51 protein-coding genes and 2 pseudogenes (1 of these 53 cut by a window edge) are annotated in these 56971 nt (G+C 69.7%); 23 read left to right on the top strand and 30 right to left on the bottom strand.

What is annotated here, in order from left to right; translation table 11 throughout:
- From O1G22_RS43340 to O1G22_RS43330, 3 genes are all read right to left on the bottom strand, one after another.
- Positions 1–500 carry the beginning of a bifunctional DNA primase/polymerase gene (locus O1G22_RS43340; RefSeq protein WP_428986540.1) on the bottom strand. It extends 589 nt beyond the left edge of the window, so only the first 500 of its 1089 coding nucleotides appear in the window; its start codon is at positions 498–500; the stop codon falls past the left edge of the window.
- Positions 501–734: 234 nt separating this feature from the next.
- Positions 735–2012 (bottom strand): ParB/RepB/Spo0J family partition protein, encoded by a 1278-nt coding sequence (locus O1G22_RS43335; protein ID WP_270086765.1) that lies wholly within the window; start codon positions 2010–2012, stop codon positions 735–737.
- On the bottom strand, positions 2009–3274 hold the full coding sequence (locus O1G22_RS43330; RefSeq protein ID WP_270086764.1) for a ParA family protein: 1266 nt from the start codon (positions 3272–3274) through the stop codon (positions 2009–2011). The genes O1G22_RS43335 and O1G22_RS43330 overlap by 4 nt, the downstream gene beginning before the upstream one ends.
- A gap of 981 nt (positions 3275–4255) precedes the next feature.
- Here O1G22_RS43330 and O1G22_RS43325 point away from each other — a divergent pair.
- The 3 genes from O1G22_RS43325 to O1G22_RS43315 all read left to right on the top strand — a co-directional run bounded on the left by O1G22_RS43325 (position 4256) and on the right by O1G22_RS43315 (position 6180).
- Entirely contained in the window at positions 4256–4708 is a 453-nt protein-coding gene (locus O1G22_RS43325) for a MarR family transcriptional regulator (protein WP_225102386.1), read from the top strand.
- Entirely contained in the window at positions 4708–5022 is a 315-nt protein-coding gene (locus O1G22_RS43320) for a replication initiation protein, RepL2 (RefSeq protein ID WP_071377413.1), read from the top strand. The genes O1G22_RS43325 and O1G22_RS43320 overlap by 1 nt, the downstream gene beginning before the upstream one ends.
- Before the next feature lie 333 nt (positions 5023–5355).
- The gene (locus O1G22_RS43315; RefSeq protein ID WP_270086763.1) at positions 5356–6180 is read left to right on the top strand and encodes a hypothetical protein; all 825 of its coding nucleotides are present in this window, start codon (positions 5356–5358) and stop codon (positions 6178–6180) included.
- Between the two features lie 23 nt (positions 6181–6203).
- On the opposite strand, the gene O1G22_RS43310 is transcribed toward O1G22_RS43315, so the two are convergent.
- Complete coding sequence (locus tag O1G22_RS43310; protein ID WP_270086762.1) at positions 6204–6536, bottom strand: helix-turn-helix domain-containing protein; 333 nt, start codon at positions 6534–6536, stop codon at positions 6204–6206.
- Positions 6537–6932: 396 nt separating this feature from the next.
- Here O1G22_RS43310 and O1G22_RS43305 point away from each other — a divergent pair, with 396 nt between their 5' ends.
- Positions 6933–7331 (top strand): hypothetical protein, encoded by a 399-nt coding sequence (locus O1G22_RS43305; protein WP_270086761.1) that lies wholly within the window; start codon positions 6933–6935, stop codon positions 7329–7331.
- On the opposite strand, the gene O1G22_RS43300 is transcribed toward O1G22_RS43305, so the two are convergent.
- The 13 genes from O1G22_RS43300 to O1G22_RS43235 form a co-directional block, all read right to left on the bottom strand.
- Positions 7312–7911 carry a Rossmann-fold NAD(P)-binding domain-containing protein gene (locus O1G22_RS43300; protein WP_270086760.1) on the bottom strand — a complete coding sequence of 200 codons (600 nt, stop codon included), beginning with the start codon at positions 7909–7911 and terminating at the stop codon, positions 7312–7314. The two genes, O1G22_RS43305 and O1G22_RS43300, sit on opposite strands and share 20 nt — an antisense overlap.
- Before the next feature lie 2 nt (positions 7912–7913).
- The gene (locus tag O1G22_RS43295) at positions 7914–8783 is read right to left on the bottom strand and encodes a 4'-phosphopantetheinyl transferase family protein (protein WP_270086759.1); all 870 of its coding nucleotides are present in this window, start codon (positions 8781–8783) and stop codon (positions 7914–7916) included.
- Positions 8780–8971 carry a hypothetical protein gene (locus tag O1G22_RS43290; protein ID WP_270086758.1) on the bottom strand — a complete coding sequence of 64 codons (192 nt, stop codon included), beginning with the start codon at positions 8969–8971 and terminating at the stop codon, positions 8780–8782. The genes O1G22_RS43295 and O1G22_RS43290 overlap by 4 nt, the downstream gene beginning before the upstream one ends.
- Positions 8968–9369: a lipocalin-like domain-containing protein gene (locus O1G22_RS43285; protein WP_270086757.1), complete on the bottom strand. Its 402-nt coding sequence runs from the start codon at positions 9367–9369 to the stop codon at positions 8968–8970. The genes O1G22_RS43290 and O1G22_RS43285 overlap by 4 nt, the downstream gene beginning before the upstream one ends.
- A gap of 103 nt (positions 9370–9472) precedes the next feature.
- Positions 9473–10354 carry an alpha/beta hydrolase gene (locus O1G22_RS43280; protein ID WP_270086756.1) on the bottom strand — a complete coding sequence of 294 codons (882 nt, stop codon included), beginning with the start codon at positions 10352–10354 and terminating at the stop codon, positions 9473–9475.
- A complete protein-coding gene (locus tag O1G22_RS43275) occupies positions 10351–11301 on the bottom strand; it encodes an aromatase/cyclase (RefSeq protein ID WP_270086755.1) in 951 nt (316 codons plus the stop codon). Before O1G22_RS43275 ends, O1G22_RS43280 begins: the two co-directional genes overlap by 4 nt.
- A gap of 27 nt (positions 11302–11328) precedes the next feature.
- The gene (gene fabG / locus O1G22_RS43270; RefSeq protein WP_270086754.1) at positions 11329–12114 is read right to left on the bottom strand and encodes a 3-oxoacyl-ACP reductase FabG; all 786 of its coding nucleotides are present in this window, start codon (positions 12112–12114) and stop codon (positions 11329–11331) included.
- A 43-nt stretch (positions 12115–12157) separates the two neighbouring features.
- Positions 12158–12421, bottom strand: a complete 264-nt coding sequence (locus O1G22_RS43265) for an acyl carrier protein (protein WP_270086753.1) — start codon at positions 12419–12421, stop codon at positions 12158–12160.
- Between the two features lie 79 nt (positions 12422–12500).
- The gene (locus O1G22_RS43260; protein ID WP_270086752.1) at positions 12501–13694 is read right to left on the bottom strand and encodes a ketosynthase chain-length factor; all 1194 of its coding nucleotides are present in this window, start codon (positions 13692–13694) and stop codon (positions 12501–12503) included.
- Complete coding sequence (locus O1G22_RS43255) at positions 13691–14962, bottom strand: beta-ketoacyl-[acyl-carrier-protein] synthase family protein (RefSeq protein ID WP_270086751.1); 1272 nt, start codon at positions 14960–14962, stop codon at positions 13691–13693. Before O1G22_RS43255 ends, O1G22_RS43260 begins: the two co-directional genes overlap by 4 nt.
- On the bottom strand, positions 14959–15630 hold the full coding sequence (locus tag O1G22_RS44635) for a TcmI family type II polyketide cyclase (RefSeq protein ID WP_333492497.1): 672 nt from the start codon (positions 15628–15630) through the stop codon (positions 14959–14961). The genes O1G22_RS43255 and O1G22_RS44635 overlap by 4 nt, the downstream gene beginning before the upstream one ends.
- Positions 15631–15880: 250 nt before the next feature.
- The gene (locus O1G22_RS43240; RefSeq protein ID WP_270086750.1) at positions 15881–16678 is read right to left on the bottom strand and encodes a response regulator transcription factor; all 798 of its coding nucleotides are present in this window, start codon (positions 16676–16678) and stop codon (positions 15881–15883) included.
- Between the two features lie 516 nt (positions 16679–17194).
- Positions 17195–18658, bottom strand: a complete 1464-nt coding sequence (locus tag O1G22_RS43235; protein ID WP_270086749.1) for an MFS transporter — start codon at positions 18656–18658, stop codon at positions 17195–17197.
- Between the two features lie 226 nt (positions 18659–18884).
- Between O1G22_RS43235 and O1G22_RS43230 the strand changes: the two genes are divergently transcribed.
- From O1G22_RS43230 to O1G22_RS43180, 11 genes are all read left to right on the top strand, one after another.
- Positions 18885–19589, top strand: coding sequence for a TetR/AcrR family transcriptional regulator (locus O1G22_RS43230; RefSeq protein WP_270086748.1), 705 nt, complete (start codon positions 18885–18887; stop codon positions 19587–19589).
- 182 nt (positions 19590–19771) lie between these two features.
- Positions 19772–20998: a cytochrome P450 gene (locus O1G22_RS43225; protein ID WP_270086747.1), complete on the top strand. Its 1227-nt coding sequence runs from the start codon at positions 19772–19774 to the stop codon at positions 20996–20998.
- A 12-nt stretch (positions 20999–21010) separates the two neighbouring features.
- Positions 21011–22018 (top strand): LLM class F420-dependent oxidoreductase, encoded by a 1008-nt coding sequence (locus O1G22_RS43220; RefSeq protein ID WP_270086746.1) that lies wholly within the window; start codon positions 21011–21013, stop codon positions 22016–22018.
- Positions 22015–23223 carry a hypothetical protein gene (locus tag O1G22_RS43215; protein ID WP_270086745.1) on the top strand — a complete coding sequence of 403 codons (1209 nt, stop codon included), beginning with the start codon at positions 22015–22017 and terminating at the stop codon, positions 23221–23223. Before O1G22_RS43220 ends, O1G22_RS43215 begins: the two co-directional genes overlap by 4 nt.
- Positions 23224–23410: 187 nt before the next feature.
- A complete protein-coding gene (locus O1G22_RS43210; RefSeq protein ID WP_270086744.1) occupies positions 23411–24871 on the top strand; it encodes an FAD-dependent oxidoreductase in 1461 nt (486 codons plus the stop codon).
- A gap of 63 nt (positions 24872–24934) precedes the next feature.
- Positions 24935–25789: an NmrA family NAD(P)-binding protein gene (locus O1G22_RS43205; RefSeq protein WP_270086743.1), complete on the top strand. Its 855-nt coding sequence runs from the start codon at positions 24935–24937 to the stop codon at positions 25787–25789.
- Between the two features lie 97 nt (positions 25790–25886).
- The gene (locus O1G22_RS43200; RefSeq protein WP_270086742.1) at positions 25887–27398 is read left to right on the top strand and encodes a multicopper oxidase family protein; all 1512 of its coding nucleotides are present in this window, start codon (positions 25887–25889) and stop codon (positions 27396–27398) included.
- Positions 27399–28091: 693 nt separating this feature from the next.
- Positions 28092–29036, top strand: a complete 945-nt coding sequence (locus O1G22_RS43195; RefSeq protein WP_270086741.1) for an ABC transporter ATP-binding protein — start codon at positions 28092–28094, stop codon at positions 29034–29036.
- A gap of 14 nt (positions 29037–29050) precedes the next feature.
- Positions 29051–29854, top strand: coding sequence for an ABC transporter permease (locus tag O1G22_RS43190; RefSeq protein WP_270086740.1), 804 nt, complete (start codon positions 29051–29053; stop codon positions 29852–29854).
- A 28-nt stretch (positions 29855–29882) separates the two neighbouring features.
- Positions 29883–31100, top strand: coding sequence for a sensor histidine kinase (locus O1G22_RS43185; protein WP_428986539.1), 1218 nt, complete (start codon positions 29883–29885; stop codon positions 31098–31100).
- Positions 31101–31103: 3 nt separating this feature from the next.
- Positions 31104–31772: a response regulator gene (locus O1G22_RS43180; RefSeq protein WP_270086739.1), complete on the top strand. Its 669-nt coding sequence runs from the start codon at positions 31104–31106 to the stop codon at positions 31770–31772.
- A 303-nt stretch (positions 31773–32075) separates the two neighbouring features.
- Here O1G22_RS43180 and O1G22_RS43175 read toward each other — a convergent pair whose 3' ends face one another.
- From O1G22_RS43175 to O1G22_RS43160, 4 genes are all read right to left on the bottom strand, one after another.
- Positions 32076–32471, bottom strand: coding sequence for a DUF6009 family protein (locus O1G22_RS43175; protein WP_225102412.1), 396 nt, complete (start codon positions 32469–32471; stop codon positions 32076–32078).
- A 130-nt stretch (positions 32472–32601) separates the two neighbouring features.
- On the bottom strand, positions 32602–34155 hold the full coding sequence (locus O1G22_RS43170; protein ID WP_270086738.1) for a DNA primase family protein: 1554 nt from the start codon (positions 34153–34155) through the stop codon (positions 32602–32604).
- A gap of 1830 nt (positions 34156–35985) precedes the next feature.
- Positions 35986–37413, bottom strand: a complete 1428-nt coding sequence (gene rox, locus O1G22_RS43165; protein WP_270086940.1) for a rifampin monooxygenase — start codon at positions 37411–37413, stop codon at positions 35986–35988.
- Positions 37414–37480: 67 nt separating this feature from the next.
- Complete coding sequence (locus O1G22_RS43160; protein ID WP_270086737.1) at positions 37481–38419, bottom strand: RNA polymerase sigma-70 factor; 939 nt, start codon at positions 38417–38419, stop codon at positions 37481–37483.
- A gap of 174 nt (positions 38420–38593) precedes the next feature.
- On the opposite strand from O1G22_RS43160, the gene O1G22_RS43155 reads away from it, so the two are divergent.
- Positions 38594–39076, top strand: a complete 483-nt coding sequence (locus O1G22_RS43155; RefSeq protein WP_270086736.1) for a carboxymuconolactone decarboxylase family protein — start codon at positions 38594–38596, stop codon at positions 39074–39076.
- Here O1G22_RS43155 and O1G22_RS43150 read toward each other — a convergent pair.
- Both O1G22_RS43150 and O1G22_RS43145 read right to left on the bottom strand, forming a co-directional pair.
- Positions 39073–39483, bottom strand: coding sequence for a recombinase family protein (locus O1G22_RS43150; RefSeq protein ID WP_270086735.1), 411 nt, complete (start codon positions 39481–39483; stop codon positions 39073–39075). The two genes, O1G22_RS43155 and O1G22_RS43150, sit on opposite strands and share 4 nt — an antisense overlap.
- Before the next feature lie 381 nt (positions 39484–39864).
- Positions 39865–40644: a hypothetical protein gene (locus O1G22_RS43145; protein ID WP_428986538.1), complete on the bottom strand. Its 780-nt coding sequence runs from the start codon at positions 40642–40644 to the stop codon at positions 39865–39867.
- Between the two features lie 415 nt (positions 40645–41059).
- On the opposite strand from O1G22_RS43145, the pseudogene O1G22_RS43135 reads away from it, so the two are divergent.
- Positions 41060–41635: pseudogene (locus tag O1G22_RS43135) on the top strand (methyltransferase domain-containing protein); the annotation flags it as partial.
- A 225-nt stretch (positions 41636–41860) separates the two neighbouring features.
- Here O1G22_RS43135 and O1G22_RS43130 read toward each other — a convergent pair.
- The 3 genes from O1G22_RS43130 to O1G22_RS43120 all read right to left on the bottom strand — a co-directional run bounded on the left by O1G22_RS43130 (position 41861) and on the right by O1G22_RS43120 (position 46539).
- Entirely contained in the window at positions 41861–42064 is a 204-nt protein-coding gene (locus tag O1G22_RS43130) for a hypothetical protein (protein WP_270086733.1), read from the bottom strand.
- A gap of 609 nt (positions 42065–42673) precedes the next feature.
- Positions 42674–45322: an RICIN domain-containing protein gene (locus O1G22_RS43125; RefSeq protein WP_270086732.1), complete on the bottom strand. Its 2649-nt coding sequence runs from the start codon at positions 45320–45322 to the stop codon at positions 42674–42676.
- Between the two features lie 320 nt (positions 45323–45642).
- Positions 45643–46539, bottom strand: coding sequence for a replication-relaxation family protein (locus O1G22_RS43120; protein ID WP_270086731.1), 897 nt, complete (start codon positions 46537–46539; stop codon positions 45643–45645).
- Between the two features lie 588 nt (positions 46540–47127).
- Between O1G22_RS43120 and O1G22_RS43115 the strand changes: the two genes are divergently transcribed.
- Positions 47128–47301, top strand: coding sequence for a hypothetical protein (locus tag O1G22_RS43115; protein WP_270086730.1), 174 nt, complete (start codon positions 47128–47130; stop codon positions 47299–47301).
- Between the two features lie 167 nt (positions 47302–47468).
- Here O1G22_RS43115 and O1G22_RS43110 read toward each other — a convergent pair whose 3' ends face one another.
- The gene (locus O1G22_RS43110; protein ID WP_270086729.1) at positions 47469–50069 is read right to left on the bottom strand and encodes a ligand-binding sensor domain-containing protein; all 2601 of its coding nucleotides are present in this window, start codon (positions 50067–50069) and stop codon (positions 47469–47471) included.
- A gap of 551 nt (positions 50070–50620) precedes the next feature.
- Positions 50621–50815: a hypothetical protein gene (locus tag O1G22_RS43105; RefSeq protein ID WP_270086728.1), complete on the bottom strand. Its 195-nt coding sequence runs from the start codon at positions 50813–50815 to the stop codon at positions 50621–50623.
- Between the two features lie 279 nt (positions 50816–51094).
- On the opposite strand from O1G22_RS43105, the gene O1G22_RS43100 reads away from it, so the two are divergent.
- On the top strand, positions 51095–51436 hold the full coding sequence (locus tag O1G22_RS43100) for a hypothetical protein (protein ID WP_270086727.1): 342 nt from the start codon (positions 51095–51097) through the stop codon (positions 51434–51436).
- Here the strand turns inward: O1G22_RS43100 and O1G22_RS43095 are convergent.
- Both O1G22_RS43095 and O1G22_RS43090 read right to left on the bottom strand, forming a co-directional pair.
- Complete coding sequence (locus tag O1G22_RS43095; RefSeq protein WP_270086939.1) at positions 51411–51884, bottom strand: cupin domain-containing protein; 474 nt, start codon at positions 51882–51884, stop codon at positions 51411–51413. The genes O1G22_RS43100 and O1G22_RS43095 overlap by 26 nt on opposite strands.
- Before the next feature lie 24 nt (positions 51885–51908).
- Positions 51909–52112, bottom strand: a pseudogene (locus tag O1G22_RS43090) (NADP-dependent oxidoreductase); the annotation flags it as partial.
- 224 nt (positions 52113–52336) lie between these two features.
- Here O1G22_RS43090 and O1G22_RS43085 point away from each other — a divergent pair.
- The 4 genes from O1G22_RS43085 to O1G22_RS43065 all read left to right on the top strand — a co-directional run bounded on the left by O1G22_RS43085 (position 52337) and on the right by O1G22_RS43065 (position 56881).
- Entirely contained in the window at positions 52337–53704 is a 1368-nt protein-coding gene (locus O1G22_RS43085; protein WP_270086726.1) for an AAA family ATPase, read from the top strand.
- Between the two features lie 29 nt (positions 53705–53733).
- A complete protein-coding gene (locus O1G22_RS45100) occupies positions 53734–55476 on the top strand; it encodes a Mu transposase C-terminal domain-containing protein (RefSeq protein WP_428986537.1) in 1743 nt (580 codons plus the stop codon).
- Between the two features lie 9 nt (positions 55477–55485).
- The gene (locus tag O1G22_RS43070) at positions 55486–56253 is read left to right on the top strand and encodes an AAA family ATPase (protein ID WP_270086725.1); all 768 of its coding nucleotides are present in this window, start codon (positions 55486–55488) and stop codon (positions 56251–56253) included.
- Positions 56254–56524: 271 nt separating this feature from the next.
- Complete coding sequence (locus tag O1G22_RS43065) at positions 56525–56881, top strand: darcynin family protein (protein WP_270086724.1); 357 nt, start codon at positions 56525–56527, stop codon at positions 56879–56881.
- The last annotated feature ends 90 nt before the right edge of the window (positions 56882–56971 follow it).

Raw genomic sequence — 56971 nt, 5'->3', positions numbered from 1 at the left:
GGGCGCGGATTGCGGTACCAGATGTGGAGGCCCCCGGACGGGGTGCGTACGCGCAGGGTGCCGGTGTCCTCGGCCGGGCTGGGCTGCCCGCGCAGCGCGGCGAGGAGGGCGAGGGTGTCGAAGCCGGACGCGAGCCCTCGCAGGTTCACGGAGGCGTGGATCGGGATACCGGGCAGCAGCAGGTTCCGGTCCGGGACCGGTGCGCTGTGCGCGTCGACGTCGATGACGACCAGGTCCGCTCCCCCGCAGGCGATCCCGACTCCCCGGGCCGAGGTGTGCGACCACCAGCTGTCGATGCGCTCCGGGTCGGTGGTGGCGGCGTGGAACCCGTGGCACGGTCGGCCGGCGGGCAGACAGACGCAGTCGGCGGGCAGATGGCCTCGGTCCCTGCACGAGGGGCAGTTCGCGACCGGGGTTTTCCGGCGCGGCGCGAGGGGGTGCACCGGCCAGCCCTGCTCCGCGCACCAGCGGGCCACGGCATGCGGGGATGCGGGCCGCACGGGGGCTGCGGACTCTCTCGTCACAGCGGGGCCGGGCAAAACGTTCGTCCTTCTGCCAGGGACTGTAAGGACTGTATTTCTGAACACTCTAGGACCGGACCCGGGATCTCCACAGAAGAGACAACTTTCCTGTGTGGCGGGCCGTCAGTCCCTCGCTGGGCCTGCCAGGGACTGACGGGCAGGGACCGAACCGCTCCGGGCACTGTGGCTCGGTCCCTCCCGGTGGCTACGGGTTCACTCGACCCGGGTACCGGCCTGATCGACGAGGGACTGAGCCAGTTCGACGAGCCGACCCGCATCCCGTTCCAGACCCTTCGCCCCGAGGAAGCGAAGCAGATCGAAGAAGACCTCGTCCGAGGCGATCTTCGCGTCCAGCAGCATGGCGAGGGACCCGGGCTCGTCGTACGGCACCTTCCGCGGCCGCTGCTCCGGTTGCCCGTCGGCGTCTGCCGAGGAGGCATGCCCCCGAGGCTCCGGAATCACCTCCGTCCCGCCCCCGGGCTCCGACTCCCCCGCCTCGGCAAGCTCCTCAGGGGGAGGGGTGATTACGCCGTAATCACCCGAGCCACTCTCCAGTGCAGCCCCGCCCCGGTCGGACAGGTCAGACAGGTCGGACGGCCCGGTGATTACGCCGTAATCACTCCCGGACTCCTCCCCCGCCTCCGGACGCCCGATGATTACGCCGTAATCACCGCCGGTCCCCCCGTCCCTCTCCCCCCGAGGCGTGCTGACGGCCGGAGGAGTGATTACGCCGTAATCACCCGGTCCCCGCAGGGACTCCCCCGCCCGACCCCGGTCCTCCGCTTCCTTACGGGCCCGCTCGGCCTTCAGCTCCTCCAGCGCGGCTTCCTGCTGCTCGGCAGGCTTGTTGCCGACGGCCCGCAGCAGGTCGATGGGTTCCTCGCCGATCCGTGCCTGCAGTTCGGGCGTCAGGTTGAGCAGGGCCAGCCGCTGCGACACCCAGCCCTGGGAGCGATGCAGCCGCTTGGCCAGGGCCCGCTGGCTGCCGTGGATGGCCAGCAGCCGCTGCAGCGCCCGGGCTTCGTCGATCTCCTCCAGGGCCTGTCGGTGGATGTTGGCGACGAGCGCGGACTCAAGCAGCTCCTCGGAGGTGGCGCCCTGGTCGTCACTGACCATGACCTTCACGGTGGCCAGCCCGGCCTCCCGGGCGGCCGCGAGACGGCTGCTCCCGTCCACCACGACGTAGAGGGTGTCCGGTTCGAGGGCGCCCTCCTGGCCCGGGTTGGCCTTGAGGTAGGCGTCCCGGTTCATCACCGTGATCGCCTGCTTCTGCCCGTGGGTCTTCAGGCTCCCGGCCAGGTCGGTCAGGTCACCCAGAGTGGACCGCGGGTTGTCGGGATTCGGGCTGATGCGGTGGACGGGAAGCTCCGAGGGAGCCGCGACCCCTTCGGTGGGCACCCCGGTCGCGGCGGCCACGGCTTGGCGGCGTGCGCTGACCGGGCGTACCGCTCCGCCGAAGCGGCCGGCTCCCAGCTGATCGGCCTTGCTCACAACACCTCCCTGGCCAGCGCCCGCATCCCCACGGCCTGCTGCGACTTCGGCGCGTACGACAGCAGTGCCCGTTTCACCCGCACTGCCTCCTTCTGCTCCTTGAGGTCCCCGATGAGCCCGACGACCCGCGGATCCTTTATGTCGACCCATCCCTGAAGCGACGAGGTGGCGATGTATCCCCGCCGGGAGTCGTACAGATTCACGACGATGCCGAGGTAGTCGATGTCGATCTGCAGGTCCCCGCGCAGGTCGTCGATCTGCGTCGTCAGCAGCTCGTAGGCGTCCGCCGAACTGTCCTCGGCCTGTACGACGATGAGTGCCCCGGACTGCCCCGCCCGCTCAGCGTCACGCCGGCGCCCGTAGTACGCCGCGGCGTCCATGCTCAGGCCCAGGCTCGGCGGGCAGTCCACGATGATTACGTCGTAATCACTCTCCAGTGGAGCCAGCGCCCGCTCCAGCGCGGCTTCCCGGGCCCGCACCGCGGACAGCCGTACGTCCAGCAGGAAGGCGTCGTTGCAGGCTGGCAGCAGATGCAGCCGGCCACCGAACACGTCCTCGTCCACGGACACGATGAGGTCCCGCAGATCCCCCTTGGGCTCGCCCGCCATGTGGTTGGTCAGGCTGTCGCCGTTCATCGGCAGAGGAGTGGCGCCCAGCTGGTTGGTCAGATGGCACTGCGGGTCGAAGTCGACCAGCAGCACCTTCAGCCCCGGTCCGGGCAGGTTCTCGATGTCCAGCGGATCATCCACCGGCTCGGTGTCGTCGCCCTGGGCCTCACTCGCGCGCAGGGCCTGGGCGAGCGCCTTGGCCACGCGCACCGGATACAGCGCGTTGGAATCCTCGGACAGCGCCTCCCCGAGGCCTGCGGTGATGGCGGTCTTGCCGACACCACCCTTCTGGTTGCACACGATGATGCGGCGGGTGATCTCGGGCCGCGCCACGTCCGGGGCGGGATTGGCGTCCAGCCACAGCTGGACGGACTGGGCGAGTCCCTGGATGAGCGACACCCGCCGGTCGGCGGCGATCTGCCGGAACTCCTCCCACTGCCCCGGAGGCAGCAGCGTGGCGAAGGAGTCGGCGCCGGAGGTGTCGATGGTCTGCACGGTGGAGGCCAGGTCGCACCAGTCCCTGATGCCCTGTTCCACCGCGGCCTGGATGTCGATGCCGCACTGGGCGGCCCTGACTCTGAGGTTCTGCCGGAGCCATCCCGGCAGTTTGGAGACGACCTTCTCGCGGTCGCTGAAGGAGGCTGGAGAACTCATGACGTCACCATACTAACGTTTCTGACCTTTCTTGAGCCCCGACACGTTAGTTTGCTAACGCTGTTGAGCAGTCATCAAGGCCCGGGAGTGATTACGCCGTAATCACCCCCGGGGACGGGCGAAGCCAATGTGGGTGATTACGCCGTAATCACCCACCCACACACCCATTCCTCCTGCCCGCCCCAGCCCCGCGCGCAGAGCTCTCCTGCCGGTGCAGCCCGGCCCTCGGGTGCGGGTTCCAACCCCCCTCCCACACAGGCCCACAGGCCGGTGCCGGGTGTGCACCCGCATGGTCGCTCCCGGACCTGGCTGGGCAGCGTGGTACCAGGGGCCTTCGCCGGCCCCTGGACCCCGCTGCCCCTCCACTTCCCGGCGCGCACCCGTTTCGTCGTGGTCCGGACCGTGCGCGCCGGAAAGCGGAGGGTACGTGTGCCGGGCCGGGGCGGGTCCCCGGCGAACTCCTCGTGGCACGGCACTCATGTTCAGCCGCGGGCAGTGTGGGGGACACCCGTCATAGGGCAGAGGCAGTGATGGTCGAGGCCGAGTCGAAGCCGAGTCGAAGCCGCAACGCATCACGGGTCCTTGGGAGCGGAAGCGACGGCGGGGCTGTTTACAAGGGAAGAGAGCGCAGCCGCCAAAAGCCCTCTGACCTGCACAAACGCCCTGACCGACCAAGACCGTAGGAACTGCCAGGCAGTTCCTGAGAACTGCCACCACGTTCCTAGGAACTGAGTACCCAGTCCCTACGACAGCACCAGATTGACGTGACGTACATGTCTCCGGCACCGCGGACCCCGGAATGAAGGCGGAAACAGGGCGGAATCGAGGGCCCCGGACCCTGAGCACGACGACAGCCGACACGGCCGACAGGCGGACCTAATTGACTTCCTGCTCATGTACGTTAGGTTCATCTGGTCGGCCTGAGAGCCGTCCTTCATGAACCCCTGAACCACCAAGCACCCCCCTTGCACGGAGGGCCCGTTGGGAGCAGTACGCAGACTGGTCGACGCCGACACGGGCGAGCCGATCCCTTATGCGCCGTACGCCTTTTCCGGCAGGCACACACAGGTCGACAAGGCGCGCGTGGAGGCGATCACCGAGTCCAGGGCGTTCACGCCCAGTCAGAAGTTCCTCGTCCTGTGGTGGATCGGGGTCTCGCCCGAGGGCATGGAGCCGCTGCGAGCCACCGGCGCCGACATCGCCAAACGAGTGGGGATGTCCTCCGACGCCGTCGGAAAGATCAATAGGAAGCTGGTCAAACACCGCATCCTGATCGTCCGGGGACGGATCGGCAACTACAACCTCTATCGGATCAGCCCGTACATCGCCTTTCACGGCACAGGGATCGAGCAGCGTGAGGCCGTGAAGACGTGCAACCCGCCGGACATCCCCGGATTCGACGACAATGTTCCTGCACGGTGGGAGGTCCAGTGATGAGCAGCGACGACAAGCAGAAGAACCTCGAACTGCTGGAGAAGACGGCAGGGATGAGCGCCAACCAGCGTCTCGTCGTGATGCTGTACGCCCTGCACCCGACCGACAGGTCCGGCGCCGTCCTGGAGACAGCCGCCAACCTGGCCAAACTGGTCGGCATGGCACCGCCCGTCTTCTCCCGCACCCGCAAGCAGGTCATCGAGGCCGGCTGGCTGGAGGAGACCGAGCGGATCGGGCACATCAAGTACTACCGCCTCGACCCCAAGCGCATGGGGGAGAGGGTCGTCGTCCCTCTTCGCCGCGCCGCGACCTGACGTCCTGGGGAGCGGACCTCATTGACGTGACGTACATGAGGGACGCTCCTGGGAACCGTTCCGCTTCACCCCGAGGCAAGAACGGCGACCCGCCCAAACCCCACGCGTCCCATCCTCCACTTATGGCGGATAATGGTTGCTCAAAGTAACGGCGTGGTGCCGCTTCGGCTGACATCATCAGCTCTACTCGCGGCAGCTCTCGACGAAAGGTGCGCCGGCGAGAGGACCGGACGCCGGCGCGACCTGCCGAGGGCGAGCCCCGCGCGGCTTTCGCACGCTGACGACGGTCCGGCTTGTCCGTGAGACGTCTTGGGGGACTGGGGGACGCCGTCGATGAGTAGCTGGCCTCAGCATGCCTGGTGGGTCGATTACGCGTTACCGGCCGCCGTGAGCGCGGCCATCGCGTGGGTCGGGCTGGCCCGCGAGTTCGCCGGTAAGGGACGGCTGCTGGGCAGCTGGGCGTCCGCCGCCCTGATGCTGTTCGTACTGGCGCTGATGGGGGCGGTGGCGGCCGGTGCAGTGGTCCTCCTCCCTCACGCGGCACAGATTCCCCCGGTGCTCGCGGGCGCCGCGACGGGCGCCACCGCGCTGCCCCGGCGGAGACAGGACGAGACGGCGCAGCCGTACGTCAAGTTCATGACCCTGGGCATCGCCCTGGTCCGGGAGCGCCTGGTGCAGCGGGTGCACCTCGACGCCTGCACCTGGTCGGACCGCTTCCTCGACGGCATCGAAACGTCCACCCAGCTCAGGGTGTTCGTCCACGATCTCAAGCTGTACTTGCTGGAACGGCATCCGCTCACCGCCGACAGCAAAACGATCAACGCCATCTATGCGGACGTCGAGAAAGCGATCGACGCGGCACTGGACGTACAGACCCGTATCGACGAGGCGTGCCGCGACGGTGACCTCACCTGGCAACGCGATCCCACCGCTGACGAACTCATCGCCCGGCGCCAGGCGTTCGGCACCGCCCTCGCCCAGTGCGGCCACCTGCTGCACTTCGCATACGCCCACGGCCGCCGCAGCGAGATGGAAGAACTCCGGGCCCTGCGCGCGAAGTCGATGTCGAACGACGCCTTCCACAGCCCGGCACTGCCACCGCAGCGCCGCTGGTACGACCGCTGGCTGGCCCGAGGACGACAGACGGGACGACTTTGAGCCACCGGCCCTGGCGCCGCCACTCACTTGTGGGCCGGGAACCCCACGCTTCCGATGGCGGCGGCGCTGGATTCCGTGCCACTGCGGCCGGCTGCGGCCTCCGACCGGGGCCGGAAGCTGATCTGAACGTCGGCGTCCAGCGCCTCCGCCACGGCGGCGAGCGTCCGAACCGTCAGATTCGCATCCCCCGACAAGATCTGGCTGACCCGCCCCGGACTGACACCCATCGCCTTCGCCAGATCGGACCGGCTCTTGCCCAGTCCCGCCAACAGCCCGGCCAGAGAGGCCGTGGCCTGCCGTGCCACCTGCGAGGCCGCCCATTCGGTCCGGTCGTCGTCACGGGCGAAGATGCCCATGTCTCACCCCCAACTCACGCCGCGACAACGCTCGTTGCCACACCACCAGGATGCCACCTTTAGCTATAACTAAAAACTCGGTTGCCGAAAAACCCATCCCCATCGCCGCTCCCCAGCGCTCCTGACCTGCATCAACATCCATCCGGAAACGCGGTCCGAAGTCACCCTGTCGGGCGAGAAGCACAGTGATCTTTCCCGCCAGGCCTCCTTGGAGGAAACGTTCGTGCGCGGCCCGGCCTTCCAGCGCGCAGCGCTCACCAGACCAGCATCGTGGTTTCGGTCGAAGCCCGCCTGTGCTTCCCGGGAGACCAACGTGCGCGTGCGCTACTGTCTCCGTCAGAACCTCGTTCATTCTCGTAAGTCGTAACGGGAGGCTCTGTGCGGATCACCGTCACTGTGGACCAACCCACGCCCGAGTTCCAGACCAAGCTCCTCGCCCTCCTCTCCGAACACGCCCAGGACGTCGAAGCCGACTCCACCTGGACCGAGGAACGCGCCACTCAGTACTACCGGATGCTCCCTGCCCGAGCCCGACGCATTGTGAAGGAAGCCGTCCAGCGCGGTGGCCACGTACCGGCGGACGCCCTCCGGGACAAGCCGGACGACAGCTTGCGCGGGCACAGCGCACCGCTCAGCCGGATTCTCCAGCGCGGCAAAATGCTCAGGTGCTGGCCCGAGGCGATGGAGCAGCCCGTGACAGGTGTGGGCCCCGGATTCGGCAAGGTCGAGGGCTACGGGATCAACCCCGAGCTGATCCCCGTCTTCGAGACCGCCATCAGCAACGTGGAGAAGTGAGGGAGCCGCCCGCCGCGCTGAACCCGAACACGCCGAGCAGGTGTGGAGCTCGGAAAGTCACCGACCTGGCAACGGCTGAGATCAGCTGGATGAGCCGCCGGACGATGCTCACGGCCCAGTCGGCGAAGGCCGCCGGCGCTCGGCCGGTGATCCGGGCGACCGTGTCCGTCACCGGGGCGGCGGTGCCGACCGAGGCGGCGTACGTGGCGAGGACGGAGTCGACGAAGCCGGGCACCCCGAACGCGCCGTACTGCTCCTCCAGTTGGGCCCGGGCGGCGTCGCCGGCCAGGTCGACGACGGTGACCGGCCGCCCGATCGCCGCCGGGATCAGCTCGACCTGCCGGCGCAGTGTCATCGACTCCGGGCCGGTGAGCTCGTACGTCGCGCCCTCGTGGCCGTCGGACAGCAGGGCCTGGACGGCGACCGCCGCGATGTCGCGCTCGTGGATCGGCTTCGGCCCCCGCACCGGTTCCCTCGCGCACGACAGCGGCCGCTTCTTCTCGGCGGAGGCCCTGCGGGGGGGGAGGCCGACGAGCCGATCGGCAGCTGCGAGCAGCCCATCCTGGTCCAGCTGTGCCACGGTCAGTTGACGCTACGCCAGATGTGCTGCTCCGCCTCCTCGTTGTCGTCGTCCCGGCCCACGTCGCTGCGGGGCGCCCGCTCGGGTTCCGCGAGGTGGTCGTCGGTCCTGCCGAGGCTGTTCTGCTGCACGGGATCATTCATGAAAGCGGTCCGTCCTTCCTGTCTCCACGGCTGTCTCACGAACGGGGGTGTGACGAACACCGGCTCCCGGGGCGGTCTGCCCGCGGACAAGCCCACCGCGGCGACGTATCCGCCAGGGAGCCGGAAGGCGCTGAACTCCGCCGCGACGTAAGGGGTACGCGCGGCGAGCGGGAAGCGGGCGCCCGGGCACTCGAACCTGATGCTCCGCAGGCCGGCGCGCAGGCCCTGGCCGGTCAGTTTGGCCGCCGCCTCCTTCAGCACCCACAGGGCCGCCCGGCATTCGGCGTCCTGCGGCATGGCGTGCAAGGCCGCCCGCTCGCCGGGGCCGAGGAAGACGTCGTCGGGCAGCCGGGTCACGCGCGCCACCTGCTCAGTGTCGACTCCGACCCGCGCCCCGAGGGCCACGGCCGCCAGTGCGTACCGGCCGCTGTGCGCGATGCTCAGCGACAACTGCGGCCTGGCCACCACGTACGGCTGCCCGCCGGGGTGCTGCCCGGTGCCCAGGGTTGTCCATGGCGTGCCGACGATCCATGCGGCCGCCCGGCGGGCCAGCCACCGCCCGATCAGCGAGCGGGTCCGGTCCGCGGTCACCCGCTTGCGCAGGATCCGCTCGCGCTCGGCCGGCGGCAGCACCTCGAACACCGTGCGCGCGAGCTCCTCGGTGCCCGGGGAGCGCAGATCGTGCGCGAGGAGCAGCACGCGCGGCGAGGCGACGGCGACCGGCGTCATGTGTCTCCCAGGCCCAGCCGTCCGAGGTGCGCGGCCACCGCCGCGGCGCTCCGACCCTCCGCCGGCTCCTCCTGCGGGCCGGTGGCCGCGGTGCGTACCGCTCCGGGCGCGAAGATGCTCAGGGCCACCAGCAGCGGGTGGTCGGCGTCCTCGGCCATCCCGACGACTGTGTCCACCAGGGCGCTCATCGTGCACCCCCGGGCCGCCCGGCCCTGCGCCACACGAGGACGCGCCGCTGCGGACGCGCGTCCACCTCCCGGGTGGCGCGGACGGTGAGGACGTCTCCGTCGAGTTCGGCGTCCCGGGACTGCTCGATGCCGATCCAGTCGGGGCGCGACGAGATCCGGATGCGGTGCACGACCTTCCCGTCCCGCACCTGCCACTCGCCCGCGTATCCCATGTACGAGGGGCCCGGTGCGGTAGCCGGTGCGGTGGGCATCATGCTCACCGAGACGTGGCCGTCGGGCGTGTAGATCAGCATGCCCGACGGGGACGGCCCCAGCGGGCCCTCTCCCACGGGCCGCCCGGCCTCGTCCACGTCGTGGAAGGCATCCAGGTGCCACACACCGACGATGTCCTGGGTCATGTCCGGTCCTGCTTTCCTAGCGTGGGTCTGATCGGGTCGCTCGTGCGATCGGGGGCGGCGGTCCGGGGAACCCGCCGGCGGTGTCACGTGCTGTCGGGGGACATCAGTGTGTTCCGGCTCCCGCTACCCGCAGGCACTCCTCCGCGAAGCCGAGGGCCCTGAGGTGGTAGGCGCGGGCCGTCCAGCCGAGGCTGATGTTGTGGCCGGCGTCGGGCTGATGGTCCGTCACCACGCGGGGCGCCGCGCTCAGCCGTGACCGCAGCCGGGCGACCGCCTGCTGGTCGTGCTGCCACCAGGCCTCGTGCTCGGCGAAGGTGAACCGGACCGGCACCCGGATCCGCCCGGCGAACTCGGCGAACTCCTCCGGCCAGCGGACGGCGTCCGCGAGCTCGCGCGGCGGAACCGAGGCGACCATGGTGCCGCTGGCCCGGAACGTCCCCGGCGGATACAGCCGCAGCGGCCCCCAGTTGAGCCGCCAGCTCCGTCGCCCGTGCGTGTCGCGGGCACCGAAGGGCACCGCGTACTCGCCGCCGCAGCCGGAGATGTCGAGGCCGAGCAGCTCCGGCACCGTGCCGTCCGCGGCGATCCGCAGCGCGGGCTTGCCGCCGAAGGAGTGGGCGAGGAGGAAGACGCCGCTGCCCGTGTCGAACCGCGCCGTGAGGAAGCGCAGGGCCGCGCTGAGCGTCGCCGCCTGGTCCGCGATGCCCTGCCCCTGGGGCAGTTGCCGCGCCGACAGGCCGTAGCCCGGGCGGTCCACGGCCACCGCCGCGAACCCGAGGCTCGTGGCAAGGTCGAGGAACGACGTGTCGGGGTGGGTTGGTCCGTGGAAGTACGAGGAGCTCATCCCGGCTCCGTGCAGGGCGACGACCATCGCCCTGCACGGAGCCTGTTCCGGGAGGGCGAGCAACGCGGACAGGGTGATGCCGTCCGCGTCGAGGGTGATGCCGCGCGCTCTCCCCGTGGTGGCCGGCTGTGCCACCGTCATGGCCGGTCGCCCCCGGCGCGCTCCTCGGCGAACGCCCTGGCAAGGCCGAGGGTCGCCATGCTGTTGGTGCTGAGCGCCGTGCGGACGTAGTCGATCGCGTCCTGCACGGTCGCGTCCGCTCCCAGGATCTTCGCGATGTTCTCGGTGTTGACCGTGAACGTGTGCTGCGAGGAGGCCGTGACGCCGTCCTCGGTCGGCGTGATGGTCCAGCGGCCGGTGTGCAGCGTGATGAGGGCCGGCAGGGTGACCTGCTTGTAGGCGATCCGGTGGTGCGGCAGGCACACGCGGTACGACTTCGTGGTGTGCGAGGTGCCGTCCTTGGACAGGGTGTCCATTTCGAGCGTCTGCAGCCCCGGCGCCGGTTCCTCCAGCCGCACCGCGAGGACGTGCGGCAGACGATCGGTCCACAGGTCCGCCCGGTCGATGAAGTCGTACACGTCCCGGGCGTTGCCCCTGATCGTGACCGTGTCCTCGAAGGAGCAGGTCAGCGCGTCGGTGGTGTCCTCGGATTCGGCTATCGCCTTCAGTGACTCCAGCTCGGAGCGGGAGTTGCGGTCGACGACTTCGTCGAGCCAGGTGAGGCTGTCCTCGTCGACCGCCTGATAGTCGTGGTCGAGGCGCACCAGCGTGTCGCCGGAGGGGAGCGCCTCGATGTGCCAGGCTCCCCCCATCGCGGCCACCGGGGGCGTGCTGACCTCCTGCCGGAACCGGATGCGGAGGTTCTCCGGGTCGAGGGTCCGGTGGGACGTCCAGTTCTTCACGGTGTCGCCGGCCGTGGCCCAGATGCGGATGCGCTCCTCGCGTTCGCCGCGCTCCACATGGTCGACGTAGATGTTCGGAGGGAAGAGCCGGGGCCAGTCCTCGGCATGCGCGAGCATGCGGTAGACGGTTTCGGCGGGGGCGGAGATCTTGATCTCGTGACGGGACTCGTGCAGCTCCGACGGCATGGTGGACTCCTTCGCGCTCGGTGGATGTCAGAAGTTGCCGAGGCCGCCGCAGACGTTCAGGGCCTGGGCGGTGATGGACGCCGCCGTGTCGGTCGTCAAGTAGCCGACCAGGCCCGCCACTTCCTCGGCGGTGGAGTAGCGGCCCAGCGGGATCTTGGCCTGGAACTTCTCCAGGATCGCCGCCTCCGGGGCACCGGACAGGCGGGAGTAGTTCTGCCGTACCCGCTCGGCCATCGGGGTCTCGACATAGCCCGGGCAGACCGCGTTGACCGTGATGCCGGTGGGAGCCAGTTCGTTGCCCAGCGCCTTGGTGAAGCCGACGACGCCGTGCTTGGAGGCGGAGTACGGGGCACCCAGGACGACGCCCTGCTTGCCGGCGGTGGAGGCGATGTTGATGATGCGCCCCCACTCCTTGTGCCGCAGCCCGCCCGTGGTCAGCACCTCGCGGGTCAGGCGGAACACGCTGTTGAGGTTGGTGTCGATGATGTCGTCCCACAGTTCGTCGGAGATGTCGGCCGTGACTCCGCCGCCGGGGATCCCCGCGTTGTTGACGAGCACGTCGACCGTGCCGAACCGCTCGACGGCCGCCTGGACGAACCCGCGGATCGAGTCCCCGGACCGCACGTCCAGGACGACGCCGTCCACGTCGAGCTGCTCCTCCTGGAGCTGCTTGACGGTCGCGAGGACCTTGTCCTCGGTGCGGGACCCGATGAACACCCGGTGCCCCTGCCCGGCCAGCAGCCGGGTGACGGCCAGACCGATGCCGCTGGTGGCACCCGTCACCAGGACGACCCGGCTCTTCTGCTCTGTCATTTCCCCTCTTTCCCTGCGGTTTTCCTGTGGTGTCGTGCGGTGGTCAGGCGGCCTGGGCGACCATGTGAGAGGCGATGGCGTCGAGGAGGGCGCGGGGGGTGGTTGCGTCGCCCACGACGGTCTCGTCCAGCTCGATGCCGTACTCGCGCTCGACGCGGCTGGCGGTCTCCAGCAGGGCGAGCGAGTCGTAGCCGATGTCGGCGAAGTCGGTGTCGAGGATGTCCCCTTCGAGACCGGTGCCGTCGGGGGCGCCGGAGCCTTCGAGGAGGATCCGCTTGAGGTCGTCGAGCGTGAAGGTGCGGGACATGGGAAAGCCTTCCTGCTTGTTACTGGTTACAGCTGGAGCTGGAGCTGGAGCTGGGGTGCGGGTGGGAGTGCGGCGGCGCTCAGGAGCGCACGACCATGGCCGAGTTGAAGCCGCCGTGGCCCCGGGCAAGGACGAGCGCGGTGCGCAGGCGGGCGGCACGGGGCTGGGAGACGACCAGGTCGAGGCCGTAGTGCTCGGCCGGCTCGGTGTGGACCGTCGGCGGGATCGTGTCCTCGTTCAGGGCGAGGAAGGCCGTGGCGAGGTCGAGTGCCGCGCCCCCGGCGTACAGCCGTCCCGTCATCGTCTTCGGCGCGGTGACCGGTACGCCGTGCGGCCCGAAGACCTCGACGATCGCCTCGGCCTCGACGCGGTCGAGCTCCGGCTCGGCCGCCGCGTCGGCGAACACCACGTCCACGTCGGCGGGGGTCACGCCCGCGTCGGCGAGGGCGAGTTCCACGGCCTTGCGCAGGCCGGGTTCGCGTCCGTCGAAGGTGGCGGCGTACCCGGCGATCTCGCCGTACACCCTGGCGCCGCGGGCCCTCGCGGAGTCGGCCGACTCCATGATGAGCAGGGCGCCGCCCTCACCGGCCACGTGGCCGGCGGCCCGGTCGTCGAAGGGCAGGTAGGCGTGGGTCGGCTCCTCGGCCGTGCTGAGGCGACCGCTGGTGTGCAGTCCCACCCAGCCCCAGGAGCACAGCAGCGCGTCCACGGCGCCGGCGACGACGAGCGAGGTGCCCTTGCGGATCTGGCGCCGGGCCTGGGCCACCGCGTCCAGACCGCCCGCCTGGTCCGTGACGACCACTCCGCTGGGGCCCTTCATGCCGTTGCGGATGGAGATCTGGCCGGTGTTGACCGCGTAGAACCAGGCGAAGGACTGGTACGCGCTGACGTACTGGCTGCCCTTGCTCCACAGGTTCTTCAGCTCGTGCTGGCTGAACGCGAACCCGCCCGCCGAGCTGGCGGTGCTCACGCCCATGCTGAACTCGGGTAGTTCGGCCGGCCGCACCCCGGCGTCGGCGAGCGCCCAGTCTGCCGCGACGAGCGAGAGCCGGGTGACCCGGTCGGTCTGGGGCATCAGCCTGCTGGGCAGATACTCCTCGGCCGTGAAGCCGCTGATCTCGCCGGCGAGCCGCGCCGGGTACCCGGAGGCGTCGAACTGGGTGAGCGGGCCGATGCCGCTCTTGCCGGCGAGGGTCGCGTTCCAGAAGTCCTGGCCACCGAGCCCGTTGGGCGCAGCCACGCCCAGCCCGGTCACCACCACTGAGGCCGTCACGCCGCGCTCCTTTCAGGCTGGGCCAGCACCATGGCGCTCTGGAACCCGCCGAAGCCGCTGCCGACCGTGAGGACTGCGTCGACGAGCTGGTCGCGGGCGGTGAGCGGAACGTAGTCCAGGTCGCACTCGGGGTCGGGGGTGTGCAGGTTCGCCGTGGGCGGCACGACGTTGTGCTGGATCGCGAGGATCGACGCGGCGATCTCGATGGATCCGATCGCGCCCAGCGAGTGCCCCACCATGGACTTGATGGAGCTCACAGGTGTGCGGTACGCGTGGTCGCGCAGGGTCCGCTTGAACGCGGCGGTCTCGTGGCGGTCGTTCTGCTTGGTCCCCGAGCCGTGCGCGTTGATGTAGTCGATGTCCGTGGGGTTCATCCGGGCCTCGTCCAGGGCGACGGTGATCGCCTCCGCCATCTCCGCGCCGTCGGCGCGCAGGCCCGTCATGTGGTAGGCGTTGCTCCGGGTCGCGTATCCCGCGATCTCCGCGTAGATACGGGCGCCCCGGCGCTGCGCGCTCTCAAGTTCCTCAAGGACGAACACCGCGGCGCCCTCGCCGAGCACGAACCCGTTGCGGGTGCCGTCGAAGGGCCGGGAGGCGTGCTCCGGTTCGTCGTTGCGGGGCGTGGTCGCCTTGATCGCGTCGAAGCAGGCCAGGGTGATCGGAGAGATCGGCGCGTCCGTGGCACCGGCGACCACGACGTCGGCAGTGCCCTCGCGGATCAGCTCGGTGGCGTAGCCGACGGAGTCGAGTCCGGAGGTGCAGCCCGCCGACACCACGCTGCTCGGTCCCTGTGCGCCGACGGTGCGGGCGACCTCGGCCGCGAAGGAGCTCGGCACGAAGTAGTTGTAGAAGTGCGGGTCGGCGTAGGTGTGGTCGACCAGGTCGAGGCGGCCGTCGTCGCTGACGATCCGGTAGTCCTCGTCGAGGCTCATGGTGGAACCGACGGCGGTACCGACGGTGACGCCGATGCGGTAGGGATCAAGCGTGTCGAGGTCCAGGCCGCTGTCGGCGACGGCGCCGCGCGCGGCGACCACCGCGAACTGGGCGGCCCGGTCCATCCGCCGCACCTCCTGCGGGGTCAGGCCGTGCGTGTACGGGTCGAAGTCGACCTCGGCGGCCACGCGGGAGCGGAACGGAGAGGGGTCGAAGAAGGTGATACCCCGGGTCGCGGTGCGTCCCTCGGTCAGCAGGTCCCAGAACTTCCGGGTGCCGACCCCGCCGGGAGCGATGACCTCGACGCCGGTGATGACGACTCGTCGCGCAGTCACGCCGACGCCTCCCAGAGGTAGAAGCGGGTGGCGATCTGGTCGGCCGTGGAGCGCCAGCGCTCCGGGGCGTACTTCTTCACCAGCGGGTCGAGGTCGGCGCAGATCTTCACGAAGCGCGGGTCGGCCTCCTTCCACGCCTGGTCGATCACGGCCGTGCCGTTCTCGCTCAGGAAGTCCTGGATGTGGAAGTACACGCCGTGGTACGAGAACAGCTGCCGGCGCCGGGTGCCCATCCGGTACGGGAAGTCGGTGGCGTCGAGTTCACCGAAGAGCCGGGTGACCTCGGGGATGACCTCGTCGGCCACCCGGTTCACGATGACCGTGCTGTGCAGGCCGGTCTCCTTGTCCACCGGCGGGTCGCCCTCCCAGTGGTAGAAGACGGCGGCACGGTCGTCGGCGATGGTCGGGTCGTAGGCCGTGACCAGGGGTGCCAGCCGCTCGCGGAGCTCGGCCACCCGGGAATCCTTCGCCGCCTCCTCGGCCTTCTCGCCGGCGTTCTCTCCGGTGAAGTCCTGAATGTGAACGAAGACGTCGTAGTAGGTGTAAAGCTGCCGACGTTTCAGGCCGGATATCCCGGGCGCGGTGCCCGCGTCGAATTCAGCGAAGATCTCGGATATCTCCTTGCTGTACTCCCCGTTCAGCCTGCCCACGCTCACCACAGTGAACATGCCCTGCCCTCCCGTTCTGTTCCGACGCATCGGATTACGCATTCACTATTCACCAGGACTCGTCGCACTCTCAACACGATCCACTTCATAAGTTCTACATTTCCATGAAGGGAAGAGTCAGGTTTTCCCAGGCGCAACTCAGCGACAGGTCAGGGGAATATCAGACGGGCAGCTCAGGGCATGATGAAGCCGCCGCAGCTCGGAAGAGCTGCGGCGGCGGCCGGCAAAAGCGTTCTCTTCAGTTACGACATCACAGCTGCGCCCGGCCGATACGGAAGCCGACGCCCCGCACCGTGAGAATCCACGACTTCTCTCCGAGTTTGTTGCGAATGCTGCTGACGTGCGTGTCGACCGTGCGGCGAGACCAGGAGTTGTTCCAGACCTGGCGCATGATGTGCTCGCGCGAGACGACACTGTCGGGATTGGCCGCGAGCAGTTGGAGCAGGTCGAATTCCTTGCGGCTCATCGGGATCATCCGGTTGTGCAGCTGCACTTCGCGGGTGAGCGCGTCGATCCGCAAGGGGCCGTGCTCGATGACGCGTTCGTCCTGCCGGCGCGGAGTCGCGCGCCGCATCACCGCGTCCATCCGGGCCATGAGTTCCCGGAATCCGTAGGGCTCGACCACATAGTCGTCGGCCCCGGCCTGGAGGGCCAGCACGCAGTCCAGCTCGGAGGAGCGGTCGGTGATCACGATGATCGGGATGTTGCAGGTGGTCCGGATGGCCCGGCACACCTCCAGCCCGTCGATGTCGGGCAGGTCGGGGCCCAGCAGCACCACATCCGCCTGGTCATAGACGTCGAGTGCCTTGGCGCCGGTGTCGACGCAGCTCACCTGGTGCCCATGCCGACCCAGCGCCTGGCTCAGCGGCTCCCGCTGCTGCTGCTCGCTCTCCACGAGGAGTACCTGCCAGGTGTCGGACGCGGGGAACGAGACGGGCAGAGGCCGCGGCGGCAGCACGGCGACGCTGCTGTGGTACCGCTGCCGATCGGCCTCGCCGGCAGTGTCCGCGGCTATGTTGATTTCCGATATCTCGGCACGCTGTTCCATCCATCTACCCCCATGTTTGTGGATGTGTAACAGAAGACAGCCCGGTCTTGTTCTCGTAAGAGCTTGTATTTATTTCCATGAAAGTCGATCGGAATTTTCCGGTCGGGCCTCACGGTGGCTTCATTGCCGACCGTGGCGAACCAGGCGCGCACTCCGAGGTCTTGGTACGAACTTTTTATCCGGAGGGTCGGAACGGATCGTTCCTGCCGGAGGGCTGTCGATGACGATACGTCAAAGGTCACAGAGAGGCCTGCTCGACGGCTGAATTCATTGAGCCTCCTTCAATCTCAGCTTGAGCTGTTGATGTGGAGGGTGCGGCCCTCCGGCCGGCGGGCCGCCGACGCCACCGGCTGCCGCGCTGAAGGCGGCGGGCCCGCAGTGGGCCGGACAGGAAACGGGGGCCGAGTCGGGTGGATCGATCTCCGATGGGCAGACAAGCACGCGAAGCTCCGGGCGGACAGGTCGCTCTCGGTCGACAACCCATCTACCAGGAGCTTCGCCTGGAGGACAACGCGGTCACACCTCCACGTGCCGCACCGCGCGCTCGGGCAGCCACAAGGTGCACAGAGCGGCGCCCGCGACGAGCGCGAGGGCCACCAGGAGCCCCGTCGAGGTCGCCGCCGTGAAGGCCGACGCCCCGTGCCCGCGCCGCCCGTTCAGGACGGAGAAGAAGACCGTGCCGAGCACGGAGGCACCGAGCGCGTTGCCCACCTGCTGGGCGGAGCTCAGGGTGCCCGAGGCGGAGCCGGTCTCCTCCTCGTCGACGCCCGAGAGCACGATGTCGAAGAACGGCGCGATGGCGAGCCCGGAACCGATGCCTACGACCGCGAGCGCGGGCGAGAGCCACCAGGCGTTCACCGGATCGTCCTGCACGGCGATCGTGCCCAGCGCGGCCAGCAGGCCGGCGGCGACGGCGGCGAACCCGATGAACATGGTCCGTCGCGCCATCCCGAGCGCCTGGGAGAACCCGAACCCGAGCAGCATGCCGCCCGCCTGCGCGATCGTGGCGAGTCCCGACTTCAGCGGGCTCATACCGAGACCGAGCTGGAAGAAGAGGCTGAACAGCAGCGCACCGCCCATCATCACGCTGAAGAAGAGGATGCCGATGGACAGCCCGGAGACGAACGCCTTCTTCCCGAACAGCGAGGGAACAACGAGTGTCGGCAGGCCCTTGCCCGCCCGGTGGTACTGGTAGCGGACGAAGCCGGCGAGGGTGCCGACGCCGCCGGCCAGGAGCACGAACACCCACCAGGGCCAGCCCAGCTCACGGCCCTGCACGAGCGAGAAGACCACGGCGGCCATCCCGGCCGCGGCGATCAGGGCCCCCACCACGTCGATCCTGAGGTCCTTCTGCCGCGGCGACCGGGGCAGCACGGCGAGTCCGGCCAGCAGGGCGAGGCCACCGACGGGGACGTTGACGGCGAAGATCATCCGCCAGCCCCAGCCGAAGTAGTCCGCGTCGACCAGCCAGCCCGCCACGATCGGCCCGGCCACGCCGGACAGCGCCATCGCCGGCCCGGTCACGCCGAAGGCCATGGCGACCTTGTCGGGTGGGAAGACGCCCCTGATGATGCCGAGCGCCTGCGGCACCATCAGCGCGCCCAGCAGACCCTGCAGGATCCGGGCGGTGATCAGGGTCTCCGGGTTGGTCGCCAGCGCCGAGACCAGCGAGGTCACGGTGAAGCCGGCCAGGCCGACCAGGAAGAGGTTCTTGCGCCCGAACTTGTCGCCGAGCCGCCCGCCGATGAGCAGTCCGGCGGCCATGGCGATGGTGTATCCGGCCGCGAGCCACTGGATGAACTCCTGCGAGCCGCCCATGTCGCGCGTGATCGTCGGTCCGGCAATGGTCGTGACCAGCGAATCAAGCAGATCCATGATCTCGCCGATGAGGATGATGCCGACGGCCGCCCATGCCCGCCTGGCAGAGACCACGGGGCCCTCCGGCGGGGCCACGGACTGCGGCATTTCGGTAGTGGACATGCCGACCTCCTGGGTCGAGACAGCTGACGTGCCGCCAACAGCGGTCGATGACGCGCGATGAACGTCGTACGACACGCGAACGTAGTTGCCCGGCACCGAACACTTACTCACTAACGAACACTGTTCTACGCTAGAATGGTGTTCGGCGTCAACCGAGCCAGAATCCACCCTGTCCCCGAGCCACCCCCGCGCCCTTGGGCGTCTCCTCACCGGTAAGGTCTCCGAGATGCGTCAGAAGTCGAACTCCGTCGAGGTGCCCCTCCCACCATGGGAGGTGCGCCGGAAAACCGAGGCTCCCGCGCGCGCTCCGCTCACCGCGGAGCGGATCGTCGACGCCGCGCTCGCGGTCGTCGACGCGGAGGGCAGCGCCGCGGTCACGATGCGCCGGATCGCGGGCGATCTGGGCGTGGTCGCCTCCAGCCTGTACGCGCACGTACGCAACCGTGAGGAGCTGCTGCTCCTGGTGGTCGAGCGCGTGATGAAGGAGGTCGGCGTCCCGAAGGTCACCGGGCAGTGGGACAAGGACCTCAAGGCGCACTACACGAAGATGCAGCGCGTGCTGTCGGCCCACGGCGACATCGCCCTCTACAACTTCGCCGCCTTCCCTCCCACCGCCATCGGCGTGGCCATCACCGAGCGGCTGCTGTCGGTCCTGCTGAACGTGGGCGTCCCCGCGAAGACCGCGGCCTGGGCCCTGCACCGGCTCACTCTCTACACGACGGCCGACGTCTACGAGGGCTGGCGTCTGGCGCACAAGAACCTGGACGACTGGCTCGATCCCGTCCGCGACTACTTCGCCTCCCTGCCCGCGGACCGGTTCCCGTCCATCGCCGACAACGTGGACGTCATGCTGGACACCGACAGTGACGGCAGGTTCGAGCTGGGTCTGGACATGCTGATCTCCGGGCTGGCGACTTTCGTCAAGGGCTGACCGCCCGCCTTATCTCCGGCCGCCGCAGCCACAATCCCCGGACCGGTAATTTTCCGTCATGGATTCCCCTGCAGTTTCCAGGTCCGAGAATTGACAAAGAGCTGACTCTGGTCTGACCCTCAGGGAAAAATAGCCGCGCTAACGTTCATGCCGCCCCCCTCGGCTTACCCAAGGGAATTGCCATGAACGAGATCGCAGCCGACGCTGCTCCGGAATTTCCCATACTCCGCACCTGCCCGTTCAGCGTTCCGGAGACGTACCGGAAATTGGATGAGGCGGGCGGCCGGGTGCACCAGGTCCGTATGTCCGACGGGCGCCCCGCCTGGCTCATCACCAAGAACGAGGACGCCCGGGCGGTTCTTTCCGATGCCCGCTTCAGTTCCGAGAAACTTCGGCCAGGTTTTCCCGAACTGTCTCCGGGTGGACTCAAGGCGCTGACCTATTTCTCGCCGTTCCTCGTGAACATGGACGGCCCGGAGCACTCCCAGGCCCGCCGCGCGGTCCTCGGCGAGTTCTCCGTGCGCAAGATCAACGCGATGAAGCCGCGCATCCAGGACATCGTCGACACGGCGATCGACCGGATGCTGGAGCAGTCGGACCGGCCGGTCGACTTCGTCGCGCACCTCGCGAACCCCGTGCCCACGCTGGTGCTTGAGGCATTTCTGGGCGTTCCGGCGGACGACCTCGACACCATCGAGCGCAACACCGAGAAGATGCTGCGCGAGGCCCGGACGGAGGACGAGCAGCGGGCCGCCGCCGAGGGCCTGCACGCCCACCTCGACAGCGTCATCGCGGCCAAGGAGCAGAATCCGGCCGACGACTTCCTCAGCCGTCAGATCGAGCGGTCCCGCCGTGAGCGCGGCGGAGCCGCCGACCGGTTCGAACTCGCCAGCCTGGTGCAGTTGCTGCAGATCGCCGGACACGCTTCCAGCGCTGCGATGATCTCCCTGTCGGTGCTCACCCTGCTCGCCAACCCGGAGCAGCTGAAGCAGCTCACCGCCGACCCGGACGGGACGCCGGCCGCGGTCGAGGAGCTCCTGCGCTTTCTGTCGATCACCGACACCGGGCCGCTCAGGATGGCCCTTGAGGACGTGGAGATCGGCGGCGTCCGCATCCGCGCGGGTGACGGAGTCATCATCCCCACCCTGCCGGCGAACCGGGACGCCGACGCCTTTCCCGACCCGGACCGCTTCGACATCGGGCGCACCCCCGACACCCGGCACGTCGCGTTCGGCTACGGGGCGCACCAGTGCCTCGGCCAGAACCTCGTGCGCGCCGAGCTCCAGATCATCCTCGACCGGCTCTTCCATCGCGTCCCGGACCTGCGGCTCGCCGTGGACCCCAGCGCCCTGCCCTTCAAGTACTTCGGCCAGTTCTTCGGCCCCGGCGAACTTCCCGTCACCTGGTAGGAGGACCCGCACGTGAGCATACGTCTCGGCTACCACATCCCGTACTTCCATCACACGGAGACGGTCACCGACCTCTTCCCGGCACTGGTCGCCCAGGTGCGGGCCGCGGAGGACTCCGGTTTCGACCTGGTCACCACGATGGACCACTTCTACCAGCCGCCACTGATCGGCCCGCCCGACGGCCCGATGCTGGAGGCGTACACCCTGCTCGGGGCGCTGGCAGCGGTCACCAGCCGGGTGCAGCTGTCGACCATGGTGACCGGCATCGGCTACCGCAACCCCGCCCTGCTGGCCAAGATGGTCACCACGCTCGACGTGATCAGCCAGGGGCGCGCGGTGCTCGGCGTCGGCGCCGGCTGGCACGAGCAGGAACACCGCGAGTACGGCTACGAGTTCGGTACCGTCGCCGAGCGTTTCGGCCGCTTCGAGGAGGCGCTCGCCGTCGTCGTCCCCATGCTGCGCGGGGCGCGGCCGCGGGTCGAGGGGCGCTGGTTCCGGGCCGAGGGCGCTATCAACGAGCCCCGGCTCCGGGAGGACCTGCCGCTGCTGATCGGAGGTGGGGGCGAGAAGAAGACGTTCGCGTTCGCCGCCCGGCACGCCGATCACCTCAACATCATCTGCACCGCGTCGGAGCTGCCGCAGAAGATGGCCGCGGTGCGGGCGCGGTGCGCCGAGGCCGGCCGGGATCCGGCGACGCTGGAGACCAGCTTCGCCATGCCGTTGATCATCGACGAGGACGGCGACCGGGCCCGCAAGCTGCTGGACGAGGCGCTGCTCAGGTCGGGTGTGAACGTGGCGGAGCTGACCGAATCCGAGCGGGCCGCGGCGACCGACCGGTTCTTCGTCGGCACCCCGGCCGAGGTCACCGAGCAGATCCAGGAGCGGGTGCTGTGCCACGGCGTCGGCGGGCTCATGGCCAACATGCTGGCCAACGCGCACGATCCGGACGTCATCGCGCTGGCCGGGCGCACGCTGGCCCCCCTGGTCGGGCTCGCGCCGAAGGCGGGGACGACGACATGACCACGGGCGGAACGCAGCGCTTCACCGGAGGCGATGTACTGATGCACCAGCTGAGGGTCGATCCACCGGTGCAGCTGCTCTGGCGGGTTCAGGGCCGGCCGGCTCCCGAAGTGTTGCGGAAGATCCACAGCAATCTGGCCCAGGGGCCGTTGAACCGCCGGATGCGGGCGCCCCGGGTGCCGCTGGCCCGCCCGGTCTGGGAGCGGCACACCGACTGTCGGCCCCTTCGCGTCTCGTCTCGGACGGTCGCCCCGGAGGAGGTGATGGACTGGGCCGACGCAGCCTGCCGGGTCGAGCTCGACGCCCATGGAGGCTACGGCTGGGAACTGAGCGCGGCGCACGTCGCTGACGGCACCTCCGTGGTGTCCCTGGTGGGTTCGCACGCGCTGACCGACGGGCAGGGGCTGATCGGCGCCGCCACGCTGGCCGCCCGGGAGAGCGCCCGGCAGTGGTGCTCCGGGCAGCACTCGCTCGTCGACGACCTCACCGACGCGGTGACGGAAGGCCTGTGGACGTACTCCCGGCTGGCGCTGGCGCGGCTGTACGACAAGGTCGCCGAGGTACCCGCCACCGCCACCCGGATGCTGTTCGGGCGGTCGCCGCAGGGCGGCGGCGCGGCGCCCGTCCGCTCCCGGCTCGCCTTCACCGTGTCGGCCGCGGAGGCCGAGCGGGTGGCGGACAGCGGCGGGGGCAGCGTGACGGGGCTGATGCTCGCCATGACCGCGAACATACTGCGTGCGGCGCGGGGCACGACCGAGGCGGGTCGGCCGTTCACGGTCGGGCTGCCCGTGAGCTTCCGGCGGCCCGACGACCTGGAATCGTCCAACATGGTCGGGATCGCCACGCTGCGGCTGGACGGTCGGCGCGGGCGCTACACCGACCTCGCGGACATCCGCCGGCTGAGCAAGGCGGCGTACGCCGAGGCGGTCGGCCGGCACCTCACCGGCTACCCGCAGACGGACGCCGCGCTGTCCAACGCCGGCGAGATGCTGCCGGAGGCCCGGGACGTCTTCGGACCGGCCCTGGGCATCCTCTTCCGCACCGTCTCGGGCGCCGGAGGGCCGCCCGGCCGGATGAACTGCTTCGTCCTCAGGGCCGGCAAGACCGTGTCCGTCGGCTTCCAGTCCGCCGGTGTGGCGGTCGGTCACGGGCTGGTCGAGAAGGAGCTGGAGGCGTGGGGCATCACCCCCACGCACGCCTGGTGAGCCACCCGCCACGAGCGGTGGAACAGCGCGGCGCGCGGTAGTCGCGGCACGCGCCCCTCAGTGTCCTCACGGGCCCTCGGGAGGTCGTGATCGGCTTCTCACGGGCGTGGGAGAACGACGTACTTGCAAAAAAACACTGTTCGCTGATAGAACAACGTTCTGAACCGGAAGGCAGAGAGGAACCGTGATGGACGCTGACGTGATCGTGGTGGGCGCCGGACCCACCGGTCTGACGCTGGCCCATGAACTGGCCCTCGCCGGCGCGCGCGTGGCCCTGCTCGACAAGAGCCCCGGCCGGACCGGCGAGAGCCGCGCCCTGAATCTCCACCCCCGCACCGCGGAGATGCTGGCCCTGCGCGGCATGCTCGACGGCGCGGAGGAGCAGGCCAGGACCCGGCTGGAGACCACCCACTTCGCGCACATGCCCGTCCCGCTGACGCTGGACGGCTGGAACTCCCGCTACCCGTACCAGGTCGCCATTCCGCAGGCCGAGGTCGAGAAGGTGCTGGAGGAACACCTCGCCGCCCTCGGGGTGCGGGTCCAATGGGACTCGGAGGTCACCGGCATCGAGCAGGACGACGAACGGGTCCGCGTCCAGGCCGGAGGCAAGTGGATCGAGGCACGCTATCTGGCGGGCTGCGACGGCGGCCGCAGCTACGTCCGCAAGGAACTCGGGGTCGAGTTCCCCGGGCTGGACGCGCGGTGGTTCGGCACCGTCTCCGACGTCGTGCTGGGTGCCACCGGCGAGGGGATCGCGACGACCTGGGACACCAAGGGCTCGCCCCGGATGCGTCCGGACGGCTCGTTCGCGAACATCTTCCCGATCGGCAAGGAGTCGGACAACGTCTACCGGATCTTCTACAGCGTCGCCGACCAGGTGATCGAAGACCAGCGCGCGAAGGTGCCGGAGGACGAGGTCATCGCGGTGATCCAGGAGTTCTACGGCTCGGACACCGAGGTCAAGGAGGTGCGCTGGGGCTCCCGGTTCAGCGACGCCTCACGCCTCGCGGAGCACTACCGCGTCGGACGAGCCTTCCTCGCGGGCGACGCCGCGCACGTCCACCTGCCGCTCGGCGGACAGGGACTCAACACCGGCGTGCAGGACGCGATGAACCTGGGCTGGAAACTCGCCGCCGAGATCGCCGGCCGGGCCCCCGAAGGACTGCTCGACACCTATCACGGCGAACGCCACCCGGTGGGCGCCGCCGTCCTCACGAACACCCGCGCCCAGGTCGCTCTCGGCCAGAAGGGCATCGAGCACGAGGCGCTGCGGGAGATCTTCGCCCAGCTGATCAAGCTGCCGGAGGCCAACCGCCTGCTCGGCGGCGCGATCTCCGGGCTCTCCATCCGCTACGACCTCGGGGGCGACGAACCCGTCGGCGCCCGGCTCGCCGACTTCACCCTGCCGGACGGCCGCTGGGCCAGCGAACTGTTCCACCAGGGGCACGGCGTTCTGCTGACCACGCGGACCGAACTCGTCGCCGAGGCGGCGCCGTGGACCGGCCGGGTGGACGCCGTGGAGGTACCGGAACTCCCCGGCCTCGCCGTCGAGGCGGTCCTCGTGCGCCCCGACGGCTACATCTGCTGGGCGCCCGGCACGCCGCTCACGGAAGCGCTCCACCGGTGGTTCGGCACGCCCCGGATGTGACACACGGCCGGCCTTCGCGCCGGCCGTACGCACTCTCTTCCCCCCACACAGGAGATCCACCTCATGACCATTCTGGTGACCGGCGCGACCGGCAACGTCGGCCGCAAGGTCGTCGAGTTGCTGCTCGCGGCCGGTGCCCCGGTGCGGGCCACCTCCCGGAACCCGCAGACCGCCGAACTGCCCGCGGGCGTCGACGTGCGCGCCGGGGACCTGGACGACCCCGGTTCGTTCGGGGACGCGCTGTCCGGAGTGAAGAAGCTCTTCCTGTTCCCCAACCCGTCCGGCGTCGCCGGGTTCCTGGACCTCGCCAGGGCGTCCGGGGTCCAGCACGTGGTGCTGCTGTCGTCCGCCGCGGTGATCGAGCCGCAGGGGACCCCCAATCCCATCGGGCTCATGCACCTGATGGTCGAACAGGCGGTGGAGCACAGCGGTATCGCCCGGACGGTGCTGCGGCCCGGTTCGTTCGCGAGCAACGCGCTGCAATGGGCTCCCGCGATCCGCGAGAGCGGTGAGGTCCACGTCCCGTACGCCGAGAGCACGGTCTCCCCGATCCACGAGCGCGACATCGCGGCGGTCGCCGTCCAGGCCCTGCTGTCCGACGGCCACGAGGGCGCGACGTACGAGCTCACCGGCCCGGAGTCGATGACACTGCGCCGGCAGGTCGAGCTGATCGCGGCGGCGATCGGGCGGCCGGTCACCGTCGTCGACCTGGCCGGCGACGCCGCCCGGGCCCAACTGGAGGAGCAGTACGGCGCGTTCGGGGTGCCCGGCCTCGTCGACTCCGTCCTCGCCACGTACGCCGCCTCGGTCGGCACCGCCGCCCCGGTGACGGACACGGTCGCCCGGATCACCGGCCGAGCGCCGGCGGCCTTCGCCGACTGGGCCGTGGAACATCGTCCGGCGTTCACCGCCGCCTGACGGCCCGACCTCCGACACGAAGGAGCCGCATCCAGGACGGGTGAGGCTCCTTCTCTCGCAGTCTTCCATCACACGCGACACTCCACGGGGAGAAGACATGATCCACCGCAGAACCGTCCTCAAGACGGGGGCAGCTCTGACCGGCGCCCTCGGTGGTGCGGGCCTGCTGGTGCCCGCCGCGGCCGGCCCCGCCCAGGCCGCCGACCTGGACCCGACGACCGTCCCGCAGTTCGAGCAGGCGATGCCGGTGCCCGAGGTGCTGCAGCCGGTGTGCGACCTGGGCCTGACCAGCTACTACGACATGACCCTGCAGGAGGCGGACGCGGAGATCCTGCCCGGCAGGCTGACCCGGGTCCGTACCTTCAACGGCAGCTTCCCCGGTCCCGTCATCCAGGCGGTCTCCGGCCGGCGCGTCGTGGTCCGGCAGACCAACCAGCTGAGCGTGCCCACCTCGATCCACCTGCACGGCGGCCACGTGCCGCAGAGCAGCGACGGCTCCCCCATGGACCTCATCGCGCCGGGCGGCGGGTCGAAGATCTACACGTACCCGAACCACCAGCCGCACGCGAACCTGTGGTTCCACGACCACGCCCACCACCAGGAGTCGGAGACCGTCTACCGCGGACTGACCGGCTTCTATCTGCTCACCGACCACGTGGAGCAGAACCTGAATCTGCCCTCGGGCGCGTACGACGTGCCGATCGCGCTGCGCGACGCCCGCTTCGACGACAGCGCCCAGCTCGTGTACGAGATGGGCGACTTCAGGAAGCGCCAGGTGCTGCTCGCCAACGGCAAGGCCTGGCCGTACTTCGAGGTCGCCGCCCGCAAGTACCGCTTCCGGCTGTTCAACACGTCCAACATGCGGTTCTACCTGCTGCAGCTGTCCGACGGCTCGGCCTTCCAGCAGATCGGCTCCGACGGCGGGCTGCTGGCGAAGCCGCTCGATGTGACGTCGGTGTTTCTCGCCCCCGGTGAGCGTGCCGACATCGTCATCGACTTCTCCCGGTACGCCGCCGGCACCAGGCTGATCCTCAGCAACGCCGGCGGGCTGCTGCCCGGCGACCCCGCCGACCAGGTCGGCAGGGTGCTGCAGTTCCGCGTCACCGGTCCCGCCGAGGACACCAGCAGCGTGCCCTCGACCCTGCGCACGCTGCCCGCGCTGGGCAGCGCCACGGTCAACCGCGACTTCGTGCTGAGCATGGACGAGACCGGCAAGACCATGGACGCGTTCATCAACGGCAAGACGTACGACATGAACCGGATCGACACCGAGATCGAGTACGGGGCCACGGAGATCTGGACCGTGCGCAACGCCAACGTCTACACGCCGCACAACTTCCATATCCACCTTGTGCAGTTCCGCGTGCTGGAGCGCGACGGCAAGCCTGTCACCTCCGGACCGGAGAGCGGGCTGAAGGACACCGTGACCCTCAAGCCCGGGGAGACGGTCAAACTGCAGGCGACCTTCACGGGCTACGAGGGCACATACGTGTACCACTGCCACATGATCGACCATGCGGCGATGGGCATGATGGGCAACTTCCGTGTCAGCAAGACCGCCACCACAGGCCGGAGCGGCCCCGGCCGGCACCGCTCCCCCCGCCGGTGAGCCGTGCCGCCCGGCCGTCCCTCGGACGACCGGGCGGCACGGCCCGGCTGAACTACGGCGCCATGCACCGCGGCCTGGTGCTGTGGTCGACCCTGGTCAAGGCCTACCAGGCCCGGCCAAGGGCGTGCTGGGCGAGCTGCTCGTCAAGGAGGCCTCCCAGGGCCGCGTCCGGGCCGGGGATCCGGACGAGGACGCGATCGCCGACGCCCTGCGCGATGTCGCGGTCCGCTGCGCGACGGCGATGGTGTTCCCGCCGGTGCCGCCGCGCCCGGAGAACCTGCCGCCGCGAGCGCACATGCCCACCGGCCGGTGCCGGCCGGTGGTACGCACCGCCCTGCAGGAGGCTTCCTGGGCGCAGTCGCGCACGGCCCGGACCGCCTCTCGTCCCGCGCCCGCGCTGCGGGGCGGTCCGCCATGCCCACGGCTGCCTGTGCCGGGTCGGTGCCGCACAGGCAGCCGTGCTCCAACGGCCCCAGGAGCCGGTCCTCGGCGGATCAGGGGGCTGACCGCGGCCATGGGAACGTACAACGACGGATGTACGTCGCTCAGCCCGTGGATGCAGACACGGCTCCCGGAACGTCGCTCCAGGGTCTGTCGAATCGGATGGGGCGCGCTTCTAGGGTGATGCAGGTCCGGTCGCGAACGGCCCCCCATCTGACGATTCCCCTCTATTTCCGAAGAGGACACCCCTTCATGATCGAGGCCCACTCCCTCACCAAACGCTACGGTGAGCGCACCGCCGTGGAAGATCTCAGCTTCACCGTGCGGCCCGGCGCCGTCACCGGCTTCCTCGGACCGAACGGGGCCGGCAAGTCCACCACGATGCGGATGCTCCTGGGCCTGGACGCGCCCACCTCGGGCCGTGCCGTGGTCAACGGCAAGAGCTACGCCGACCACCGGGCGCCCCTGCACGAGGTGGGGGCCATGCTGGAGGCCCGTGCCATCCACACCGGGCGCAGTGCCCGCAACCATCTGCTGGCACTCGCCGCCACCCACGGGATCTCGGTGCGTCGCGTGGACGAGGTGATCGACCTCGTCGGGCTGCACGCGGTGGCGAAGAAGCGCGTCGGCGGCTTCTCGCTGGGCATGGGACAGCGGCTCGGCATCGCCAGCGCACTCCTCGGCGACCCGGCCACGGTGATCCTCGACGAGCCGGTCAACGGCCTGGACCCCGAGGGCATCCTGTGGATCCGCAACCTGCTGAAGGGACTGGCCGCCGAGGGGCGTACGGTCCTGGTCTCCTCGCACCTCATGTCGGAGATGGCTCTGACCGCCGAGCACCTGATCGTCATCGGGCGCGGGCGGCTGATCGCGGACACGTCGGTCGCGGAGTTCACCGCGCGGGCCGCCGGGGACCTGGTGCGGGTACGGACCAACGAGGCGGAGAAGCTGCGCGAGCTGCTCGCGGGCCCGGACGTGACCGTCTCCTCCCAGGAGCCGGGTGTGCTGCTGGTGACCGGCATCACCAGCGAGTGGATCGGGCGGGTTGCGGCCGAGGAGGGCATCGCCCTGGCCGAACTGACGCCGCAGCAGGCGTCGTTGGAGGAGGCGTTCATGGAGCTGACCCGGGACGCCGTGGAGTATCAGGCACCCGCGGCGCAGGGCGTCGGCGCGGGCACGGAAGGGCGTGCGGCATGACGACGGTGACGGCAATGACGATCCCCGAGGCGGAGCGCGGCGAGGTCAGCCAGCTGAAGGTGATCCACTCCGAGTGGATCAAGCTGCGGTCGCTGCGGTCGACGCTGTTCACGCTGCTGGCCGCGGTGGTCGCGATGATCGGCCTGGGTTACCTGTTCAGTTACTTCACCGCCGACCGCTGGTCTCATCTGCCGGCCGACGAGCGGCTGAACTTCGATCCGACGCTGACGAGTCTGCGTGGCTTCTTCCTGGCCCAGCTCGCCGTCGGCGTCCTGGGCGTCCTGGTGGTCAGCGGCGAGTACGCCACCGGGATGATCCGGGCCTCGCTGTCCGCGGTGCCGCGCCGACTGCCCGTGCTGTGGGCCAAGGCCCTGGTGTTCGGCGCCGTGACGTGGGTGCTGATGACGATTGCCGCGCTGATCGCCTTCCTCATCGGGCAGGCAGTGCTGTCCGGCCACCATCTCGGGACGTCCCTCGGCTCGCCGGGCGTACTGCGCGCGGTGCTCGGCGCCGGTCTGTATCTGACGGTCCTGGGCCTGATCGGGGTGGCGCTGGGCGCGCTGATCCGCAACACCGCGGGCGGCATCGCCACCCTGTTCGGTGTGCTGCTGGTGCTTCCGGTGCTCGCCGAGGCGCTGCCGTCCTCCTGGTTCGACGCGATCAACAAGTACCTGCCGAGCACTGCGGGCCAGGGCCTCATCCGCGTCCACCAGGCGGCACATACGCTGTCACCATGGGCCGGTTTCGCAGTGTTCTGCCTGTACGCGGTCATCACGCTGGCTGGAGCGGCGGTGGCGCTGAAGCGGCGGGACGCCTGATGGCAGCCGATGAGTTCGGGGCGCGTCGATGACATACGCCCTGCCCCGAGCCGTGCGTGTCCGGGCCCAGTCGTGGCGCGCCCTCGCAGGGCGCGCCCGGCTGCGCCTGGGCGCACGGCTGTCGCCGCAGACGGTGGACGCGCTGTTCGCGGCGGCGGTCTTCGTGGCGCTGGCGGGGGCGATGCACCGCACCATGCAGCCCTTCCTGGGACACCTTCTGCTGTTCAACTCGCTGCTGGCACTGCCGCTCGTGTGGCGGCGTCGGGCACCCCTCGTGGCGTTCATGGCGATGTCTGCGGTGGCCTTTGTCCAGTGGTGTCTCGATGTGCGCACCCCGGCGGACATGACACTGCTGATCGCGTTGTACACGGTGGCCGCGTACGCGCCGAAGCGGCACACCCGGCTCGCCATCGGCGTACTGGAGACCGGTGCGCTGCTCGCGTCGGCCCGCTGGTCGGTCGAGGAGCGGTGCGTCGAGTCGTTCGTCGCGCTGTCCGCGATGGCGGTGGCCGCGGCCGTGATCGGCATGAACATGTTCAACAGGCGCGCCCATCTGGCCTTCCTGGAGGAGCGGGCCGTACGACTGGAGCGGGAACGCGACCAGCAGGCCCAGCTGGCGGTGGCCGGTGAACGGTCCCGTATCGCCCGGGAGATGCACGACATCGTCACGCACAACCTGTCGGTGATGGTGGCCCTCGCCGACGGGGCCGTCTTCGCCCAGGAGCTTCACCCGGAGCGGGCCACCGCGGCGATGCGGCAGGTCTCCACGACCGGTCGGCAGGCGATCACCGACATGCGACGCTTCCTCGGCGTCCTGCGCGCCGACGAGCCTGACGCGCTGCGCCATCCGATGCCGGGCATCGCCCAGCTGGAGCCGCTCGCCGACCAGGTCCGAGCGGCCGGGCTGCCGACCCGCCTCGACGTCTCCGGCGACCCCGCGGCCGTACCTGTCCCGGCGCAGCTGACCGTCTACCGGCTGGTCCAGGAGGCGCTCACGAACACTCTGAAGCACACCCCGCCGGGCACTCGGGCCGATGTCCGGGTGCGCTGCGGGGCGCAACACGTCACCGTGCGCATCACCGACGACGGCCCGGCGGTGGAAACCCCGGCCGAGTCCAACGGCCAGGGGCTGCACGGGATGCGCGAGCGGGCCGCGGTGTACGGCGGCGAGTTCGAGGCGGGGCCGCGCCCCGACGGTGGCTGGCAGGTGCGGGCCGTGCTGGCCCTGTCCGGAAACGAAGCGTGAGGCATGACGATCAGAGTTCTCCTCGTCGACGACGAACCGCTGTTGCGCATGGCGTTCTCCATGGTGCTGGAGGCGCAGGCCGACATGGCGGCCGTCGGCGAGGCCGGCGACGGTGCCGAGGCCGTGCGCCTGACCCGTGAACTGCGGCCCGACGTGGTCCTGATGGACGTGCGGATGCCAGGGGTGGACGGCATCGAGGCCACCGGGCGGATCGTGACGGAGTGCCCCGAGGCGAAGGTGCTGATCCTGACCACCTTCGACCTCGACGAGTACGCCTTCGCCGGACTGCACGCCGGAGCCTCCGGCTTCCTGCTGAAGAACGCGCTGCCCGAGGAACTCCTGGCCGCGATCCGCTGTGTGGCCGCCGGCGACGCAGTCGTCGCGCCCCGTATCACCCGGCTCCTGCTGGAGAACTTCGCCCACCAGCTCCCCACCCAGTCCGGCGGAGGCGTCCGCCAGGACGACCGACTGGACCGCATCACCGCTCGTGAACGCGAGGTCCTCACCCAGGTGGGCCTGGGCCTGTCCAACTCGGAGATCGCCGAGGCGCTCCAACTGGCTGAGGCGACGGTCAAGACGCACGTCAGCCGCATTCTGCTCAAGCTGGAGCTGCGGGACCGCGTCCAGGCAGTGGTCTTCGCGTACGAGACCCGGCTCGTCCAGCCCGGATGATTCGCCCTCACGACCCTCATTCCGCAGACAGCAGCCGTGGACGAGCGTGATGTCGCTGCTGCGGCTGTGGCGGTCGTGCTCGGGCACCATGAGGGATTCAAACGCGACACCTACTTGTTGACCAGACCCGACCTGCTTGCTGTCGCCGACAACGAGAAGTGGGCAGGTCAGCCCGCCGTCCAAGCCATCACGGGACTGACGGGACCGAAAGATCAGCATGCAGTCCCACCGGGGCCGGAACGCTTCTTCGGACGGCTCGCGGCCATCTTGATGGGTCGGTCCCGTCAGTCCCGTGTCGCGCGGTCACGCCGACGTCGCTTGCCTGCCGGCTGCTGCTATCTCCGCAGTCTTCTGCGAGCGTGGCGTCTTGGCGCCGACCTTGCCCGGCTCGATGGTACGGGGGTCGACGGCTTCGCCCGGGGCGCCTACCGAGTAAGGCCCGTCAGGCTGCTTGTCGCGGTCGTGGGGCAGGAGGAAGAACGCACGGCGAGCAAAGAGACCGGAGTCGGGGTCGCTGGCGGCGCCCGGCTGGAGGTTGGTGTAGCCGATGAGGCGGCCGTCGCGCGAATAGCGGGGCTTGCCTCTGCGGGTGGGCACCTTGTCGAGGGCCTGCCGGACGTAGTCGAGGTTCTCCGGGTCCTCGATCCAGACCACTTCGGATTCGTCGGTGAGCTGGCTGTCTTGCAGCATCGAGCTCATGGCCGCAGACCCTCCTGTCCCGTGGGCCGGCCCCTGGCCGGATCGTGCGGCACGCTCACCGCTGGTCGTCTGGTTCTGGCAATTATCGCAAGAGTCCTGAACAGGCGGTTGTCGGACTCTGGCCGGGGCGTCATCCGTCGGGCTCTGCCCCGGCATCGGCCAGAAGGGCCAGGCCAGGGTAGAGCTTGCGGTCGTTGTTCTTGATCATCTCAGCTGGGGAGGCCAGGCCGAGTTCCTGACGGATACGGCTGGCGAAAGCACGGCTCGTGGCCGGACGGATCCCTTCGTCCGAGCACCAGCGGCCATAGGACTCATAGAGAAGCTTCTGCTCGACCCTCAGCTCGGGATTGGGCTGCCCGCCCGTCCCCTTGGTGCACCGCTCGGCGATGAACCGGCCGATGTGGTCCTCGGTCTTCTCATAGGCTTCGGTGGCCAGCCGTACGCTGGCCGGTCCGTGGAGCGGGTCCCTGGTGGCGAGGTACTTCTGGGCGCCCTGGACGAGCCAGTGCAGGATGCCGGGGCCTTCGTCACGGACGAGTTCCTGAGCAAGATTGTCGATCTTGAGTTCGTCGGGAACCTTCCGCTCGAAGGGGATGATCCGCATGCGGCGCCAGAACGCGTAGCCACCGGTGCCCACTTCGGGCCGGTGGTTCCCCAGAAGCCACAGCTTGTGCGTGGGCCGGAAGGTGAAGAAGTCCTGACGCATGCGGCGCGCGGTGATGGTGTCGCCGCCCGTGAGCAGCTTGACCCGGGCCTCGTTGAACTTGTCGTTCGGCTTCAGTTCGGAGCACACCACGATGCGCCGGCCGTGCAGCTCGGTCAGCTCGGTGCTGTGCTCGGTGAACTTCCCCTTCTCCATCAGGAAGCCGGGCGGGGCAGCGTTGGCATAGTCACCGAGAATCTGCATCATCACCTCAAGCAGCACGGACTTGCCGTTGGCTCCGGATCCGTAGAGGAACGGCAGGATCTGGGCGCCCACGTCCCCGGTGACCGAGTAGCCGAGCAGCAGGTGCAGGAAACCGATCGTTTCCTGGCCCTTGGCGTCGTCGCCGAACGTGTCGCGCAGGAAGCTGCGCCACCGGGGCAGAGGCATGTCTTCCGGGCCGACGGTGGTGGCACGTGAGTGCATGTCCGCCAGCGGGTCGGGCTTGCGCAGTTCACCGGTGCGCAGGTCGACGACGCCGCCCGGAGTGCACAGGGCGTACATGTCCCCGTCCATGGAGTCCGGGTCGAGACTGAGTCCCGGGGCAGCCTGCGCCTGCTGAAGCAAGGCTTTCACGCCTGAGGTGGATTGGGTGCGACGGCGGTGCGCGGCCACCTCGCGGTCGCTGAAGGCTCCGCGCGGGTCGGTGCGCGGCATCTGCTCGGCCATGTCGCCGGCCGCCCACATCGCGCCCTTCTCCCCACCGGTGCGTTTCCACCGGTACTGGTCCCACGAGTACCAGCCCAGGCCCTCGACGTGCCGGAAGCGGTCGCCGTACAGGCGCGCGAACAGCTTGGCGTTACCCCGGTCTGTCAGCTCGTCCGGCAACAGGCCTGCCGGAGCGACTGGTCGGGCCCCGCCGCCTCCTGCCTGCGCGGGCAGAATCGCCTGATCCGCACGCAGGCCGAGGTCGAAGGTCGTCTGGCGGATCTGTCCGGCGACGGCCGCGGCGTCGAGGTGCGCCGACTCGGGGCTGCTCATGTGCGTCCCTCGTGAAAGCGCGGGTGGAAAAGGCCAGTCACGGAAGCGCATCTGGTACGACTGCGGCACTCGCCCACATGTCGACCGCAGCGGACGCCTTGGGGGCCTGACGAGCCTGCCGCAAACTGGCCGGGCACTGGAGAGTCCTTGTCCTCACTGATCTTCTTCACCTGGGGGGCAACCCCCGCGGAACTGTGTCCGTTGGACCGCGACCCGTCACGAGGACGGACCCAACGGGACTGACGGGACTGAAGCTTCCGTTTGCGATCAGAGGCTAGCGCACACCTCGCCGAGGCAGCACACGCAGCGTGGCGTGTCGAACATTCAGTCCCGTCAGCCCCGCCCGAACCCTGCCCAACGGAAAGCGAGACGACCTGCCGGGACTGGCCCTCCCTTTGGTCCCGCTTCAGTCCCGCTGGCAAAAGAGCAGGTCAGAGCATGCAATCTGTGCATCACGGGACTGACGGGACTCAAGGTCCTATATATAAGCTGCACAGCACAGGCAGTACTACAAAAGTACGTACGCGCGCATACGCGCGCGCCTGATCGGTATAACTTGCAAGTTGAGTCCCGTCAGTCCCGTACAGGAACCCGTTAGGCCTCTGACCAGGCATTTTCTCTGCGGGACTGAAGCGGGACTCAACGGCTCGGTCAGTCCCGCAACCGTCTCGCGCGCTCCAACGGCACCGAGGGATGGCGTCGTACAGGTGGTGCTGAGGCCGTCGCCCGCAACACCGGCGTTCAGCCACCCTGCCGTACCCCCGCCGGGCGGATACCTCGACCACGACCCCGGTGCTCGCCGACGCGCACGGATCCGCACCACGACGATGCAGGTTCGCGTCGGCGAGTGCCGGGGCAGCGGGGGTCTGGGGGCCGGCGAAGGCCCCCAGCACCCACGCGCCCCGGCCACGGCTTTTTGAACAGTCCGCCCCACCGTCACCGCAGCCGTACCCCTTCGGGAGAGTCTTCCTGGTGAGCAGAAGAGTCAGCCACTGGTGCCGCCCGAGATGAAAACCTCCGCTCGTGGAGTCGGTAGGCACGATGTGCACGACAGCTATCGCGCCGGTGCGCTCGCCACGCAGGCAGAACCAGGTTCCTGCCGGGACGCGGCTGAACAGCACGCTTGCACGCCCAGGGTGGAGGGTGCCTTGGCTTTGGCGGTGCGCTGGTCGGGAGTGACAATGTGCTGCCCGGCTACGTACACGTCCGTGCGGTCGGTTTGCTAGAGGTCAGCGAGGCTGAAGTCGGGCGCCCCGTTCCGGTGAACCTGGTCAGCAAGTGGCGGATCGCGCAGCACATCGCCGCGCCGCGTACTCGCGGCCCTGCGTTCCGACATACTCATCCTTGCCGCCGAACGCGCCCGGGGCGCAACGGTGCTGGGCATGCCCATCGAGTACACCCGCACCGCCAGGACCGTCCTCGGAAACGATGCCCGTTGGCCATCACCCAGCCGGAGCCGACCACGTCGGCCTCCACCTCCTGACCCCCACACCGGGCATCGCCCCCATCCGCCAGTGGGAACACAGGCCACCCACCTGCTGCCCTGACCGGATCCGTCCACGTGGGAGCCGCAGTAAGACCGCGGCTCCACGCTGCAGCATGCCTAAGCGGTGTCCGACCCGGTCGAGGAACCGCTTCATGCCCTGTGCCGCGCAGGCACAGCCCGGGTGCCGCTGTTCCTGCCATCGTGCCCATGCCGGAGGGCCCATGCCCGCCAGCCGTCATCCCTGGTTGAGCCGCTCCGGCTTGCTTCGCACGTGGATTTGGTCGACTGAGCGCCGTCGGCGACGGGCCTGGGCTTTCGGGAGGCTTCGGGCCTGGTGCGCGTGCTCATCTGACGAGAGTTCCGAACCATTGGGGCAGGCGGCTGAGCAGGTCCTGCTGGTCTTCGCCGACCCATGCCGCGTGGCCGTCCGGCCGCAGCAGCACGGCGGGTACGTCGAGTTCCTCGCTGCCGTCGGCGACGTGGTCGACCCGGTCTGCCCAGCCCGCTACCGAGAGGCGGCCGGTCTGGTCGAGCAGCAGCCCGCGGCCGCCGTGCATCAGCTCGTAGAGGCGGCCCTGCTTCAACTGCACGTCGTGCAGCCTGCGGCCGAGCAGTGGGTGGCCGTCGCCGAAGTCGTAGCGGACGCCGATCGCGGTGATCTTCTCGATCAGGTAGCGGTTCACTTCCTCGAAGTCCATCAGTTCCGACACCAGCTGACGCACGGCCTGGGGGCCCGGCTCGGGGGAGAGCAGTTCGCTCTGGGCGCGGGTGTTGTCGAGCACGGCGGCGGCCACCGGGTGCCGTTCGGCGTGGTAGCTGTCCAACAGCCCTTCGGGTGCCCAGCCGTCCACCTCGGCGGCCAGTTTCCAGCCGAGGTTGAACGCGTCCTGGATGCCGAGGTTGAGGCCCTGCCCGCCCAGCGGTGGGTGGATGTGCGCCGCGTCGCCGGCCAGCAGGACCCGGCCGACCCGGTAACGCTCGGCCAGCCGGGTGGCGTCGCCGAAGCGGGACAGGAAGCGGGGTGAGTGCACCCCGAAGTCGGTTGCGGCGATCTCTCGTAGCCGCCCGGTGAACTCATCGAGGGTCGGCGGGACGCGGCGGTCCTCGGCCGCGTTCTCGGCGCGCACGACGAACCGGTACACCCCTTCCTCGTGGGGGGCGGGGCCGAACCGCAGGTCCGCCGTGCCGAGTTCGGCCGCAACGGCGGTCAGCGTCTCCTGCGGGGCGGACACCTCCACTTCGCCCAGCAGCCACTCGGCTTCGGCAGGCTCACCGGGGAAGCCGACCCCGAGCAGCTTGCGCACGGTGCTGCGGCCGCCGTCGCAGCCGACGAGGTAACGCGAGCGCAGTCGGGTGCCGTCGGCCAGCTCGGCGGTCACCCCGTGGTCGTCCTGGCTCAACCCGACCAGTTCGCAGCCGCGCCGGATCTCGGTGCCGAGCTCGGTGGCGTACTCGGTCAGCAGGCGCTCGGTGGCGGTCTGCGGGATGCCGAGGATGTAGGGGTGCGCGGTGTCCAGCCGTTGCGGTGCCGGCTTTCGGATGCCGGCGAACGAACCACTGATCGGGTACTGCTTGCCGAGGGCGAGGAACCGGTCCAGCAGACCGCGCTGGTCCATCACCTCGATGCTGCGCACGTGCAGACCGAGCGCACGGACCTGCCTGGTCGGCTCCGCGTCCTTCTCCAGCACGAGCACGTGCACGCCGTGCAGCCGCAACTCGGCGGCCAGCATCAAGCCGGTCGGTCCGGCGCCGGCAATGATCACACCGATCATCGAGTCCCTCACTTTCCACAGGGTGTACTTCGGGCAGCGGGGCTCCCCCACCGCTTGAGGTGTGAGTTCAGCGGCGCAGCGCGGTCTCCTGCTCCAGGCGCGACAGCTTCTCGGGATTGCGCACGAAATACAGTCCGGTGATCAGTCCGCCCTCGGTCCGCATCGCCAGGACGCCCTCGACCTGCCCGCCGATCCGCATGATCAGTGCCGGGTGGCCGTTGATCTGCGCCGACTTCACCGACGCGGTGCCCGCGATCCTGCCCAGCCCCGCCGTCAACAAGGCAGCGACCGGGTCGGCCCCCACGATCGGCTCCAGCGCGGCCTGGACGGCTCCGCCGCCGTCGCTCAAGAACACCACGTCCGGGGCGAGCTGATCGAGAAGACTCTGCAGGTCACCTGTTTCGACCGCTCGTTGGAAGGCCAGCAGCGCCGCGCGGTTCTGGGCCTGGGACACGGCAGCACGTGGTCGCCGAGCCGCGACATGGTTCCGGGCCCGGTGCGCGATCTGCCGGACGGTGACCGTGTTCTTGTCCACGGCCTCGGCGATCTCGTCGTAGTCCAGACCGAACACCTCCCGCAGCACGAACACCGCGCGCTCGGTCGGATGGAGCGTCTCCATCACCAGCAGCATCGCCATCGAGACGCCCTCGGCCAGCTCGACATCCTCGGCCACGTCCGGCGCGGTCAACAGCGGCTCGGGCAGCCAGGGACCGACGTAGGACTCCTTGCGCCGGCGGAGCGTACGCAGCCGCGTCAGCGCCTGGCGGGTGGTGACCCGGACCAGATACGCGCGCGGTTCGTGCACGGCGTCCTGGTCGACCTTCACCCACCGCATCCAGGTCTCCTGCAGGACGTCCTCGGCGTCGGCGGCCGAGCCGAGCATCTCGTAGGCGACGGTGAACAACAGGTTCCGGTTGGCGATGAACGACTCGGTGGCCTGATCGGCACGCCCGCCTTCCAACTGCGGCTCGTCGCCGTCCAGGGTTCGGTCGCTGCGCTCGCTCATCACCGGCTCCATCCGTTCCGGATCTTCCTATTGCCATACACGAGACGCCGGCCCCGCAGGTCGCGTGACACCCGTCGACAGTGACGTGAGTCACATGGCTGCGCTGTCACGCCGCTTGGGTCATCGGCATCTCCTGGTCGATTGCGCCACGACAACATGCAAGGAGCACGCATCATGACCGCTCGCTTGAGCTTGTTCGGCAACCCGGACGCGACCGCAGCCAAAGCTGCCACCCAGTTCGGCGCGGCGAGCAAGACGATCCTTCAGGAGTCGGCCCTGCCCGCCGCGACCCAGAAGCTGGTGCTGCTGCGCGCCAGCCAGATCAACGGCGACGGCTACGCCACCGACGTGTGGACCAAGAACGCAGCGGCCGCCGGGGAGAGCGCCACCCGCCTCAACCTGGTCGCCGCCTGGCGCGAGTCCACGGTGTTCACCGACGCCGAGCGCGCCGCCCTGGAGCTCGCGGAGCAGGGCACTGACATCGCCTACGCCGCCGGCGGCGTCAGCGACGACGCCTGGGCGGACGCCGTCAAACACTATGACCAGGACCAACTGTCCGATCTGGTGATGCTCGTCGCCCTGATCAACGCGACCAACCGCATGAGCGTCATCGTCCGGCAGCCCGGCGGCGACTACGAGCCCGGCCGCCTCGGCTAGGACCTGTCCGGTCGATCATGTGACTTCGGATTGTCCGACTCGCTGATACGCCCATGGGCCGGGGTTTCGATGCCGCGGCCGAGCCGCTTGTGTTCGTGGACGACGAGGGTCACTGCGACGCCGGAGGAGCGGATCTCTCCAGCGAGCTTCACGGCGGCCTCCAGCTCGGGGCGCCGGGTGGCGCGGGTGGAGATCTTCTCCGAGAAGACCCGGGAGACCCCGGCTTCGGCGGGGGAGTCGAGCTGCGCGTCGAGGGACTGCCGGGCGGTCGAGGCGCGGGCGTAGCCGAGGCGGATGTGCCCGACTGGTTCGGCGCCGGCGCTTACCGGCCGGGGCAGCTCCGTCCACGCCGAGGGCGGATCGCAGACGAGCCGCCGGCCGTGGACCGTGCCGTCGCGGTGGACCACGACGGGCGGGAGGCGACCGGCCGAGGAGATCGAACACTTAAGGGTGACGGGGGCGAATGCGGCGTACGTCGTCGCTGATGGCCTGCGGCTGCTTCTGCGTATCGGCCCAGGTCGCCAGCAGGGTGAGAGCGTCAGCGCTGGGCGTACCGGGGTCTGCGAGCGCGACACGGGCCAAAGGTGCGTGTCCACCGTCAGCCAAGTTGGACTGATTTCCGGTGAAGCTGGATCGAGAGGCAGGTCTGGCGCACCTCGGCGCGAGGTCCCCCCACTCTGACGCGTCGGCAAGCCGGGCGGGCAGGTGGCATCGCTCCGTTCTACGGGCGCTGCCCAGGAAGGGCCCCGGAGGCGCATGCCCCCGGGGCCCCAGGACCTGTTGGAAAGCTAGGCGAGTAGGTGCCCCTGGTTGACGTTCATTCCCTGGAGCTGGGCATATGTGGTCTTCTGGCCGCTGGGTGCCACCGTGCCCAGGCGGATGGGAGCCTGCACGCGGAACAAGGTACCCCCGGTGGGTGAACCGTCCGGGTTCGTCCCTTGCGGCGGGGGAGGGTAGGAGGGGAGGAGCGCCTGCCATTGCGCAACGTCGAGGGTCTGGAAGGTGAACGGGCCAGCGGCATCGCCCCGCCGCTCGAAGGTGGCATTGAAGGATTGGAGCCACGTCTCCACGAGCCCGCCCGGGCCGAGCTTGAGGATGCTGGCGGGCGAGACGTCAATGTCCGGCAGGTGGAGGGTGACCTTCCCGAACAGCGGGTGGGCTGCCTCCATGGTGAAGCCGAGCGTCTGCAGGCGCACGAAGTCCGCGCCACCGATCAGGACCTTCTGGGTCAGTGAGCCGATGAAGTTCAGCGTTTGGTGCTGCTGCGTGCCCTCGACGGCCAGCGTGACGCCGAAGGCGTTCAGGCTGAGGTTTCGAAGCCGGGCTTGCGCAGGGCGAGCGCGTCGGTGAAGTACACGCTGGCGCGCCGGGGTCGGCCGATGCCGTGCAGATCGCGGGCGTTTCCGGCCCAGCAGCGGGACTTCGCCGCCGCCGAGGCCCGGCACGGGCTCGGCGGCATCCTGAACCACCTGCACGGCGCCTTCTACGTCAACCACCCCGGGCGCGGTCACGGCCGCCGACTTCAAGCCCGCCCAGTTCCGGACCGCCGCCCAGCTCGGCCTGCCCATCCCACCGACGCTGGTCACCAACGACGCCGAACAGGCCCGCAAGTTCGCCGCTGAGCACGGCCCCGTCATCTACAAGACGTTCCGCGGCCTGCCCCGTGACGAGGACGGGCACACCGGGGCCATCTGGGCCCAGCGAGTCGACCCCGAGACCTTCGACGACACCCTCGCGGTGACCGCCCACCTGTTCCAAGCGGAGATCCCCAAGACCGGCGACGTGCGCGTGACCGTGATCGGGCAGAAGGTGTTCGCCCAGCAGATCGCCGTCCCGGACGGCGCGCTGGACTGGCGCCGCGGCGACTGGGACCAGCTCCTGCACGCCCCCATCGCCGTCCCGGCACCGGTGGAGGCCGCGCTGCACAGCTACCTGACCGCGTTCTCCCTGGTCTTCGGCTGCTTCGACTTCGCCCTGACCGGTGTCCCGCCCGCCCTGCTCGCCCAGACCCGGCCGGGCGGAAAGATCCTGCTCACCCTCTCGGGCTGGCTCTGCGGGTACGCCCGCGTCCTGCTCACCGTCGCTGAGGACGGCACCGCCGAGGGACAGCTGCTCGGCGGCACGGTGTCGTTCATGTCCGCCCGCACCCATGCGGCGCCGGCGTTCGGCAACCCCGCCCACTGGGCCGCAAGGCTCCCCGAGACAGGCCGGGCGGCCCGGCACAGCCCCGACCGGATCACCGCAGGGACCGAGGAGGCGTTCCACCTGCGGTTCCTCGCCCAGTGCGCGGTGCCGGACGCGCAGATGACCACGGCGGGCGAGGTCGTGCACCTGGTCGACGTCGTCACGGGCTCCGCCGCCACCCTCACCCCCGTCGAGGGCTGGTGGGCGGTCCGCGAGGGCGGCCCCGTGCGGCTGTGGGAGCGGATCGAGCGCGTGCTGTCCGCCTACGACGAGGCGGGCCGACCGGAGCCGGAGACGTTCACGCTGCACGTCTACGACGGCGGACAGCACCTGCGGCACCCCCACCTGCCCGGCCTGCCATTGCCGAGGCCCTGACGGGCCCGCACGACTCCAGGCGCCCGGCAGAAGGCGTGACGGCCCCGCCGGGCGCCTGGCCTTGTCTCAGCCGCTTCCGGCCTCGCACACGCCGCGTACGGCGTCGCGGATATCCAGGGCCATCACGCCGTCGATCTTCTCGATGCCGCCGGAGCCGAAGCGGACCCCAGCGGGTAGGCGCCGGCGCCGCGGGCGAAGGCGAGTTTCTGCGCGGACGCCGCGGAGCTACCCCCGCAGGTGCGGGGACGACTGCCGGTACTCCTCGCGGGCGCGCTGGGCGTCGCTCGGCTCTTCGGCGCCGTAGACGACGCGGGCGAGGCCGGTGACCGAGGCGGCCAGCGGGGTGCCGTCGACGCTGCTGAGGCTGCCGGGCTCGCTGAGCACGTACGCCAGCACGGCCCGCTGCACTCGCCCGAGTCCTCGTGACACGACCCCAGTGTCCCGCTCCGCCCGGGTCTGGGAAACGAGCGCTTACGGCTCCGGCCGGGGAGCGGAGTGAAGGTGTTGGGCATCTCAAACGAACGCTTACGGCTCGCAAGGGGTGCCGGGACGACGAAGCCTCCGGGGTTCAACCGGCCCCGGAGACTTGTCCCTTGCTCCGCAGGACTCGTTCAACGAACGGGCCCCTATCGGCGTCACGCCACGGCGGCCTGTATCGGTGCTCTCCTGATCCGGTGAGCGGGCCATGCCAGCCCCGCCCGGTGTTCTGGGACGGTCCCCGATTGGTCGTGCGCTCGATGGAGGACGGGGGCGCTGCCACGGGCAGACTGGTCTTTTGATGAGCAGATACGCGGAGGCGAAGCCGTATGCGTTGCCGACGTTGCTCGACGGGCTGAGCGGGCCGACGAGCGGCACAGTCGAGCTGCCCCGGCACATCGACTGGGGCCCCCGGTACGTGTACGACCTCGGTCAAGTCTCGTTCACCCATCACAGCTTGACCTGCGCGGCCGGCGGAGTGGTGAAGGCGACGGGCGGTCCGCCAACCACGGCGGGGCCGCAGGCCGTTGTGCCTGCGGCCCCGCTCAGGGGGTGGGGATCTCAGGAGGGGTCGCCGTACTGGAGACCGCGTCCGTTGGTGCCGATGTACACCCGGCCGTAGGTGTCGGGGTCACCGGTGATGATGCGCTGGCCGGCGAAGTTGCCCCACTGGTGGGCGTCGTCGTTGATCCGGACCCAGCTGGCGCCCTGGTCGGTGGAGCGGAAGACGCCGGCGACGCCCTTGACGGTGCCGATCAGGTACAGCGCTTGGTACGAGGTGCCCGGTGCGGCCTTGCCGAAGCCGACGGCGGAGGCGGACTGCACCGAGGACAGCTTGGTGAAGCTGCGGCCGCCGTCGGTGGAGTGCAGCAGACCCGTGCCGTCGCCGGCGAGCCACAGGTCGCCCGCGACGCCGGGGACGGCGCTGAGCTTGCCTCCCGGCAGGTCGGCGGCGCGGGCGGTGAAGTTCGCGCCGCCGTCGGTGCTGGCGTAGAGCGTGCCGTTGTTCAGCGAGTAGAAGGTGTTGGCCGAGGACCGGTCGGCGACGACCACGGCATCGTTGCCGAGGCCGTTGACCCTCGACCAGCTCGCGCCCCGGTCGGTGGAGCGGTACGGGGCCTGGCCGGCCTCGGTCCAGACGAAGCTGGAGCCGTCCGCCGCGATCGCGATGTGGCCGCTGTCCGCACTGGGCACCGGCTCGCCCTTGAAGCCGTTCCAGGTGTGGCCGCCGTCGGTGGACAGGGCGCCGTCCTGCGCACCGCCCCTGCCGACCCGGACCACCAGCGAGGGGTTGGACTGGGCGAAGTCGAGGGAGGTGCTGTTGTAGATCGTCGGGTTGGTCAGCCGCCCGGTGGGCTCCTTCGTCAGGTCGTCGTACACGAAGCCGCCCTGGTCGCCCAGCGCGGTGATGAGGGCGGCGGCGCCGGGCGGGGAGACCGCGTCGTAATACGCCGTCTCCTCCAGCCCGCGGGCTCCGATGAACCAGTGGCTGGTGCCGCCGTTGTCGGTCGCGTTGGCGTCCTTGCTGGCCCAGATGCCGTTGCCGGTGCCGTACATCACGTGCCCGGAGTCGAACGGGTCGATGCTCAGGGCGGTCATCCAGTGCCCGATGCCGGTGCCGAGGTACGGGGCGATGGAGGCGTCCCGCACGGACCTGTCGGACTGGGTCTTCCAGGTCGCACCGCCGTCGGTGCTGCGGTAGACCTCGTCCTGCGGCCACCAGCGGTCCAGCGTGGTGACCATCACCGTGGACGGCTTCTGCGGGTCGACGGCCAGACCGGCGAACCCGTAGCCGCCCTGGGACGGCGAGATGTTCTTCCACGCCCCGCCGGAGGTGTTGTACTTCCACACCGAACCCGCCGTCACGCCGTTGGGCCCGGGGGCGTTGCTGTAGGTCAGGTACAGCGAGCCGTCGCCGGAGAGCACACCGTGCTGCGGCACCTGGCCGGTGGGCTGCCCGGAGACCGCCTGCCAGGAGCTGCCGCCGTCGGTGGACCGGTACAGGTTGGTGGATCTGTCGGCGACGCCGACGTAGATCGTGTTGCTGCCGGCCTGGCCGTAGGTCACGAAGGAGATGCCGGTGCCGAAGCTCGCGCCGTCCTTGACCGGGAACGAGGAGACCTGGCTCCAGGTCACCCCGGCGTCGGTGCTGCGCCACAGGCCGTTCTTGCGGGTGCCCAGCAGCAGGTGGTCGTGGTTCGCGGGGTCGATCACCAGGCGCTCGCCCGCCCCACGGCCGTCCTCGTTGCCGCCCAGCTTGAACGGCAGGTCGGTGCGCTGGAAGGTGCGGCCGCGGTCGGTGGAGCGCAGGATCGAACCGTTGCCGGCCCAGTCGTTGGTGTAGGTGCCGGCCGCGAGGTAGAGCCGGTCCGGGTCGACCGGGTCGGTGGCCAGCGACTCGATGCCCAGCAGGTTCCAGTCCTTCTGACCGACCCAGTCGGTCAGCGGGATCCACTGCTCGGCGCCGGTGTCCCAGCGGTACGCGCCACCCATGTCGGTGCGCGCGTACAGCAGGCCCTTCTCCTTCTGGTTGAAGATCAGGCCGGTGACGTAACCGCCGCCCGCCACCGGGGCGTTCCGCCACACGTACGACCCGGAGCCCTGTGCGCCGCCGGACCCGGCCCCGGGCACCGGCGTGCCGGGCACCCTCACCAGCTTCCACTGCTGGTTGGCACCACCCCACCCGGGCCACTGGATGATCTGCGTGCCCTTGGCCGTGGAGTTGCCCGTGACGTCCAGGACCTGACCGCTCTTGCGGGAGGTGAAGGTGACGGCGTCGGACCCGCTCACATCACCGATCCGCCACTGCTGGGAGGCGGAGGAGCGGTCCGTCTGCTGCTCGGCGACAGCCCCCTGGCTGGTCGAGTCGCCCGCTATGCCCAGCACCTTGCCGCTGTTGCGGTTCACCAGCTCGTAGTAGCCGTCCCCGGTGGACCTCAGTTTCCACTGCTGGTTGGCGGTGTTCTGGTCGGTCCACTGCTGGATACGGGTGCCGTCGGCGGTGGAGAAGGCGTTGACGTCCAGCACCTGGCCGCTGTGTACCGAGACCAGCCTGTAGTAGGCACCGCCGTCGACCGTCGCGGCCTGGGAGTTCTCCTGTACGAACACGAAGTACGACCCGACGGTGAGGGACACACCGAGCACCAGAGCTGTGGCGCTCAGGCGACGGCGGTGACGCCCGCGGCGCCTGCCGTTCGTGGGGTTGCTCATGGGTAGACGTTCTCCTTGCGAACTGTGCACGAGGGGACGGGGGGATCCGGCCACCGGGCTGGCCGGATCCACTCCCTTGTGGTCGCAGGGGCCGCAAAGGGTTGCCGCGAGCCGGGAACTTCTTGACGGGAGTTTTCCTCCCCGATCACGGCAACCTTTGTGCGCGCGGCGGCAACTGACGGGCACCTCGTTCACGACCTACGTCTCGCCGCGGCGCTGCTTGCGCCGCATGGTCGGGGTGACCATCTGGGGCCCGACCATGGGCCCGACCACGGGTCTGGCTGTGCCGCGCTCATCCCCGACCATGGCTGGTCGGCGGGTTACGCCTGCCGGGTCTCACGTCCGGTCCGGGGGACTCGCTGGTCGGGGTCGTGGACGGGACGCCACACGGGGGCGCAGGGACCGTGCTGGCGTAGGTCGGCCAGCGGCGCCGCGAGGACGGGGACGTCCCGCAGGCAGGGTGTCAGCGGTCTGGTGGCCGCGCGCAGGGCGCTGATCCGGTTGTCGACGCCGGCGGGGCCGGTGCCGTCCAGGACGAACAGGACGCGGGGGAAGAGCGGGTAGCGCCTCCGCCACTCCTCCAGGCCCGGTTCCTGGAAGGTTGGCCGGCGCCCCGGGACCGCGGGCACGTAGCGGTGGAGGCGCTGGTAAGGGGTGAGCTTGGCGGCGAGGCGTTCGGGGCCCATGGTGGCCCGGTCGACTTCCACGAATGCCCGCAGCATCGGCCCGCTCTCGCCGCCAGTTGGGCCGAGCTGGTAGTACAGGAGTGCGTCGGGGATGACGGCCTCGCCGCTCCCGAGCGGGTGGTGGACCTCGCAGATCCAGTCCAGCGGCCGGCACAGATCGCCGCGGCGGCGGGCGTCCTCGATGAAGGCGAGCGCGGTCTCGGTCACGGTCAGCGTGTGGCCGGCCTTCAGCCGCACGGCGGTCGGATCGGACACGGTCCTGGAGGGCCGGCGCCCGCGCAGCTCGGGCCACTCACAGGCGAGTTGCACGCCGTACGGGGTGGGGAACCACACCCGGGTTCGTCCGGCCTGCGGCAGGGTGATGCGGTCGACCAGCCCCTCCACGCGCAGCCTGGCCAGCCGCCGCCGGGTCTGCTCGATACGCACCTCGGGGGCGATCATCTGGTGCATCTGCTCGGTGGTGGCCATCCGGTACTGCGTCAGCACGCCCAGCGCCATCCGGTCCCCGCTGCCCACGTCCACGCCGATCATCACGGCTCTGCTCGCTTCCCGTCCGGTGCGGCACCGGCCTGCCCGGTGCCGCGCGTACCGGTCACAGCAGCAGCCGGCCCCGACCAGAGCCCCGACCACGAAGGCCCGACCACGGTCACGAAGCGACAACACCTCCGTGGAGCAGGCCCACATCCCAGCCGACAACCCGGCCGACAACCGTCCGCACCTCTGCCGGGCCCGCCCGCGAACCCGCAGGTCACCACGCCGGTCAGGCCGTGGTCGGGAGGCCGACATCCCCTCTACGCCCCCGAACCACGCCCCACAGCAGGAAGAACAAGAAAAGTGGGTGGGTGGGACAGGTCTCGTATGGTGGGCGAGGGGATCGGGCGCCGCTGGTGTTGCTCGCGCGCGTCGGCGGGGCCGCGCGCGACGCCGGGCGGACAAGCCGCCCGGCGACTGCGCGTGCGACGGGTAACCCAACGCCCCCTGCCGCCGTCCGCCTCTTGATCGTCTGAGCCCGTTCGGTCAGCTCCACACCTGAGGGTTCGGTCGGGCATCGGAGGCGTCCATGAAGGTCAGGCCGGCTGCCCGGAGGGTTGTCTCCAGCGGGGGCCCGAGAGTGGGACCGTGCGCGCCGACCGCGGGCTGGACCAGGCACTCGCCACGATGCAGATCCGCCACCACTGGCCGGGCCCGATCAAGAGGGCCGCCCGGATCCCGGCCCCGCTGCTCGTCGCGGGCATCCTGGTTGCCTTCGGGCTGATCAGCGTGGCCGTGCAGGTCCATGCGGCGGCTGCCTAGGCGCTGCTGGCCGCCGTATGGGCGGTCACCCTGCTGGCCTTGCGGGCCCCTGCTTCCTGCCCCGAGGCGGCTCCGGCTCGTTCGGGGCCAGTGACGTGATCGTTAACGTCAGCCCGACTGGGGAGCTCGCGCTGATGGCGGGTCCCCGGCCGGCGGCTTTCAACGGCTCAGGCCACGCCGAGGTTCCACGGTTCCGCGGGCTGTGCCATCGACGTCCCGTTGCCGGTCCCGACCCACAGGTAGCCGTCACCGCCCTTCCACGCCACCTCGAAGCTGCCGTCGGACATGGTTGCCAGCGACGGGCTGGAGGAGCTGCCGCTGGTGCCGACGCCGAGCTTCCACGGTTCCGCGGGCTGTGCCATCGACGTCCCGTTGCCGGTCCCGACCCACAGGTAGCCGTCGTTGCCCTTCCACGCCACCTCGAAGCCGCCGTTGGGCAAAGCGGCCAGCGATGGACTGGTCGTGTCGGCCACACCGAGCTTCCACGGTTCCGCGGGCTGTGCCATTGACGTTCCGTTGCCGGTCCCGACCCACAGGTAGCCGTCACCGCCCTTCCACGCCACCTCGAAGCTGCCGTCGGACATGGTTGCCAGCGACGGGCTGGAGGAGCTGCCGCTGGTGCCGACGCCGAGCTTCCACGGTTCCGCGGGCTGTGCCATCGACGTTCCGTTGCCGGTCCCGACCCACAGGTAGCCGTCGTTGCCCTTCCACGCCACCTCGAAGCCGCCGTTGGGCAAAGCGGCCAGCGATGGACTGGTCGTGTCGGCCACACCGAGCTTCCACGGCTCAGCCGGCTGTGCCATGTTGAGTCCGCTGCCGGTCCCCACCCACAGGTAGCCGTCGTCGCCCTTCCACGCGACTTCCCAGCCGCCGTTGGGCAGGGCGACGATCGACGGGCTGGTGCCGGGAGCGACGCCGAGCAGCCAGGGCTCTGCCGGCTTGGCCATGGTGAGTCCGCTGCCGGTCCCCACCCACAGCCGCCCGTCGTCGCCGGCCCAGGCGGTGACCCAGGTGCCGTCGGTCAGGGTGGCGATGGACGGCTTGGTTCCCTGCGCGACACCGAGCAGCCAGGGCTCAGCGGGCTGTGCCATCGACGTCCCGCTGCCGGTCCCCACCCACAGCCGCCCGTCTGTGCCCCTCCAGTCTGTGGTGTATCCGCCGTTGGGCATCGCGGTGAGGCCCGATGAGCTGCTTCGAGGCAGGGTAGCGACCGTCACACTGACGGGCCCGTACGTGTGGTCCTGGCCGTCGATCTCGTTGGCGATGAAGGAAACCTGGTACGTACCGCCGGTCAGCCCGGCCGTGTTCCAGGCATACGGGTAGTTCGATGCTCCACCAGCTGAGGGGGTCAGTTGGCCGCTGTTGTAGCCGTTGGGTCCGGTGATCACGTATCGGCCGGTGTTGATGTAGCCGGAGGCGCTCGCCAGGCCGGTGAGGTTGACGGTGCCGGAGACGGTCTGGCCGGAGGCCGCCGTGCCGCCTGCGTCGATGGCGACGTTGAAGCCGGCCGGGATCGGGGTCCAGGCGGTGTCGTGCATCCAGTGCACGTCACCAGAGCCGCCCAGGACGTTCTCGACCATGCCGTTGCTGACGGTGATGCCGTCCCACTCGCCGGGTGTGGAGGCGACCTGGTTCCAGTTCTGGTGGACCATGTCGATCGTGCCGTTGCCGCTCGCGTCGACGTGGCTGGCGATGACGACGCCGGTGTGACCGGCGCCGCTGTCGTAGTAGGAGATCACGTCGCCGGGCTGGGGGGCGGTGTGGTCGGACAGGGAGTTGCCACGCAGCACGAAGCGCCCGGGGTGGATGTTGTTGAGTGCGGCCGTGAGGTTGTCGGCCTGGTCCTTGCCGTCGCCGCCGTCGTTGCCGGTCAGGCCCCAGCGCTGGATCGCGTAGCGCATCGGGAGTTCGGCGCACTCCCATTCGTTGCTGCCCCAGCCGGTGGCGCGGTCGTTGCCGTTGCTGTAGCCGCAGACCTGCAGGCCGTCGATCTTCTCGTTGAGCAGGCTGTAGTAGCCGCCGTCGCAGGTGCCGCCGCCGTGGGTCCAGTATCTGGATGGAGGTGCGGGCAGCGGTCCGCCGAAGGATATGACCGGGTCCCCCGAAGCAGTGGCGGTGGCGGCCATCGCGGTGGCGTGCGGGTGGGAGCCGGCGTTGGCGGCGGTGACGTCGACGGTCGTCGGCTTCGTCAGGTCGGCGGAGGTCACCGTGATGCCGGTGCCGAACCCGGCTGGGACGTGTGGCTCCGCGTGTTCAGCGCGCACCACCCAGATCCTCTTGCCTGCCTCGACGATCCACTGCACGGTCCGGAGCTTGCTGGCGCCATCGGTCTCGTGCCGGACCTGCCCGGTCACCCTCTGCCCGAACAGTGTCGCGACCGGCCCCGGGGCCCAGGGGCCGCCGACCGACCGCCAGGCGGCGCTGCTGCCGGACTCCGCGACCGGGAAGTCGGACTTGGGCAACCGCTCACCGAAGGGCACCGCCGTGACGGAGAAGAACCTGAACGGTCCGGACGCCTCGGCCGAGGCGCTCTGCACCGAGTCCCCGGGCTTGGGTGCGAACGACGCGCCGACCGGCATATCGGGGTCGGTGACCGTGAGCGCGACGCCGTCGACGGTCATGGCGTGGCGCGCCACCGCGGTCTTGGCGTTGACGACCGGAACCGGGCCGGCGGACTCCGCGGCGTGCGCGGTGGACATCACCCCCATCGGGGCGGCCAAGGCTCCGGCGACGACGACGGCGGACAGAATGCGGGAGGTGCGAGGCAAGGGAGTCTCCTGAAACGGTGGTGGGAAGGTAGGTCCATGGGCGAGACGGAGACCGGTCGGCTATGCCGAGCCGGGCCATGGCGCGTGTTGCGTGAGTCGGGCCACTCGCGACGACGTCAGTGCGGTGAGCTCAGGTGTGGCGCCACCGCCATCGGCGGTCGGGCAAGAGAGCGCGGCACAAAGGACCCTGGAACCGGGCGTCCCGAGTGAGGGATTCGTGTCGAGGCAGTTCTGACACGAATTCCCAGAGAAAGATGTCGGCGGGACTTCGGTGGGCGTGCGCGTTCACCGCGGAGGTGTCGCGGTCCAGCCGGGGAGGGAGGCAAGGAGGTGGGCGACAGCGGCTGCGACGTGCGGGGCGCCGTCCGTCGCCGCTGAAGAACAGGCCGAGATCTACTCCGCTGGGTCGGGGCCGGGTCCGCATGTGTTCGATGCCGGCCCTGGGATCGAGGTGGGCCCACAAGGTGTCCAGGACGCGCTCGGCATCCGCAGAGCTGGGCTGCGGCAGGTCAGGGCTGGTGAGGACCAGGTGGACGAGGTGCATGGTTCTCCTAGTCCCAGCCGATACCGTCCGTCTGCGGCGGCGTCACCGCGGAGGTGACCGGTACGCCCACGGCGGCTGCAGCCGTGGGGGTCTGGTCCCATCCGATGCCGTCCGCCAAGGCGGTCGGGGCGGCATCAGCCGCCCCAAATGCGGGAGCGATGACCAGTACGGCAATGACTGCGGCGCGAACGATTTTCGACATGACAGTCCCCCCGGTTCGATAGCGAAAGCAGTTCTTGATTTCGGGATTTGATCGACCGTCGCCGGTGCTTTCTTTCCGTCCGGCGTTCTGAGAAGAGCATGCCTGGCGGCTACGGCGGCCGGAACGGGTTCGGTGGGGCACCAAGCTGCCCGGCACCTTGGTGCCGGTTGCGGGAGCAGGTCGCCGCGACGGCCGTTGCGCGGTCGGCCAGGGCCTGACAGGATCGCGCCTGCACGAATTGATCCGCTGGCGTCACACGCGCACGGGGGTGCGGCAATCATGGTGCTCGGCGTTCTGGGCCTCGATCCTGTGGCCGAGGCGGTATACGCGGCTCTGCTCCAACATCCGAAGTCGGACCTGTCCGGCCTCCAGGCCGTCACGCAGTTGACCGAAGCAGAAGTGCGCGCAGCACTGGACGACCTAGCCGATCGCGCGTTCGTGCGCCCCTCTCGCGACATCCCGGGCGGGCTTCGGATCGTCAGCCCCCAGATCGCCTTGGACCTGATGGTCCGCCGGCAGGAGGAAGACCTGGCCCGCCGGGCCCAGGAACTCGCCGCGAGCAAGGCCGCGGCCGCCCCGCTGCGTGCCCTGGGGGCTACGACTTCGGGGCGTCGATCTTGAGCTTTTCTCCGGTGGTGGAGACGAAGACGACCAGGAGCTTGGCGGGTTTGGTCCGGCTGGTGTTCTCGGTGAGGAGGTGGTGGGCGCCCGGCTGCTCGACCCAGTTCTCGCCCTGGTGGTAGGTAGTCGCGGGCTTGCCGGCGAGCTGGCTGCGCACGGTGCCTTCGAGGACGTAGGCGTAGACGAACGCCTGGCCGTGCCGGTGCGGCATCGCGCGTGCGTTGGGCGGGAAGTCGACGATCGCCGAGGTGAATGTCTTGCCCTTCACATTCGGAAAGGCCTGCTGGAGCAGCGGCTTGAGGGTTTCGGTGGGGCGTGTCGATGCCATGGCCGCAGGCGATGCCACGGCCGCGGTCGTGCCCGTGGCGTGGGTGGGCTGGTCCGAGGTCGAGCAGGCCGTGGCCGCAGTCAGCGTGGCGACGGCCAGGAGGCCGGTGGCGATTCGCATTCCGATCACGATGGGTCTCCTGATTCAGTCTTCCGTGACGCGGATGATCGTCTTGCCCGGGGTGCGCTTGCCGGGGGCGAACGCGGCGGGTGCCTCGGCGAGCGGCCGCACCGCACCGACGAGCGGCTTGAGCCGGCCGTCCCGCAGCCGCGTGGCGAGATCGGCGAGCCGGGCGCGGTCGGGTTCGACGACGAAGAAGACCGCCCGCCCGTCCTTGGGCTGGACTGTGAGTGTTCGGGGTGGTGTCAGAGGGTTGGTCGGCAGCGGGTTTTGATCCAGCGAATGGCTGCTGACCTGGCTTTTTCCGTGTTGGAGTTGGGATCTTGGCTGTCATGGGGTGACTAATTCGCTGTTACGGCATGCGAGTTCGGCCTAGCACACCTCGTGTCTGGCTGTTGTGGGGATGAGCATTCCTGTGTTCTTGGTCAGGGCAGGGGTGTGTGCTGCTGTGTATGACGGCTGAGCTGTCGTCTTCACCGTTGTCGCTGCCGGTGGCGTCGCTGTCGGTGGGGGCCGAGAGACCGATGGTGGCTTCCCGTGGACGGGACCGGGTCTTGGTGCGGCAGGTGGTGGTGCGTCGTCTTCTCGCGCTCGATGAGACAGGAACGCTTCAGACGGTGCATGTCCGTATTGCCGCGCAGTCGGCGGGGGTCAATGTGCGGACGGTGTGGCGTTGGCTGGCTGTGGCGAAGGAGTCGGGCCGTCTCGAACCTGTGGCGCGCCGTGGGGCGTTCATGTTGACGGACGTGTTACGGGCCCGGCTGGGGGAGCTGGGCGGGAATGTGAAGGCCTTGCACCGCTGGATGGCCGAGCACGCCGAACAAGTGCTTCCCGCTGTGGGCCGGGACAGGCTGCCGTCGTTGTCGACGCTGCATCACGCGGTGAACCGGGAACGGCGCGCCGGGCGCGTCCTCGACCTTGCCCGTCCTGGTTATGCCCGGGTCGATCCGGCCGCCTATGACCGTGCGCTGGCTGAGCTGGCCTTGCCGGGTACGGTCGACGAGGCCGGCCAAGCGGCCGTCGATCCTGCCCCGAAGAGGGACGAGGACAGCGCTGAGAAGGCCAGCCCATCGCCGTTCACCGCCGGCGTGCGCCTGTACGTGCCGGGTGCGCACGTCGTCTCCACCCTGCAGCTCGGCGAGGTGGCCGAGTCCCTTGCGCATACCATCGCCGCGCGCGGGACCGTGTGCGTGTACGGGGATCCCGGACACGGCAAGACCGTCGCTCTCTACCAGGCCCTGCGTCTGCTGCCACGCCGTGTACCGGTCCACTTCGCCCAGGTGGCGGTGAAGCCGGCCTTGCCGCAGTTGCGGGCTGCGCTGCTCACCGCGTTCGGTCTGCCCGCCACGGCGCTGACGAACCGCACGGACGCCGCCGACCGCGCGCTGCTTCAGGAGTTCCAAGCCCCCGGTGTGCTGGTCATCGATGACGTGCAGCGCATCGCCGCCCCGGAACTGGACTACCTGCGCCTGCTCGTGGACGCGCCCACCACCCAGACCTCCCTCGTGCTGTGCGGCGCGGGGGCCGAGCGCACCCTCACGCGGGCTCCCGCGCTGGCCTCCAGGGTGCTGACCTGGCAGCAGGTGTCCCGCCTGGACACCAGCCAGATCCCCACCGTGCTGCGTTTGTTCCACCCGCTGTGGGATCCCGCAACCGACGCTGACCTGCTGCACGCCGATGCCACCTGGGCGAGGGGGAACTTCCGCACCTGGGCGAAGATCACCTCCCATGCCTACGCCGCCCTCGCCCGCCACCCCGAGACCGCGGTGGACCGGGCCCTGCTGTCGCGTGCCTGTTCCCGCCTCGGCCCCACCCCCTGACCGACCACTCCACGGGCCGAAGGACTTCAATGACCGAGACCACCCCCGACCACGAGCCGGCACGACCGCTGTCCGAACCCGTCCTCGATCCCGCATCGCTGATCGCGTTACGGTCCCCGGCCGTACGTCGCCTGCTCGCCCTGCGCACCCAGCGTCGGCTCACCCGCGCCCACGTCCACACCACCGCCCAGTGCCTGAACGTCTCGGAGCGCACCGTATGGCGGTGGCTGGCGGACGCGACCACCACACCCGAGAGCGTCGCGTATCCGGGAGCACGCCGTGCCGACCGGTTCGAGATCACCCCCGAGATTCGGGTGTTGCTGGCGTACTGGCACGGCAACGCCTCCGCGGTCCACCGCGAACTCCTCGCCCGCGCCAAGGCCGCCGCCGATACCGAGCCCTCCGAGGAGACCGACACCTCAACGACCATCGCCCCCGCCACACCGCAGCCCACCGCCTCCGTTCCAGGCGGCGCCCCGCCCGCGTCCGTGCCGCTGCTGGACCCTGTGCCGTCGCTGCCGACGTTCCTGCGCGCTCTGCGCCGGGATCTCACGGCGGGGGAGCGGGCGGGCTACCGCCACGGTCCCGAGGCCGCCCGCGCCCTGGACGTGTTCGCCAAACGCCCCCGGACCCGGCGCAACCACGTCTGGGAGGCCGATCACGTCCAGGCCCCGCTACGGGTCGACGCCGACGGTGACCTCGTTGCGCCGTATGTCACGTGGTTCATCGACTGCGCGACCAAGGCCATCACCGGCCTTGCCGTCACCCCCGCCACACCTACCCGCGCCTCGATCCTGGCCGCCCTGCGTTCCGCGGTCCTGCGCACTGACCCCTACGGCCCCGTCGGGGGACTTCCCGAGCACGTGCGGTTCGACCGCGGCCGCGATGTCCTCTCCCGCACCGTCACCACCGCGCTGACCGCGCTGGACGCGGACATCACCGTCCTGCCGCCCTACAGCCCGCACCTGAAAGGCAGCATCGAGAACCTCAACCACTGCGTCACCCGCATGCTGTTCGCCGCCCTGCCCGGCTACACCCCCAAGAAGCCGCGCCGCCGCCCCGACCGCCGCCCTCAAACGGCCCCGCCCCTGTCGTTCACGGCGTTCACCGAGGAACTTCTGGCCTGGGCACAGTGGTGGAACACCGAGCACCGCCCCGCCGAACTGCACGGCGCCACCCCGCTCGAAGCCTGGCAAGCCGATCCGACCCCGCTCAACGACGTCCCCGCCCACGACGTGTGGACGTTCACGCTCGAAGACGACAGCCGCACCCGCACCATCACCAGCCACGGCGTCCGCTTCAAGAACCGGGACTACATCGCTGGCTGGATGACCGGACAAGCAGGACTCAAAGTCACCGTGCGCTTCATGCCCCACCACACCCACGAGATCGAACTCTGCACACCCCACGGCCGCCACCTCGGCACCGCGTATCTGGTCGACCAGGCCACCGAAGAGCAGCTTCACGCGCTGCGCCGCACCCGCGCCCGGCGCGCCAGACGCCTGCGCGCCGACGCGAAAGCCGCCGAACAGCTACGCCACACCCGCTTCGCCCCCGCCACCGAGCCGGGCCTCCCGCGCCGCCTGGACGCCATGACCACCACCGAGGCCTCGCAGGAACTGGCCCAGCACCGCGAGAGCGACCTCACCACGCTGGCACTGCCCGACCTGATCCCGCCCGCAGTGCCACCCGCCGACTGGGCCACACCCGAGGCCCTCAAAGCGCGAACCCACCCCGCCGAAGGCGGCGCCGATACCCAATCCTGCCTGTGAGGACACCCCATGACCCGCCACCTGCCGCCCACCCCCATCGATCAGTACGTGTCCCTGCCCGAGGCCCGCCTGGTCACTACCCGCGCGCTGCTCACTGCCCGGGAGAACCTGGCCGACACGATCGAGGCACGAGCGATGATGTGCGTCCACGGCGGCGCCGGCTTCGGCAAGACCATGGCCGTCACCAGCTGCCTGCGCGAACTCGAACCCCAAGAGGACATCCGCCGCATCACCTTCCACGCCCGCGCCACCACCCGCGCGGTGCGCCACGAACTGCACGCCGCCCTCGAACTGCCGGGCCAGCCTCCGCGTTATGCCAGCGAATTCGACCATCTCCTCAAGAGCGCGCTCGCCACGCATCCGCGCACGCTCATCCTGGACGAAGCGCAGTGGCTCCAAAGCGACCAGCTGGAGTACGTCCGATACCTCTGGGACGACCCCTACACCCAGCTCGCCGTCATCTTCGTCGGCGGCGAGGGCTGCCACGCCGCGCTGCGTAAGGAACCGATGCTGTCCTCCCGGATATTCATCTGGCAGCGCTTCACCCGCCTCACCGGTGACGAGGTGTTGGAGGCCATCCCGCTCTACCACCCGATCTGGGCCGACGCAGACCCGGACGACATCACCTTCGCCGACAGCCACGCTGCCCACGGAAACTTCCGTAACTGGGCCCGCCTAACCGCCCACACCCAGACGGCCATGGAACGCACCGGCCGGGAACGCGTCGACCAAGAAGTACTGCGCTGGGCCTTCAGCCGCCTCGGCTCGGGCACATAGGCCCGTCGGCACGCCCGCGCCGTTCTCCAAGCGCATCGCCTACTCATGCCAGACGGGGACCGAGAGTCGTGCTGCTGCCGGCTGGCTTCGTAAGCGAGAACGGACACCACATCTTGACGAGTTCGGGCAACACTTGTCGATCACAGAACCAGAATCGTCGATGGAAACTGACACCGCTGGACGGAGGGTTCCCCTTCGATGCCGAGGTGACGGGCTGACGGCCATTCGACGAGGGGGTGTTCGCCGACGCTGGTTGATCCACAATGGGGCTATGACCGCCATCCAACCGCAGCCGCGGTTCACCATATTCGTGCACCTCACGGCTTTGCCCTCGTGGCTCGCGCTGGAGCGCCCTGAGCGTCAGCAGATCATCGCCGAGCATGTGCAACCGCTGCTGGACAAACACGACACTGTCCAGGTCCGGTGGTTCGATGCTGAAGCCTGGGCCTCCGCTGCGTCCGATGTTCTCGTGGCGACGACCAACGACCTGACCTCGTGGTCCGATCTGTTCGAGGGTCTTCGCGACAGTCCGCTGTGGAGCGTGCCCTACTTCCGGGTGGAGCTTGTACTGCCGACGATCGAGGATGGCTTCGCCGACTACGAGCGTCGAACCGGGCAGCGTGACTGAGCCGTCGTTGGCGCCGTGATGATGGCCGGCCGCCAGACTCTGCCAAGGCCGTTCGCCCTCGGCTTCGCCTGGGTGCCCGTCCGTACGCTG

It is taken from the genome of Streptomyces camelliae, assembly GCF_027625935.1.
GTDB lineage: Bacteria > Actinomycetota > Actinomycetes > Streptomycetales > Streptomycetaceae > Streptomyces > Streptomyces camelliae.
The sequence above is the reverse complement of the archived record's forward strand: the minus strand, read 5'-3'. Positions and strand labels throughout refer to the sequence as shown.

Bases quoted from the DNA above. Each gene is read 5' to 3' on its own strand.
- O1G22_RS43125 (WP_270086732.1), bottom strand. From the start codon at position 45,322: ATGAGCAACCCCACGAACGGCAGGCGCCGCGGGCGTCACCGCCGTCGC.
- O1G22_RS43280 (WP_270086756.1), bottom strand. From the start codon at position 10,354: ATGACGGTGGCACAGCCGGCCACCACGGGGAGAGCGCGCGGCATCACC.
- O1G22_RS44635 (WP_333492497.1), bottom strand. From the start codon at position 15,630: ATGTTCACTGTGGTGAGCGTGGGCAGGCTGAACGGGGAGTACAGCAAG.
- O1G22_RS43145 (WP_428986538.1), bottom strand. From the start codon at position 40,644: ATGGGCAGGCCGAGCTGGGCGGCGGTCCGGAACTGGGCGGGCTTGAAG.
- O1G22_RS43330 (WP_270086764.1), bottom strand. From the start codon at position 3,274: ATGAGTTCTCCAGCCTCCTTCAGCGACCGCGAGAAGGTCGTCTCCAAA.
- O1G22_RS43170 (WP_270086738.1), bottom strand. From the start codon at position 34,155: ATGAGCAGCCCCGAGTCGGCGCACCTCGACGCCGCGGCCGTCGCCGGA.
- O1G22_RS43310 (WP_270086762.1), bottom strand. From the start codon at position 6,536: ATGGGCATCTTCGCCCGTGACGACGACCGGACCGAATGGGCGGCCTCG.
- O1G22_RS43195 (WP_270086741.1), top strand. From the start codon at position 28,092: ATGATCGAGGCCCACTCCCTCACCAAACGCTACGGTGAGCGCACCGCC.
- O1G22_RS43175 (WP_225102412.1), bottom strand. From the start codon at position 32,471: ATGAGCTCGATGCTGCAAGACAGCCAGCTCACCGACGAATCCGAAGTG.
- O1G22_RS43095 (WP_270086939.1), bottom strand. From the start codon at position 51,884: ATGCGAATCGCCACCGGCCTCCTGGCCGTCGCCACGCTGACTGCGGCC.
- O1G22_RS43275 (WP_270086755.1), bottom strand. From the start codon at position 11,301: ATGCCGTCGGAGCTGCACGAGTCCCGTCACGAGATCAAGATCTCCGCC.
- O1G22_RS43295 (WP_270086759.1), bottom strand. From the start codon at position 8,783: ATGACGCCGGTCGCCGTCGCCTCGCCGCGCGTGCTGCTCCTCGCGCAC.
- O1G22_RS43155 (WP_270086736.1), top strand. From the start codon at position 38,594: ATGACCGCTCGCTTGAGCTTGTTCGGCAACCCGGACGCGACCGCAGCC.
- O1G22_RS43065 (WP_270086724.1), top strand. From the start codon at position 56,525: ATGACCGCCATCCAACCGCAGCCGCGGTTCACCATATTCGTGCACCTC.
- O1G22_RS43085 (WP_270086726.1), top strand. From the start codon at position 52,337: ATGACGGCTGAGCTGTCGTCTTCACCGTTGTCGCTGCCGGTGGCGTCG.
- O1G22_RS43230 (WP_270086748.1), top strand. From the start codon at position 18,885: ATGCGTCAGAAGTCGAACTCCGTCGAGGTGCCCCTCCCACCATGGGAG.
- O1G22_RS43100 (WP_270086727.1), top strand. From the start codon at position 51,095: ATGGTGCTCGGCGTTCTGGGCCTCGATCCTGTGGCCGAGGCGGTATAC.
- O1G22_RS43285 (WP_270086757.1), bottom strand. From the start codon at position 9,369: ATGACCCAGGACATCGTCGGTGTGTGGCACCTGGATGCCTTCCACGAC.
- O1G22_RS45100 (WP_428986537.1), top strand. From the start codon at position 53,734: ATGACCGAGACCACCCCCGACCACGAGCCGGCACGACCGCTGTCCGAA.
- O1G22_RS43160 (WP_270086737.1), bottom strand. From the start codon at position 38,419: ATGAGCGAGCGCAGCGACCGAACCCTGGACGGCGACGAGCCGCAGTTG.
- O1G22_RS43315 (WP_270086763.1), top strand. From the start codon at position 5,356: ATGAGTAGCTGGCCTCAGCATGCCTGGTGGGTCGATTACGCGTTACCG.
- O1G22_RS43240 (WP_270086750.1), bottom strand. From the start codon at position 16,678: ATGGAACAGCGTGCCGAGATATCGGAAATCAACATAGCCGCGGACACT.
- O1G22_RS43120 (WP_270086731.1), bottom strand. From the start codon at position 46,539: ATGATCGGCGTGGACGTGGGCAGCGGGGACCGGATGGCGCTGGGCGTG.
- O1G22_RS43225 (WP_270086747.1), top strand. From the start codon at position 19,772: ATGAACGAGATCGCAGCCGACGCTGCTCCGGAATTTCCCATACTCCGC.
- O1G22_RS43205 (WP_270086743.1), top strand. From the start codon at position 24,935: ATGACCATTCTGGTGACCGGCGCGACCGGCAACGTCGGCCGCAAGGTC.
- rox (WP_270086940.1), bottom strand. From the start codon at position 37,413: ATGATCGGTGTGATCATTGCCGGCGCCGGACCGACCGGCTTGATGCTG.
- O1G22_RS43320 (WP_071377413.1), top strand. From the start codon at position 4,708: ATGAGCAGCGACGACAAGCAGAAGAACCTCGAACTGCTGGAGAAGACG.
- O1G22_RS43210 (WP_270086744.1), top strand. From the start codon at position 23,411: ATGGACGCTGACGTGATCGTGGTGGGCGCCGGACCCACCGGTCTGACG.
- O1G22_RS43200 (WP_270086742.1), top strand. From the start codon at position 25,887: ATGATCCACCGCAGAACCGTCCTCAAGACGGGGGCAGCTCTGACCGGC.
- O1G22_RS43290 (WP_270086758.1), bottom strand. From the start codon at position 8,971: ATGAGCGCCCTGGTGGACACAGTCGTCGGGATGGCCGAGGACGCCGAC.
- O1G22_RS43265 (WP_270086753.1), bottom strand. From the start codon at position 12,421: ATGTCCCGCACCTTCACGCTCGACGACCTCAAGCGGATCCTCCTCGAA.
- O1G22_RS43070 (WP_270086725.1), top strand. From the start codon at position 55,486: ATGACCCGCCACCTGCCGCCCACCCCCATCGATCAGTACGTGTCCCTG.
- O1G22_RS43190 (WP_270086740.1), top strand. From the start codon at position 29,051: ATGACGATCCCCGAGGCGGAGCGCGGCGAGGTCAGCCAGCTGAAGGTG.
- O1G22_RS43235 (WP_270086749.1), bottom strand. From the start codon at position 18,658: ATGTCCACTACCGAAATGCCGCAGTCCGTGGCCCCGCCGGAGGGCCCC.
- O1G22_RS43215 (WP_270086745.1), top strand. From the start codon at position 22,015: ATGACCACGGGCGGAACGCAGCGCTTCACCGGAGGCGATGTACTGATG.
- O1G22_RS43105 (WP_270086728.1), bottom strand. From the start codon at position 50,815: ATGTCGAAAATCGTTCGCGCCGCAGTCATTGCCGTACTGGTCATCGCT.
- fabG (WP_270086754.1), bottom strand. From the start codon at position 12,114: ATGACAGAGCAGAAGAGCCGGGTCGTCCTGGTGACGGGTGCCACCAGC.
- O1G22_RS43180 (WP_270086739.1), top strand. From the start codon at position 31,104: ATGACGATCAGAGTTCTCCTCGTCGACGACGAACCGCTGTTGCGCATG.
- O1G22_RS43185 (WP_428986539.1), top strand. From the start codon at position 29,883: ATGACATACGCCCTGCCCCGAGCCGTGCGTGTCCGGGCCCAGTCGTGG.